This is a genomic window from Aurantimonas manganoxydans SI85-9A1, assembly GCF_000153465.1.
GTDB lineage: Bacteria > Pseudomonadota > Alphaproteobacteria > Rhizobiales > Rhizobiaceae > Aurantimonas > Aurantimonas manganoxydans.
Genome location: NZ_CH672387.1, coordinates 2,136,259 through 2,189,457 on the forward strand (window position 1 = coordinate 2,136,259; position 53,199 = coordinate 2,189,457).

The following is a 53,199-nucleotide window of genomic DNA, read 5'->3' on the forward strand; positions in this document are numbered from 1 at the left end:
AGTCAGGTTGAAGCCCGCCGACGAGCCGGTGGTGATCATGATCTGCGCGGCATCCACCGTCTGGCCGTAGGCGTCCGCGTAGTGGCGGGCGATGCGCTCGCGCAGATCCTGGCGCCCGAGGGCGTCGGTGTAGGCGATACGGCCATGGTCGAGCATGGAGCGGGCGGCATCGCGGGCGACCTGCGGCACCGGCGCGGCAGGCTGGCCGACTGCCAGGGACAGCACGCGGTCGCCACGGGCGATCATCCGGTTGGCTTCGGCCAGAACGTCCATGGCGCGAAACGGGTCGATGTCGGACCGCTTTGATGCCATCATCGTGAGGGTTTCGGACAGGTCGGACCGCATGTTTCGCCTCGATTTCGCCGGATTGGGGTGAGGATTGCCAGACAGTGCCGGGATATCGCGATCGGTCACCGGCGCAGCATCGGAGGGGACTAGCATGAACATGTCGCTCGGGGCGATCTCCGCCCGCATCACATCGATGATCCTGGCGGCATCCGTGGCACTGGCACCGGTCGGCGTTCAGGCCGCCGCGAAGGACAAGGCCAGCCTGCCGATCGTGCGCGATGCCGAGATCGAGGCGCTGGTGGCCGACTATGCGCGTCCGCTGCTCAAGGCGGCGGGCCTGTCGCGCTCCGGCATCGAGATCGTGCTGGTCAATTCCGACGCCTTCAACGCCTTCGTCTCGGGCCGCCGCATCTACATCAACACCGGCGCGATCACCGCGACGCAGACGCCCAACCAGCTGATCGGCATCCTCGCCCATGAGATCGGCCATCTGGCCGGTGGCCACCAGCAGCGGCTGCGCGAACAGCTGGAGCGCTCCCAGACCATTGCCGTGGTGGCCGGCCTTCTCGGCGCCGGGATCGCGGCTGCGGGCGCCGCCGCCGGCGGTGGCAGCGCGGTCGGTGCCGGCGCAGGACTGATGATGGGCGGTGGCGGCATCGCCCAGCGCAACCTTCTCGGCTACCAGCGCGGCGAAGAGGCGACTGCCGACCGGTCCGCCCTCACCTATCTGGAAGCCACGGGTCAGTCGGGCCGGGGGCTGGTCGAGACCTTCGAGATCCTCGATCGCGGCAATCTCTTCGCCCGCAGCAGCGGCGGGAACTACACCTCCTCGCACCCAATGCCGCGCGACCGCATTGCCGCTCTGCAGCGGCTGGCGCAGGAAAGCCGGTTCTACGGCCGCACCGACAGTCCGGAACTGGCCATGCGGCACGACCTCGCCCGGGCCAAGATCGTCGCCTACAACGACGGCGCCGGGGCGGTCCGCCGGATGTTCGCCCGCGATCCGCGCAGTCTCGCGGCCTATTACGGCGACGCGATCGGCACCTACCTTGCAGGCTCTCCTGCCTCGGCGCTGGCCAAGGTCGACGCGCTGATCAAGGCGCAGCCGAGCAACGCCTTCTTCTATGAGTTGCGCGGCGATATTCTCGTCGAGGCGGGACGCTCCCAGGAGGCGGCGGCGGCCTATACGAAGGCCGCCAGGCTGGACAAGACCGGCTCCGGCATCCTGAAGGCGGAGATCGGCCAGGCGCTGGTAACCAGCGGCGACCCGGCCAAGATGGAAGAGGCGATTCGCCTGATCCGCGAGGGCCTGAGCTCGGATCCGGACAATTCCGTCGCCTACCGGTTCCTCGCGATGGCCTACGGGCGGATCGGCGAAGTCGGCCGCGCCGAACTTGCCACCGCCGAAGGCTACTGGCATGGCGGTGCCTTCCGTCAGGCGAAGATCTTCGCCATCCGCGCCCAGCAGAAGCTGCAGCCGGGCACGCCACCCTGGCGGGCGGCGCAGGACATCATCCAGACCGAGATTCGCTGACCGGCGATCCGCACCGAACCGAACAGAAGGACGCCGCACCCGTGCTTTCCATCAGACGCCTGACCGCAGCAACGGCCCTCGCCTGCACGCTTCCGCTGATCGCAGCTGGCACCGCGCTTGCACAGAGTGGCGCCCCCGTGGCGGCACAGACGTCGTTCGACGCCAAGCAGACCGACGCGATCGAGACCATCGTGCGCGCCTATCTGATCGAGCATCCCGAAGTGCTGCTGGAGGCGCTCGACGCGCTGGAGGCCAAGCGGACGGCCGACCAGTCGGCGGCCCAGAAGGCGGCGGTCGCCGAAGTCGGGCCGGCGCTATTCGAGACACCTGAAGGCACGGTACTCGGCAATCCCGACGGCGACGTCACCGTGGTCGAGTTTTTCGACTACAATTGCGGCTTCTGCAAAAAGGCGATGCAGGACATGGACTCCCTCATCGCGGCCGACCCGAACATCCGCTTCGTCCTGAAGGAAATTCCGGTGCTGGGCCCGCAGTCGCTGGAAGCGGCGCGGGTCTCCCTCGCCTTCCGCGAGATCGCCCCGAACGAATACGCCGCCTATCACCGCGCACTGCTCGGCTCGCGCGGCACCGCCGACGAGGCAAGCGCCATCGCGGTCGCGCAGGATTTCGGCGTCGAGGAAGCGGCCCTGCGCACGGCCATGCAGTCATCCGCCGTGACGGAAGCGCTGCGGCAGTCGAACGAGATGGCAACCCGACTCGGCATCAACGGCACGCCGTCCTATGTGGTCGGCGAAGAGGTGGTTTCCGGCGCGGTTGGTCTCGACAATCTGCAGGCGAGCATCGCCAATGTGCGCGAATGTGGAACCATTGCCTGTTGAGGACCGGCTGAGGGAACGAAACGTCCGTCGGGGCGCTTTCCCCACGCTGCCGATGCCTCTATACGGGGCTGTGAGCCGCGCGGCGCGCGTGCGATTGCCAGAAAAGACCGAGGGTCGATGACCTCGACGATCTACTTTCTCAACGGCCCCAATCTCAATACGCTCGGAACCCGCGAGCCGGAGATCTATGGCACGACGACGCTGTCCGACATCGAGGCCCGGTGTCGCGACGTGGCGGCGGACGCCGGCTTCGAGATCGTGTTCCGGCAGTCCAACCACGAGGGCGAACTGGTCGACTGGATCCACGAAGCGCGCGAACGCGCCGTGGCGATCGTCATCAACGCCGCCGCCTACACCCATACTTCCCTCGCCCTTCACGACGCGCTCCGGGTTTTCGCAAAGCCGGTCGTGGAGGTGCATCTGTCCAACATTCACGCGCGCGAGGAGATCAGGCACAAGAGCCTGATCGCGCCGGTCGCCGTCGGCATGATCGCCGGCTTCGGCCCGGTGGGTTACGAACTCGCCATTGCGGCCCTCAAGGCTCGCCTGTGAACAATCGAGTCGAATAGACCGAAGGAATCGCATGTCGAAAGAAGATCACTCTGTCGACCCGTCGTTCGTCCGCGAGATGGCGAGCATCCTGAAGGACACCGATCTGACCGAGATCGAGGTCGAGCACGGCGAGATGCGCGTCCGCGTCTCGCGCCAGAAGGACTATGGCGGCTACGCCCAGCCGATGCACTACGCCGCGCCGTCGGGCCCGGCACCCGCCGCTCCGGCGCAGCACGCCGAGCAGCCTGCCGCACTGGCGGCCGCCACCGGCCCGGAGAAGGGCACGGTCCCCTCGCCGATGGTCGGCACGATCTACCTGTCGTCGGCTCCGGGCGCGCGCGCCTTCGTCGAGGTCGGCCAGAAAGTCGCCGAGGGCGAGACGCTGCTGATCATCGAGGCGATGAAGACGATGAACCAGATTCCCGCGCCGCGCGCCGGCACGGTGACCAAGATCCTGGTCGAGAATGCGCAGCCAGTGGAATACGGCGAACCGCTCGTCGTGATCGCGTAAGGGGCGCGGCATGGTCAAGAAGGTCCTGATCGCCAACCGCGGCGAGATCGCCCTGCGGGTGCTGCGCGCCTGCAAGGAACTCGGCATCCCGACGGTGGCCGTCCACTCCACCGCCGACAACACGGCCATGCATGTGCGCCTTGCCGACGAGAGCGTCTGCATCGGCCCGCCGCCGGCCCGCGACAGCTATCTGAACATTCCGCAGATCGTGGCGGCCTGCGAGGTGTCCGGCGCCGACGCCGTGCATCCGGGCTACGGCTTCCTGTCCGAGAATGCGCGCTTCGCCGACATTCTCGACGCCCACAAGATCACATTCATCGGCCCCACCGCCGAGCATATCCGGATCATGGGCGACAAGATCGAGGCCAAGCGCACCGCCAAGCGTCTCGGCATTCCGGTCGTCCCCGGCTCGGCGGGCGCGGTGACCGACGACGGCGAGGCCGCACGGATCGCCGAGGAGATCGGCTATCCGGTCATCGTCAAGGCTTCGGCGGGCGGCGGTGGCCGCGGCATGAAGGTCGCCAAGACGGCGCAGGACCTGTCGATGGCACTGTCCACGGCCCGTTCGGAAGCCGGAGCGGCCTTCGGCGACGATGCCGTTTATCTGGAGAAATATCTCGAGAAGCCGCGCCATATCGAGGTGCAGGTCTTCGGCGACGGCGCCGGCAACGCCATCCATCTGGGCGAACGCGACTGCTCGCTGCAGCGCCGCCACCAGAAGGTCTGGGAAGAAGCCAGCTCGCCGGCGCTCGACCAGGAGCAGCGCGACCGGATCGGCATGATCTGCGCCAACGCCATCGCCAAGCTCGGCTATCGCGGCGCCGGAACCATCGAGTTCCTGTATGAGAACGGCGAGTTCTATTTCATAGAGATGAACACCCGCCTGCAGGTGGAGCATCCGGTGACGGAGGCCATCACCGGGCTGGACCTCGTTCACGAGCAGATCCGCGTCGCCAGCGGCCAGGGCCTGTCGGTGACGCAGGCCGACATCCAGTTCGCCGGCCATGCGATCGAGTGCCGGATCAACGCCGAGGACCCGGAGACCTTCGCACCGTCACCGGGGCGGATCACCCACTATCACATGCCGGGCGGGCTGGGCGTGCGGGTCGATTCGGGCGTCTATCAGGGCTATTCGATCCCGCCCTTCTACGACAGCCTGATCGGCAAGCTGATCGTGCACGGCCGCACCCGGACCGAATGCATGATGCGGCTGCGGCGCGCCCTCGACGAGATCGTCGTGGACGGCGTGAAGACCACGCTGCCGCTGTTCCGGGACCTCGTGGACAATCCGGACGTCGCCAGGGGCGACTACAACATCCACTGGCTGGAAAAGTATCTCGCCCGCAGATCAGCAGGGTAGAATCATGACACGGCGTGGTGGCCAGCGTTTCGAGATCACCCCGTCCATCCTGCTGAAGGCTTATGCCTGCGGCATTTTTCCGATGGCGGAAAAGGCGGACGATCCGGGCATCTTCTGGATCGATCCGACGGAGCGGGGGATCCTGCCGCTCGACGGCTTCCACCTGCCGCGCAGCCTGCGCAAGACCATCCGCCGCGCGCCTTTCGACATTCGCGTCGACACCGCCTTCGCGGCGGTGGTCGATGGCTGCGCGGAAGCCGCGCCGGGGCGCATGGAAACCTGGATCAACGGCCAGATTCGCTCCCTGACGCTCGCGCTGGCGCAGGAGGGCTTTGCCCATTCGGTGGAAGGGTGGGACGGCGACCAACTCGTCGGGGGCTTGTATGGCGTGTCGCTGGGCGGCGCGTTCTTCGGCGAGAGCATGTTCTCGCGCCGCACCGATGCGTCGAAGGTGGCGTTGGCCTATCTGTGGGAGCGGCTGTGCCGCGGCGGCTACCAGCTCCTCGACACCCAGTTCTTGACCGGCCATCTGGAGCGCTTCGGCGCGATCGAGATCGACCGCGACACCTATCAGGCGCTGCTGGCCGAGGCGATCGCGGTGGATGCGACGTTCTACCCGGCGGGCGCCGGCACATCCGATTCGCTTTTGCAGCTCTTCAGCCAGACGTCATAGACCGGATGCTCGACGGCGTTGAGGCCGGGCGACGCGGCGAACATCCAGCCGGAGAAGATCTGGCGGATGTCGCGCTGCAGGGTGATCTCGTCGACCTTCACGAAGGCGTCGGTCTTGGCGGCTTCGCCCTCGGCGCTGGTGTAGCAGACCTTCGGCGTTACCTGCAGAGCGCCGAACTGCACCGTCTCGTCGATATAGACGTCGAAGCTGGTGATCCGGCCGGTGATCTTGTCGAGCCCGGAGAACACCGCGACCTTGTTGGCGATGCGCTGCTGCGCCGACGCCGGAACCAGCGCCAGACCGGTCGTCACGGCAAACAGGATCGACGCACATAGCCGACGGTTCATGGGGACGTCCTCAACATTTCCGGCCCGCCGGGCCGGGCAATACGCGCTGTGTCTGCCGGCAGAATGCGGCGATGACAGGGAGATTGTCCGGGCCGCGATCGAAAAGGCTCAAAGCCGATGCGGTCAGGCGACCGATAGCGCTCCGGACCGGCCCATGATCAGGGCGTCCAGGCGTCGTAATCGTCGGTGACGCGCGGGCGCTCGGACGGAGTGAGCAGCGAGCCCTGCGGCCGGTAGGCCTTTGCCGTGCCGGTGTAGTTCGGCTGATGCGGCTTCTGCCAGGCGCGCGGCTTGTAGTCTTCCTTCGAAGGCGGCGTATCGACCCGGTAATGGATCCAGCCGTGCCAGCCGCCGGCGATCATCGACGCCTCTGCCGGGCCGTTGTAGATGACCCAGCGCTTGGTGCCGTCGGCGTTCTGATAATACTGGTTGCCGGCATCGTCCTCGCCGACCTTCTGGCCCTTGCGCCAGGTGTAGAATCTCGTGCCGATCGTCTGGCCTTGCCACCAGGTGAAGATCTGCAGCAGCCATTCCTTCATGGGAATTCCAGTCCGTGTCGATGCGGGGACGTTATGCTGCCGCGGCCGCAAAATGTCCACCATGGATCGCGTTCGCTCCGCCCTTCGGCGGCGCCCTGCCCGGTTCAGCCGGCGGCCAGCTTCTTCTCGTAGACCACGGCCGGAATGCCAGAATCGGCACAGCCGCAATTGGCGGTCGAGCCGGTCTGCGTGAAACCGTGTGCGCGGTAGAAGTCGATCGCCGGCGTGTTGGCTTCCTCCACCTCGAGGCGCAGCGTGCGCGCCGTCGGGAAGCAGTCGGAAATCTCGGCCAGGAGGTCGCGGCCGATGCCCTGGCGCTGGCAGCCGGGCCGGACATAGAGCTGGTGCAGGACGACCATCTTGCCGTCGCCGGCGGTTGCGGCGGCATAGGCCATGCCGCCGATCCGCGTGCCGTCGTCGGCGATTAGGAACTCCGAGTTCAGCCGGTTGATCCGCGGCCTGAGCGCCTCGACCGAATGCCACGAGCGGGTGATCTCGCTCACCCGTTCAGGCCCGTAGATGTGGTCGTAGGTTGCGTGCCAGGTCTCGCCGAGCAACACGCTGACTGCCTCCAGATCGGCGGTACCGGCGGTGCGGACGAAGAAGGTCATTCCAGGCCGAGCTTCTGCTTGACCAAGGCGTTGACCGCCTGGGGATTGGCCTTGCCGCCGGTCGCCTTCATCACCTGACCGACGAACCAGCCGGCCATGGTCGGCTTGGCGCGGGCCTGCTCAACCTTGTCGGGATTGGCCGCGATCACCTCGTCCACCGCGGTCTCGATGGCGCCGGTGTCGGTGACCTGCTTCATGCCGCGCTCGTCGACGATCTTCTCCGGGTCGCCGCCCTCGTTCCAGACGATCTCGAACAGGTCTTTGGCGATCTTCCCGGAGATCGTCTCGGCACGGATCATGTCGAGGATCGCCCCGAGCTGCTCCGCGGCCACCGGCGTCTCGCCGATGTCCTTGCCGGCCTTGTTCAGCGCGCCCAGAAGGTCGTTGATGACCCAGTTGGCGGCCTGCTTGGCGTCGCGCCCCTTCGCCACGGCCTCGTAATAGTCGGCGATCGCCTTTTCGGAGACGAGGATCGACGCGTCGTAGGCCGACAGGCCGGCATCGCGGATCAACCGGTTCTTCTTGGCGTCCGGCAGTTCCGGCAGGCCTTCGAGCAGCGCGTCGACATAGGCCTGGTCGAATTCCAGCGGCAGAAGGTCCGGGTCCGGGAAGTAGCGATAGTCGTGCGCCTCTTCCTTCGACCGCATGGCGCGGGTCTCGCCCTTGGCCGGATCGTAGAGGCGGGTCTCCTGGTCGATGGCGCCGCCATCCTCGAGGATCGCGACCTGACGGCGGGCCTCGGCCTCGATGCACTGGCCGACGAAGCGGATGGAGTTGACGTTCTTGATCTCGCAGCGCGTGCCGAAATCACCGCCGGGACGCCGCACGGAGACGTTGACGTCGGCGCGCATGGAGCCCTCGTCCATGTTGCCGTCGCAGGTGCCCAGATAGCGCAGGATGGTCCGCAGCTTGGTCAGATACGCCTTGGCCTCGTCGGCCGAGCGCATGTCGGGCTTGGAAACGATCTCCATCAGCGCGACGCCGGAGCGGTTCAGATCGACATAGGACATGGTCGGGTGCTGGTCGTGCATCGACTTGCCGGCATCCTGCTCGAGATGCAGCCGCTCGACGCCGACCGCGATCTCCTCGAACTCGCCCTTGGAATCCGGGCCGACGGAGACCGAGACGATGCCCTCGCCGACGATCGGGTCCTTGAACTGCGAGATCTGGTAGCCCTGCGGCAGGTCCGGGTAGAAATAGTTCTTCCGGTCGAACACCGACCGGTGCTTGATCTCGGCCTTGAGGCCGAGGCCGGTGCGCACCGCCTGGCGCACGCATTCCTCGTTGATCACCGGCAGCATGCCGGGCATGGCCGCGTCGACGAGGCTGACATGATCGTTGGGCGCGCCGCCGAAATCGGTCGAGGCGCCGGAGAACAGCTTGGCCTCGGACGTCACCTGGGCGTGGACCTCCATGCCGACAACGATCTCCCAGTCGCCGGTGGCGCCGGAGATGAAGTTCTTCGGATCGGGCGTTCGGGTGTCGACGAGGGTCATGGGCGTGTCCAGAAACTGAAGATGGGCTGCCAGAACGGCTGGTTCAATGCGTGAAAACGGTCCGGTGGCGCAGCACGCCGGAGCGGCTGCAGCCGGTCAGCGACCGAGTGCGGCGACGATCGTGTCGCGCTCGGCCTCGAGGCTCTGCGTGCTCGGCTCGCGCCCCGCACGGCGATACCAGTATTCGGCATTGCCCTGGTCGCCTTCGACGCGGTGGAGATGTGCGTGGATCCAGGCTGCGTCGGCGGAGTGATCGTCCTGCACGATCGCGTGGGCGCCGTGCCAGTCGCCCGCCGCCAACAGATCGAGTGCCTTGCGAAGCTCCGCCATCAGCCTACCACCATTTTGCCGGTTCGAAGCGGCCGGCCGCCTGCTCGATGGCGCTGCCGATCGCAAACAGGGTCTCTTCCTCGAAGGGCCGGCCGATCAGCTGGAGACCGAGCGGCAGCCCGTCGCCGGACAGACCGGCGGGAACGGCGAGGCCCGGCAGACCGGCCATGTTCACCGTCACCGTGAAGATGTCGTTCAGATACATCTTCACCGGATCGGAGGCCATGTCCTGATCGGCGATGCCGAAGGCGGCCGAGGGCGTTGCGGGCGTCAGCAGCGCGTCGATGCCGTCGGCATAGACGGTCTCGAAGTCGCGCTTGATCAGCGTGCGGACCTTCTGGGCGCGCAGGTAATAGGCGTCGTAATAGCCGGCCGACAGCACATAGGTGCCGATCATGATGCGGCGCTTCACCTCGCGGCCGAAACCGGCGGCGCGGGTGTTCTCATACATCTCGGCGACGTCCTTGCCCGGCACGCGCAAACCGTAGCGCACGCCGTCATAGCGGGCGAGGTTCGACGAGGCTTCCGCCGGCGCGACGATGTAATAGGCCGGCAGGGCGTATTTGGTGTGGGGCAGCGAGACATCGACGATCTCGGCGCCGGCGTCGCGCAGCCAGGCGATGCCCTGCTGCCAGAGCGCCTCGATCTCCTCCGGCATGTTGTCGACGCGGTATTCCTTCGGAATGCCGATGCGCAGGCCCTTCACCGAACGGCCGACCGCGGCCTCGTAGTCCGGCACCGGCAGGTCGACCGAGGTGGTGTCCTTCGGATCGACGGAGGCCATGGATTTCAGAAGGATCGCCGCATCGCGGACGTCGCGAGCGATCGGCCCGGCCTGATCGAGGGACGACGCGAAGGCCACCGTGCCCCAGCGCGAGCAGCGGCCATAGGTCGGCTTGATGCCGACCGTGCCGGTCAGCGCCGCGGGCTGGCGGATCGAGCCGCCGGTGTCGGTGGCCGTCGCGCCGGCGCACAGATGCGCCGAGACCGCCGCCGCCGAACCGCCGGACGAGCCGCCGGGCACCAGATCGGCATTCGAGCCCTTGCGGCGCCAGGGGTTCTTCACCGGGCCGTAATAGGAGGTCTCGTTGGACGAGCCCATGGCGAACTCGTCCATGTTGAGCTTGCCCAGCATGACGGCGCCATCTGCCCACAGATTGGCGGTGACAGTCGACTCGTAGCGCGGCTCGAACCCGTCGAGAATATGCGACGCGGCCTGGGTGTGGACGCCCTCGGTGGCGAAGAGGTCCTTGATGCCCATCGGGATGCCTTCGAGCGCGCCCGCCTCGCCCTTGGCCAGGCGTTCGTCGGAGGCCTTCGCCATGGCCAGCGCCTTGTCCGGCGTCACCGCCACATAGGCGTTGATCTGCGGGTTGGCGGCCTCGATCGCGGCGTTATAGGCCTGCGTCAGCTCGGTCGCCGAAAACTCCTTCGCCACGAGCTTGTCCCGCGCTTCGGCGATGGTGAGAGACGTCAACTCGGTCATGGGGACAGCTTCTTTTCGTAAAATCGACAGTAATCGGAATCCGGGTAGTCGAGCACGGCGCCGCAGCGCGTGAAACCGGATCGTTCGTAAAGTCTCCAGGCCGCCTCGAAGCCGGCCGTGGAGCCTGTTTCCAGTACCAGCCGGCCGAGTTCCTGGCGGCGCGCCTCGGCCTCGATGGACTGCAGGACCAGCCAACCGAGCCCGGACCCGCGCACCTCCGGCGTCGTGTACATGCGCTTGACCTCGCCGATCGCGGGGCTGTGAACCTTCAGCGCGCCCATTCCCACCGCGACGGACTGGCCATTGCGCACCACGAAGACGGTGGTGTCCTCGCTCGCCATCTGCTCGGCGGTGAGCTGAAACTGGAACTGCGGCGGCGACAACGGCTGGAGATGGTCGTTCAGCCGGGCGACCAGTTCACGCAACTCATCCTGAAGCGGTGATTCCACCGCAACGGTCACCGTCATGGCGACTATTCCACCACCTTCGGCACGACGAAGAAATGATCTTCGCTGGCCGGCGCGTTGGCGACGATGTCGTCGGCCTTGGCGCCGTCGGTCACTTCGTCGGCGCGTTTCTTCATCACCATCGGAATCACCGACGTCATCGGCTCGACGCCCTCGACATCGACCTCGCCAAGATGTTCGACGAAGCCGAGGATCGCGTTGAGTTCGCTTTCCATCGCCACGACCTCGTCGTCGGTAACGGCGATCCGGGACAGCCGGGCGACCCGGCGGACTGTTGAAGCATCGACGGACATTGCGGTCCTACTGGTTGCAAGAGGAATTGCGCGAGCTATAGCGGCGCGCCCCTTGCGAGGCAACGCCGCAATGGCCGAACGGCCGAGGCGGTTCATTGCGCCCCGGCCGTCCGGCCCCGATCCGAAAACTGAAACGGGTGCGGTCAGACCTCGAAGGCTTCGCCGATCGCCGGATTGAGGATCTTGCCTGCGTCGCCTTCCATCGCCTCGGTGAACTTGTCCGGGGTCTGGTCGAGGATCGGCAGCGTGCCCCAGTGGATCGGGATGATCTTGTCGAAGTTGAAGTAGCGCCGGCAGGCGAGCGCCGCCACCGCCGCGCCCATGGTCAGCCGGTCGCCCACCGGCACCATCGCGACCTTCGGGGCGTGCAGTTCCTCGATCAGCGCCATGTCGGCGAAGATGTCGGTGTCGCCCATGTGATAGACCGTCGGGCCGTTGGCGAAGTGGAAGACCAGTCCGTTCGGCATGCCGAGATAGGTCACCGTGCCGTCTTCCTCGACATGGCCGGAGGAATGAAACGCCTGGGTCAGGGTGACGGTGAAGTCGCCGAAGCTCGCAGTGCCGCCGGTGTTCAGCGGCTCGATCGCCTCGATCCCCTTCTTGCTGAGCCAGCTGACCAGCTCGAAGGTGCCGACGACCTTGCAGCCATGCTTTCTTGCGATGTCGACGGTGTCGCCGACATGGTCGAAGTGACCGTGGCTGAGGACGATATGGGTGACGCCTGCAACGGCGCTGTCGATATCACCCTCGAAATGCGGGTTACCGGACAGGAACGGGTCGATCAGGATGACCGACGAGCCGGTGTCGATCCGGAATGCGGAATGGCCGAAATAGGTGATCTTCATGGGGGCTCCTTGCGGTCCGATCGCCGGCCGGACCTCTGTTCTGTGGGTGGTGTCCGGCACTTGGCGTGCTAACTGCACCGGCCCGCCCCCCGGTCAAGGAGAACGCGATGGCCATCGTGTCGCTGGAAGAATTCGCCGACGCCGTCCCGAGCGGCAAGACCATCGCCGGTCTCGACCTTGGCACCAAGACCATCGGCCTCGCCGTGTCGGACCGCGGCCAGCGTTTCGCCACGCCGCGCAAGGTGTTGCGCCGGACCAAGTTCACCGCCGACGCGAACGCGCTGGTGGCGGCGCTGAACGAGGACAACATCGTCGGGATCGTCATCGGCCTGCCGCTGAACATGGACGGGTCGGAGGGGCCGAGGGCGCAGGCGACTAGGGCTTTCCTGCGCAATTACAGTCGCTTCGACGAACGGCCGGTGCTCCTGTGGGACGAGCGCCTGTCCACGGTCGCCGCCGAACGCGGCCTGCTCGAAGCCGACGTGTCGCGCAAGAAGCGGGCCGAACGGATCGATTCGGCCGCCGCCTCCTTCATCCTTCAGGGGGCGCTGGACCGGCTTTCGTCGCTGCGATCATAGGCAAAACCGTTCGCCAAGGCGAGCCGCGCAGCGCGCCGGGCCTGCCACCATGCCCGAATCTTCTTGCGGCGGCGGAAAGCGAGAATCGCGCCGAGGATCAGGCTGTCGATCGCAAGCGCACGCGCCACCAGCGGCGGGATCGTCGCCGGCTCGATACCGAGGATCGCCCCGTAGACCATGAAGACCCGGTCGTGGGTTTCGCGGGAGAAGAGCGGTCCGCCGAGATCGTTCAGCGAGAGAAAGTACCAGCCCCAGAAAAAGACCAGCGGTCCGATCCAGAGCACCAGGAAGGTGCGCATCAGCGGCTCTCGCCCTTGTCGCGGAACGGCGAGCGATGGCGCCGCATCAGCGCCTCGCGCTCGGCGGCGTGGATCGACCGGAGCACCGATTCGAAGGCCGCGTCGTCGGCCGCGTCGTCGACCTCGACCAGCCGGTCGAACAGCAGCGCCCCGAAGGTCAGCGCCAGCGCGACAAGGAAGCCCGGGCCCTCCCCGAACAGGGTGGCGAGCGGCGATCCGGCGATGCTTGCGGCGGCATAGAAGGCGAAGAGCGCGACCAGCACGGCCGCGGCCAGCGGCTCGGCCCGGCGAATGGCCAGAACCGATGCGGAGGAGAGCCCGGTGATTGCCATGCCGAGGCCCGTGGCCAGCGCCATGAATAGGCCGGCGAAGACGAGGGTCGCCTGGGCCGGCAGATAGAGGTCTGCGGCGATTGCGAGATCCTGCAGGAGCGGCGCGGCCGCGGTTCCGGCGGTCAGCGGATCGAGCCAGCCCGAATGCGCCATGAGCCGCAGACTGCTGACAGCCGCGAACCCAATCCAGGCACTGAGCGCCAGGGTCGTCGTCATTCTGCGCATGGAACCTCCTCGTCACGGTTACCGATCCGTTAACGGCGACCCTGTCGGTGAGAGGCCCTCGCCGCAATCGAAACCGGTTGTTAACCTTAACGCGTCCCCTTCCTTTGCCTCCTTCAGTGCAAACGCCGCAGCTCAGGTTTCGGTTGCCGGTTCCGGCATGCCCGGCTCAGCGGATCGGCGGGTAGAGATCTTCGACGATCGCCTGCGAATCATGGCGCAGGTCGAGCATGCCGTAGGTATGGCGGAAGACACCGCCGAGCCGTGTCTCGGTGAAGGCGTCGGCGGTCTGACCCAGTCCCAGCCGGCGCATGGAGGCGCTGGCGCCCGCCAGGGCCAGCTGCTCGGCCAGCAACCGGCAGGCCCCCTCGTCCGCCAGTGCCATCGACATTGCGGCGCGCAGGACGCCCGGCGTGCCGCCGGCGGTCTCGGCCATGTCCGCTTCGATCGTCGCGATCACCGTGTCGAAGGCCTGCGGGTCGCGCTGCAGGATGCGGGCAAGATCGAGCGCCATCACGTTGCCGGAACCCTCCCAGATCGCGTTGACCGGAGCTTCGCGATAGGCGCGAGCGAGCCTGCCGTCCTCGACATAGCCATTGCCGCCAAGACACTCCATCGCCTCGTATGTCAGCCCCGGGGCCATCTTGCAGACCCAGTATTTGGTGACCGGGGTCATCACCCGCGCCCAGGCTGCGTCGGCCTCTGAAGCCGCCTCCCCCGTTCGCCGGTCGAAGGCTTCGGCCAGTCGGAAGGACAGGACCGTGGCGGCCGCGACGTCCAGCGCCATGTCGGCCAGGACGCGCACCATCTGCGGCTGCTCGATCAGCGTCTTGCCGAACACCCGGCGCTCCCGCGCGTGATGCACCGCCTCGGCGAGCGCGCCGCGCATGAGGCCCGCCGACGCCAGCGCACAGTCGAGGCGGGTCAGCGTCACCATCTCGATGATGGTCTTCACGCCCTTGCCGGGATCGCCGACACGCCGGGCGTCGGCGTCGACGAACTCGACCTCGGAGGAGGCGTTGGAGCGGTTGCCGAGCTTGTCCTTGAGGCGCTGGAAATGCAGCCCGTTCAGCGAGCCATCGTCGCGGCGCCGGGGCATCAGGAAGCAGGTCGGCCCCTCCTGCGTCTGCGCCAGAACGAGGAACCCGTCGGACATCGGTGCCGACATGAACCATTTGTGCCCGGTCAGCCGATAATGCCCACCGCCGGCATCGACGGCGCGGGTTGTGTTGGCCCGCACGTCGGTGCCGCCCTGCTTCTCGGTCATGCCCATGCCGAGGGTGATTCCGGCTTTGGTCAGCGGCGCCTTGACGCTGGGGTCGTACTGCCGCGTGGCGATCACCGGCAGCCAGGTGTCGCGCAGCTTCGGTGCCGCCGCGAGCGCCGCGACCGAGGCGCTGGTCATGGTGAGCGGGCACAGATGGCCGCATTCGACGCCGGCCGTCATGTAGAAGCGCGTAGCCCGCACGGCGTGGCGGCGCCCGGCCTCTTCCTCCGGCCCCTGCCAGATCGAGGCATGCAGCCCGTCGGCGACCGAGCGCCGCATCAGCGCGTGATAGGCGGGATGATAGTCGATCAGTTCCAGCCTGCGGCCCTTCTCGTCGAAGCGCCGCAGGCGCGGCGTCTCGATATTGGCGAGCCGCGCCAGGTCATGGGCCTCGAAGGAGCCGCAGAATCGTCCGTGCCGCTCCAGCGTCGTGAGGACCGGGTCGGGGAAATCAGCGGCCAGGAGACGCAGCAGGGGATCGCCGCGAAAGGCGTTGAAACCGGCATAGTCGGAAGACTGGTTGGTCACCTCGTGGGTGTGGAAATTCGTCTCGGCCACACGCGTCTCCTGTGCTTCACTCACTCTCGATCCTTGCCGCTAAACCGCGGATTGCCTATAGGCGTCGTTTTAATGAGCGCGACCCTGCCTTTTCCCCCGTTCGGCCAGCGACACCTTCTGGGTATCGCCCGCCTGCAACCCCACGAGATCGAACAGCTGATCGATCTGGCCGAGGCGGAGGTGGCTGTCAGCCGCCGGCGCGACAAGAAGAAGTCGACGCTGAAGGGCCGCACCCAGATCAACCTGTTCTTCGAGGCCTCGACCCGCACCCAGGCGTCGTTCGAACTGGCCGGCAAGCGGCTGGGCGCCGACGTCATGAACATGGCGGTCGCCAATTCGTCGGTGAAGAAGGGCGAGACCCTGATCGACACGGCGATGACGCTGAACGCCATGCAGCCCGACATCCTGATCGTGCGGCACCATTCGGCCGGCGCCGTGGCGCTGCTGGCCCAGAAGGTCGCCTGCTCGGTGGTCAATGCCGGCGACGGCGCGCACGAACATCCGACCCAGGCGCTGCTCGACGCGCTCACCATCCGCCGCCACAAGGGCCGCATCGCCCGGCTCACGGTGACGATCTGCGGCGACGTGCTGCACAGCCGCGTCGCCCGCTCCAACATCCTGCTCCTCAATGCACTGGGCGCCCGGGTCCGCGTCGTCGCGCCGGCAACCCTGCTGCCGAGCGGCATCGAATCGATGGGGGTCGAGGTCTACCGGCGCATGGAGGACGGGCTGAAGGACGCGGACGTCGTGATGATGCTGCGCCTGCAGCGCGAGCGCATGGAGGGCTCCTTCGTTCCGTCGGTGCGCGAGTATTTCCGCTATTTCGGTCTCGACGCTGCCAAGTTGCGCCATGCCCGGCCCGACGCGCTGGTCATGCATCCCGGGCCGATGAACCGCGGCGTGGAGATCGCCTCGGAGATCGCGGACGGGCCGCAGAGCGTTATCGAGGAACAGGTGGAGATGGGCGTCGCGGTGCGCATGGCGGTGATGTCTGCCCTTATCGGCGGACCGGAGGCCTCGGCATGAGCGTCGCAGCGCCTACCGTCATCGAGCATGTGCGGATCATCGACCCGGCCCGGTCGCTGGACGCGGTCGGCACGGTCGTCGTCGTCGACGGCCATATCGTCGCCGCGGGCGCCGACGCGCTCAACCAGGGTGCGCCCGAGGGCGCGGAGATCATCGATGGCCGCGGCCTGCTGCTCGTGCCCGGCCTCGTCGACGCGCGGGTGTTCATCGGCGAACCGGGCGGCGAGCACCGCGAGACCATTGCCTCGGCCTCGGCCGCGGCGGCGGCCGGCGGCGTCACCTCGATCCTCACCATGCCCGACACCAATCCGGTGGTCGACGAGGTGGCGATCGCCGAATTCGTGATGCGGACGGCGCGCGATACCGCGGTCGTCAACGTCTTCCCCGCGGCGGCGCTCACTCGCGGCCTCAAGGGCAAGGAGATGAGCGAGATCGGCCTTCTCGCCGGGGCCGGCGTGCGCGCCTTCACCGACGGTCGCCACACCATTGCCGACCCGGTGCTGCTGCGCCGGATCATGACCTATGCGCGCGATTTCGATGCCCTGGTCATGCATGAGACGCAGGATGCGGCGCTGACCGGCAACGGCGTCATGAACGAGGGGCTGCTGGCCTCCTGGCTCGGCCTGCCCGGCGCGCCGGCCGAGGCCGAGATCATCCCGCTGGAGCGCGACCTGCGGCTCGCCGCCCTCACCGGCTGCCGCTACCATGCCGCCAAGCTCTCGCTGGGCGAATCGGCCGATGTCATGCGGCGGGCCAAACGGCGCGGCACCGCGGCGACGGCCGGCGTGTCGATCAACCATCTGTCGCTGAACGAGAACGACATCGGCGAATACCGCACCTTCTTCCGCCTGTCGCCGCCACTGCGCCGCGAGGAGGATCGCGCCGCCATGGTCGAGGCGCTGGCCGACGGTACCATCGACATCATCGTCTCGTCCCACGATCCGCAGGACGCCGACGGCAAGCGCCGCCCCTTCGCCGAGGCCGAGAGCGGCGCGATCGGCCTGGAGACGCTGCTGCCGGCGGCACTGCGCCTGCATCATTCCGGCGCCGTGCCGTTGGCGCGCATCATCGAGGCGGTGACCGCCGCACCGGCGAAGCTCCTCGGCCTCGATCGCGGCACGCTGGCGTCGGGATCCGTCGCCGACATGGCGCTGGTCGATCTCGAGGCGCCGTTCCTGTTCAGCGAGGACCGCATCCGCTCGCGCTCCAAGAACACCGCCTTCGAGAACGCCCGCTTCCAGGGCCAGGTCTTGCGGACCTTCGTCGCCGGCCGCACAGTCTTCTCGGAATCGGACCGGAGCGGGGGCTGAATGGTGGATTGGGACTCAAGCCTCTGGCCGATCTGGCTGGCCTGCGTCGCCGGCGGTTATCTCGTCGGCTCGATTCCCTTCGGGCTGATCTTCGCGCGGCTCTTCGGCCTTGGCGATATCCGCAAGATCGGTTCGGGCAATATCGGCGCGACCAACGCCCTGCGGACCGGCAACAAGCCGATGGCGGCGCTGACGCTGGCCGGTGACGTCCTCAAGGGCACCGTGCCGGTCCTGATCGCCTCGCGCTGGGGCGGCGAAGCGGCGATCCTTGCGGGTCTCGCGGCGTTTCTCGGCCACCTCTTCCCGGTCTGGGTCGGATTCAAGGGCGGCAAGGGCGTTGCCACCTATCTCGGCATCCTGCTCGGCATCGCGCCGATCGGCGTCCTCGTCTTCGCGGTGGTGTGGCTCTCGGTGGCCTTCCTCTTCCGCTACTCCTCGCTGGCAGCGCTTGCCGCCACGCTGGTCGTGCCGGTGGTCTATGCCGCGCTCGGCTACATGGACGCGGCCGCCCTCACCGCCATCCTGACCGCCATCGTCTATATCCGTCATCACGCCAATATCCGCCGGCTTCTGGCCGGCACGGAGGGCAAGATCGGAGCCAAGGGGTGAGCCCCTCCGACGCCCCTCCCCATGGCGTCAGACTTCCCGACGAGACGCGGCTCGCCTGGCTCCGGCTGATCCGCAGCGAGAATGTTGGCCCCGCCACCTTCCGGTCGTTGATCAACCGCTATGGCGGCGCCGAGGCGGCGCTCGCGGCCCTGCCGGAACTCGCCGCGCGGGGTGGCCGCAGTGTTCGCGTCGAGAGCCTCGCCGCGGCCGAGGACGAAATGAACCGGGCCAGCCGCATGGGCGCCCGCTTCATCTGTCTCGGCGAGCCCGACTACCCGCCGCTCCTCAAGGTCACCGAGAGCGCGCCGCCGGTGCTGGCGGTGATGGGCACCGAGACGGTTCTCCATCAGCCTGCCGTCGCCATGGTGGGCGCCCGCAACGCCTCGCTCTCCGGGATCAAGCTCACTCGTCAGTTTGCCGACGAGATCGGCCGGGCCGGCTACGTCGTCGTCTCGGGCCTTGCACGGGGCATCGATGCCGCCGCGCATGAGGCGGCGCTGAACACCGGCACGATCGGCGTCTTTGCCGGCGGCCTCGACCGGCCCTACCCCGACGAGAACCGGCCGCTGATGCGCCGGATCGTCGACGAAGGCGGATGCCTCCTGTCCGAGCGGGCGTTCGGATGGGAGCCGCGCTCGCGCGATTTTCCCCGCCGCAACCGGCTCGTCGCCGGGCTGGCCCTGGGTCTCGTCGTGACCGAGGCGGCGCTGCGTTCGGGTTCGCTGATCAGCGCGCGGATCGCCGCCGAGATCGGGCGGATCGTCTTTGCCGTGCCCGGATCGCCGCTCGATCCGCGAGCCGCCGGCGCCAATCAGCTTCTGAAGAATGGCGCCATCCTGGCGACCGAGGCGAACGACGTGATCGCGGCGCTGCGACCGATGGACGACCGCATGGGCTGGATGCCGCCCGCGATCGAGGAACCGCCCTCCGGTCAGGAAACCGACGAGCCGGCCGAGGGCGAACGCGAGCGCATAGTGGAGACGCTCGGGCCCACGCCGATCGATGTCGACGACATCATCCTCCACACCGGTGCGCGGCCGGGTGCCGTGCAGCTCGTGCTGCTCGAACTCGATCTAGCAGGACGCCTCGAGCGCCATCCGGGCGGGCTGGTTTCGCTACTTCTCTGAGCGTCTGGCAACGGATGTGAGCTGATGCTCGGCCTCCAGACGCGCCATCTCCAGGAAATAACCCAGCAACGAGTTATGCGGCGCGCCAGACACAACCTTAAGTTGCGCCAGCATATCGCGGACGTAGCGCAGGCTTGCTTCCCGGTCATCTGGATGTGCTGTCATGGTCGGCACGCTCCCGGACGCGGTTTGAACCGGCCACTGATCCTGCAGTCCCACCGCCTCGTCTGCAGGTTGGGATTATAGAGATTTTCCCTTATTGGTTGCAACCTTCACAGGGTCCCGATCCGGCCGGGGTTGACCGGTCGCGCCGGACTGTCCATGTGACGGTGCGGTCGACGCGCTGTTCGTCGCTGAATTCTCCGCCGCACAGGCGACCTCACCGGGTCGCATCTCTCTTCTCTCAGGACTGCCTTGTCATGGATGTCGTCATCGTTGAATCGCCCGCCAAAGCGAAGACGATCAACAAGTATCTCGGCGGCAACTACCAGGTGATCGCCTCCTATGGTCACGTCCGCGACCTGCCGGCCAAGGACGGCTCGGTGCGCCCGGACGAGGACTTCGCGATGAGCTGGGAGGTCGGCAAGCCGTCCGTGAAGCGAATCAGCGAGATCGCCCAGGCGGTCAAGAAGGCCGACGGCCTCGTGCTAGCCACCGATCCGGATCGCGAAGGCGAAGCGATTTCCTGGCACGTCCTGGAAGTGCTGCGGCAGAAGAAGGTGATCGGCACCAAGCCGGTCAGCCGCGTTGTGTTCAACGCCATCACCAAGAAGGCCGTGCTCGACGCGATGGCCAATCCGCGCGCCATCGACGAGCCGCTGGTGGACGCCTATCTCGCCCGCCGCGCTCTCGACTATCTCGTCGGCTTCACCCTGTCGCCGGTGCTGTGGCGCAAGCTGCCCGGCGCCCGCTCGGCGGGCCGCGTCCAGTCGGTGGCGCTGCGCCTCGTCTGCGACCGCGAAGCCGAGATCGAGCGCTTCAAGAAGGAAGAGTACTGGCAGATCGCCGCGATGCTGGCGACGCCGCGCGGCGACGATTTCCGCGCCCGCCTCACCGGCTTCGGCGGCGACAAGCTGCAGAAGATGTCGATCGGCAACGGCGACAAGGCCGAGACGATCCGCGCCATGCTGGACGGGGCGACCTACCGCGTCGACAGCGTCCAGGCGAAGCCGACCAAGCGCAATCCCGGCCCGCCCTTCACCACCTCGACGCTGCAGCAGGCCGCCTCCGCCAAGCTCGGCTTCTCGGCCTCGCGCACCATGCAGGTCGCGCAGCGGCTTTATGAAGGCGTCGATGTCGGCGGCGAGACCGTCGGTCTGATCACCTATATGCGGACCGACGGCGTGCAGATGGCGCCCGAGGCGATCGCCGACGCGCGCAAGTCGATCGGCGCCAGCTTCGGCGAGCGCTATGTTCCGGAAAAGCCGCGCTATTATTCGAGCAAGGCCAAGAACGCGCAGGAGGCCCACGAGGCCATCCGTCCGACCGAGTTCGGCCGCGCGCCCAAGGATGTCGAGCGCTATCTCGACCGGGACCAGGCGCGGCTCTACGACCTGATCTGGAAGCGCTGCATCGCCAGTCAGATGGCCTCCGCCGAGATCGAGCGCACCACGGCCGAGATCGTCGCCACCAATGGCGGTGAGACCGCGACCCTGCGCGCCACCGGGCAGGTCATCAAGTTCGACGGCTTCATCGGTGCCTATGTCGAGCATCGCGACGACAGCAAGGCGAGCGATCCCGGCGACGAGGATGACGACCGCGCACGGCTGCCGGAAATCCTTGCCGACGAGGACCTGGCCAAGCGCGCCATCGAGGCCTCGCAACACTTCACCGAGCCGCCGCCGCGCTATTCCGAGGCGTCGCTGATCAAGAAGATGGAAGAGCTCGGCATCGGCCGGCCCTCGACCTATGCCTCGACGCTGCAGACGCTGGAGGATCGCGGCTATGTGGTGCAGGAAGCGCGCAAGCTCCTGCCTGACGCCAAGGGCCGTCTCGTCACCGCGTTCCTGCACAATTTCTTCGAGCGCTACGTCGAGTACGACTTCACCGCGGCGCTGGAGGAGAAGCTTGACTTGATCTCGGCCGGCCAGCTTGCCTGGAAGGACGTGCTGCGCGAGTTCTGGCAGAACTTCTCCGCGCAGGTCGACGGCACCAAGGAACTGCGGGTCACCAACGTTCTCGACGCGCTGAACGTCGAACTGGGACCGCTGGTCTTCCCGCCCAAGGAAGACGGCACCGAGCCGCGCGCCTGTCCGCGCTGCGGCAACGGCCAGCTGTCGCTGAAGCTCGGCAAGTTCGGCGCCTTCGTCGGCTGCTCGAACTATCCTGATTGCGGCTATACCCGCCAGCTCGGCACCAACATGTCGGGCGATGGCGCGGCCATGGACGAGGGGCCGTCGGATCTCGGCGTCGATCCGGAGACCGGCGAGCCGGTCACCCTGCGTACGGGCCGTTTCGGCCCCTATGTCCAGCGCGGCGAAGGCAAGGAAGCCAAGCGCTCGTCCCTGCCCAAGGGCTGGCAGGCCAGCGAGATGGATCTCGACAAGGCGCTGCGGCTCCTGTCGCTGCCCCGCGAGGTCGGTCTGCATCCCGAAAGCGGCAAGCCGATCCTGGCCGGTCTCGGGCGCTACGGGCCGTTCCTCAACCATGACGGCATGTACGCCAATCTCGAGACCATCGAGGACGTGTTCGAGGTCGGCCTCAACCGGGCCGTCACCGTCATCGCGGAGAAGAAGGAAAAGGGCGGCCGCGGACGTGGCACTCCCGCGGCGCTGGCGACCCTCGGCGAGCATCCCGAATATGGTGGCCAGATCACCGTTCGGGACGGCCGCTTCGGGCCCTATGTGAATGTCGGCAAGGTCAATGCGACGCTGCCCAAGGCCAAGGATCCCGCCAGCGTCACGCTGGAAGAGGCGATCCAGCTGATCAACGAGCGCGTCGAGAAGACCGGCAAGACGCCGAATGCCAAGAAGGCGCCTGCCAAGAAGGCTGCCACGAAGAAGGCGCCCGCCAAGAAGGCCGCGACCAGGAAGACGGCGGCGAAGGCCGATGCCGATGGCGAGGCAGCGGTGAAGAAGCCAGCGGCCAAAAAAGCGCCCGCGAAGAAGGCTGTCGCGGCCAGGAAGCCGGCGGCGAAGACAACCACGGAACCGCAGGCCGCCGACGATTCGGTGCCCTGGGATCAGGAGTAGACCTTGGCGAAAGGCCGGTCCCGGAACGACGCACCGCCCGAGCTCACGCGCGAGGCGGTGCTCCGCTTCATCGCGGACAATCCCGGCCGCGCCTCCAAGCGCGACATCGCCAAGGCCTTTGCGGTCAAGGGCGACGGCCGCGTCGCGCTGAAGGACCTCCTCGCCGATCTGCAGGCCGAGGGGCTTCTGGCGGGAAGTCGCAAGCGCTTCTCGACGCCGGGGGTTCTGCCGCCGGTGGCGGTCCTGGAGATTCGCAGCCGCGACGACGATGGCGGCCTGCTTGCCGAACCGGTGAGCTGGGACGAGGCGGTCGATGGCGAGCGGCCACGTCTGGCCGTGCGGCAGGATCGCGCCAAGGGCCCGGCGGCGGGCCTGGGCGAACGCATCCTCGCCAGCATCGAGGAGGACGAGGGCGGCACCCGGTTCGCCCGGATCATCCGCATTCTGGAGCAGCGCAAGACGACGGCCCTGGGCGTGTTCCGCGCCAGGCCCGGCGGCGGCGGCCGGGTCGAACCGGTGGAGCGCAAGCAGCCGGAATACGCCATCAAGCCCGGCGACGAGAACGGCGCGCGCGACGGCGACCTCGTGGCTGTCGAGCCGGGACCGCGGGCGCGTCTCGGCCTGCCCTTCGCCACGGTGACCGATGTCGTCGGCTCGATGGAATCGGAGCGCGCGATCTCGACCATCGCGCTGCACGCCCATTCCATTCCGCATGTCTTCCCGAAGGCGGTGCTGAGCGAGGCCGAGGCCGCCGGCCCGGCCAGCATGGATCATCGCGAGGACTGGCGGTCCCTGCCGCTGGTCACTATTGACCCCGCCGACGCCAAGGATCACGACGACGCGGTGCATGCCGTGCCTGACGACGACCCGGCCAATCCCGGCGGCATGGTGGTAACCGTCGCCATCGCCGACGTCTCCTACTACGTCCGCCCCGGCACCAAGCTCGATTCCGAGGCCCGGCTGCGCGGCAATTCGGTCTACTTCCCCGACCGGGTCGTGCCGATGCTGCCCGAGCGCATTTCCAACGACCTCTGCTCGCTGCGTGACAATGTCGACCGGCCGGCGCTCGCCGTGCGGATGGTCCTCGGCGCCGATGGCGAGAAGCGGCGTCACAGCTTCCATCGCGTGATGATGCGCAGCCACGCCAAGATCGCCTACGAGGCTGCGCAGGCGGCCATCGACGGGGCGACCGGCGACGTCGACGCGCATGTCACCGAAACGATGCTGAAGCCGCTCTGGGCGGCCTACGCGCTGGCCCGCTCGGCGCGCGAACGCCGCCAGCCGCTTGACCTCGATTTGCCCGAGCGCAAGCTCAAGCTCGGCCCCGACGGCCGGGTGGAGAAAGTCGTCGTTCCGGCCCGCCTCGACGCCCACCGGCTGATCGAGGAGTTCATGATCCTCGCCAATGTCGCGGCGGCCGAAAGCCTCGAATCCAAGCGGCAGGCGCTGATCTACCGCGCCCATGACGCCCCGTCCCTGGCCAAGCTGGAATCCCTGCGCGAGTTCCTGCGCACCCTGGAGATTTCGCTGGCCAAGAGCGGAACGCTGCGCCCCTCGCACTTCAACGGCATCCTCAGCCAGGTGAAGGCCAGCGAGCACGAGAGCCTCGTCAACGAGGTCGTGCTCCGTTCCCAGTCGCAGGCAGTCTACTCGCCGGACAATATCGGTCATTTCGGCCTGAACCTCGACCGCTACGCGCATTTCACCTCGCCGATCCGCCGCTATGCCGACCTCATCGTCCATCGGGCGCTGGTCACCGCCTTCGATCTCGGCGAAGGCGGGCTCAGCCGCGAGGACGAGGAAAACCTGCAGGCGACCGCGGAGGAGATCTCGCGCGCCGAACGCCGGGCCATGGCGGCCGAACGCGATACCGTCGACCGGCTGATCGCCCACCATCTGGCCGACCGGATCGGCGACGATTTCGAGGGACGCATAGCCGGCGTGACAAAAGCGGGGCTTTTCGTCGCGCTTCCGGCCTTTGGCGCCGACGGCTTCGTTCCCATATCGACACTGGGGAACGAGTTCTTCCATTATGACGAGGTCGGACGCTCGCTGGTTGGCGACCGCAGCGGCAACGGCTACCGCCTCGGCGACACAGTCGAGATTCGTCTAAAGGAAGCCATTCCGCTGGCCGGCTCGATGCAGTTCGAGATGCTCAGCGAGCCGCGCAAGCTGCCGCGCGAGGCGGGCTCGTTCCACAAGACCGGACGCAAGCAGCGCTTCGGCCGCCGCGAGAAGAACGTCGCCGGGAAGGTCAGGAAGAAACGATGAACAGTGTGACCATGCACGCAGATGCCGAGGCCCGTGCCAACAGCGCCGAAGGCGATCGCCCGCTCTGGCCGGCGCTCGTCAACGGCTTCCGTTGCCGCTGCCCCAATTGCGGTGAAGGCAAGCTGTTCCGCAGCTATCTGCGCAGCGTCGACGACTGCAGCGTATGCGGCCAGGAGATCCACCATCACCGCGCCGACGACCTGCCGCCCTATCTGACGATCTTCATAGTCGGGCATATCGTGGTCGCGCTCTTCATGGGTGTGGAAGCCTCCTACGAACTCTCGATGTGGACGCATCTGGCGATGTGGGTTCCGGTCACGCTGGTGCTCTCCCTGGCGCTCCTGCAGCCTCTGAAGGGCGCCACCATCGGCCTGCAATGGTCGTTGCGCCTCGGCGGCTTCGGCACCGAGGATGAGGCGGATCGCGTCGGGTGAGCGAGGCCGGTGATCCGCTCGCCACACTGAACGCCGAACGGGCGCGGCTCGCCCGGCCGAGCGGACTGCCGGCGGCGAAGGCGATCCGCGACGCCGGGACGCTGCTCATCGTCGACGACAGCGACGGCACGGCCCGTGTCCTGATGGGACGGCGCTCCACGAAGCATGTCTTCATGCCGGGACGCTACGTCTTTCCGGGCGGTCGGGTCGATCCGTCAGATCTGGCGATGGCCCGAGACTTCGCCCTGTCCGACCCCGCTTTCGAGCGGCTCTGTGCCGGTCCCCCGGCCCGCTACGACCGCCGGCGGGCCACCGCGACCGCACTCGCCGCGATCCGGGAAACCTTCGAGGAGGCCGGCGCCATGATCGGCGCGCCCGGCAGCTTCGCCGGCAAGGGCGAGCACTGGAGCGTCTTCGGCGCACGCGGCATCCGCCCCGCCCCGGAGATGCTGGTGCCCATTGCGCGGGCGATCACGCCCCCCGGTCCCCCGCGGCGCTACGATACCCGCTTCTTCTGCGTTGCCGCCGATGCGATCGGCCATCAGCTTGCCCTCGACGAATTGCCGACGGACGAGCTGGAGGAGCTTGCCTGGGTCGATCTGAACGCGCTTCAGGAGCTGTCGCTGGCGCCGATCACCCTGCGCATCGTCAGTGATCTGAAGGCCCGCATCGCCGACGGGACCTGGCGCGACCCGGCGCGGCCGATGCCGTTCTACCGGGCCATTCGCGGCCAGTTCGTACGCGAATCGCTCTGACGCAACGGGGCGGTGACCGATGGACAGGCAAACCGCCGACGACATCGTGGCCGAAGCGGAAGCCGGGATCGAACGCGTCGACTGGGTTGCTGCCGGTGCCGCCATCGCCTCGATCAGCGCCGTCGGCATCGCGCTCGGTCTTGGCCTGCCGCTGCTCAGCGTCATCCTCGAAAGCCGTGGCATCTCCACCACGATGATCGGCGCCAATACGGCCGTCGCGGGCGTCGCCTCGCTGCTGGCCGCGCCGCTCGTCACGCCCATTGCGCGCGTCCTCGGCGTGCGGCTGTCGATGCTGATCGCGATCGTCCTGTCCGGCGTCTCGGCCCTCGGCTTCTACTATTTCACCGCCTTCTGGACGTGGTTCCCGCTGCGACTGGTCTTCCACTTCGCCATCACCGCGCTGTTCGTCCTGTCGGAGTTCTGGATCAACGCGGCCGCGCCGCCGAGCCGCCGCGGCTTCATTCTCGGCATCTATGCGACCGTCCTGTCGCTCGGCTTTGCGCTCGGCCCCTACATCTTCTCGGTGGTGGGCTCCCAGGGCTTCCTGCCCTTCGCGATCGGCTCGGGCGTCATCTTCGCCTCGGCGATCCCGCTGCTGTTCGCCTGGGACCGCCAGCCGGCGCTGGGCGAGCGGCGTCACGGGGCGTTCTGGCGCCATATTGTGTCGGTTCCGACGGCCACCGGCGCGGTGCTGATCTTCGGCGCGGTCGAAGCCGGGGGATTCGCCCTCTTCCCGATCTATGGCGAGCGGCTCGGCTACACCGAGGCAGCGGCGGCGCAATTGCTTATCGCCATCGGCCTCGGCAATGTCCTGATGCAGATCCCGATCGGACTGATTTCCGACCGGGTCCGCGACCGGCGTTCGCTCCTGACCCTGTTCGCGGCGGTCGGACTGGTCGGCACACTCTGCCTGCCGCTCCTGGGCACCGACTGGTGGCTGATGGCGAGCCTCCTGTTCCTGTGGGGCGGCGTCGTGGCCGGGCTCTACACGGTCGGCCTCGCCCATCTCGGCTCGCGACTCGGGGGCGCCGATCTTGCCGCCGCCAACGCCGCCTTCGTGTTCTGCTATTCGGCCGGCATGCTGGTCGGTCCGCAGACCATCGGTTCTTCGATGGATCTCTTCGGCTACAACGGATTTGCCTGGGCTCTGGCGCTGTTCTTCGGGCTTTATCTGGCTCTGACCGTCGCCCGCATGGTCTGGGCCCGCGACCGGTCTTGACTTGGCTGCCGTCATGGCTATGGTCCGGCTCGAATTCGCCGACGCCCTGCGCCGGCGCATCGTCGCGTGCTACCGCTGCAGCGGCTTTTCGCGAATCGAACAATTTGGGTTTCCGCCGTCATCTGGACGAACGGCACAGGGCCGGTCGGATCGAGACGCGGCACGCATCAGCGAACGGATAGGGCCATGGCCAAGGCAACCACGATCAAGATCAAGCTCCTCTCGACCGCCGACACCGGCTTCTTCTACGTCGCGCGCAAGAACAGCCGCACGATGACGGAGAAGATGGTCAAGACCAAGTACGACCCGGTCGCGCGGAAGCACGTCGAGTTCCGCGAAGCCAAGATCAAGTAAGCTCCGGCAGGCATCTGCCTGCCACGGACGAATCGGGCGCCGCTCCGGCAACGGGGCGGCGCTTTTCGTCGTCAGGGCAGCAGTTGTGCGCGGGCACAACCCAGAGTACCGTGACCGTGCGGCAGATGCGTGCGGAGCCCGGACATGGCGAAGCATCTGATTCTGGTTCACGGGCGCTCGGTGAAACCAGCCGGCAGCCTGATGGCGGCGATGGTCGAGACGGCCCTTCGCGAGGGGTTGCGACGGGCCGATGCCGGGATCGCGTTGAGCGATCTCGAAGCCGGCGACCTCAAGCTGTCCTTTATCTATTACGGCGACATCAACAACGAGATCGCCGCGGCCGATCCTGCCAAGCGCGCCATCCTCGCCGCGACCAACGATCCGCGTTATGCGTTCCGGCCCGCCCTGCCCTTTGACCTGATCGAGGCAGGCTACGCCCTCACCTCAGCGCTGCGTCGCTTCAACCGGACGACCTATCGCGCCGTACTGGCCGAGGCTGAGGACTGGCGGCTGCTCGACGAGGCGGCGGACATCGCCAGCCTGTTCGGCCAGCTCTTCACCTTCGGCTTCCTGAACGACCGGCTGATCTCGAGCGCCCTGCCGGATCTGTCGGCCTATCTCACCTCGCAGATCGTCTCCTCGGCGATCCGCAGCCGGCTGCAGTCGGTGCTTCTCCCGGCGATGGAGGCGCGCGACGACATCTGCCTCCTGACCCACAGCATGGGCTGCATCGTCGCCTGGGACGTGTTGTGGAAGCTGTCCTACATGAGCGAATACGAGCCGCTGCGGGCGCGTGGCGGCCATGTCGCGCGCTGGATCACCTGTGGCTGCCCGCTGGGCGAACCGGGCGTACGGCGCAATCTGCTGGGCGGATGGGCACGGGCGAACGAGGAGTTTCCACGACAGATCCGGCAATGGCGCAACATCCACGCCGAGGACGACTACATCGCCCATGTCGAGCGGATGCGGTCCACCTTCGGCGCCATGATGCGCGCCGGCTTCGTCGGGCAGATCAGCGACCGCAAGATCTACAATTGCTGGCACTACGCCGATGCGGCGACCGGCGCCCTCGTCTCCAACCCGCACGATCTCTACGGCTATCTGATGCACCCGGCGATGGGCGCCGCCATTGCCGAATGGGCCCAGCATTGATCGGCATGGTCTCAGGCAATGCGATCGCTCCCGGCCGTCGCCCTGCCCTCAGTTCCCCTTACAGCGGGATGTTGTCGTGCTTCTTCCAAGGGTTTTCGAGATCCTTGTTGCGTAGCATCGCGAGCGCCCGCGAGACCCGGCGGCGGGTCGAATGCGGCATGATCACCTCGTCCACATAGCCTCGCTCGGCAGCGACGAAGGGCGACAGGAAGCGCTCTTCGTAGGCTTTGGTGTGGGCCGCCAGCTTCTCGGGATCCTTGGCGTCCTTGCGGTGGATGATCTCGGACGCGCCCTTGGCGCCCATCACGGCGATCTGCGCCGTCGGCCAGGCATAGTTGATGTCGCCGCGCAGATGCTTCGACGCCATGACGTCGTAGGCGCCGCCGAAGGCCTTGCGGGTGATCACCGTCACCTTGGGCACGGTCGCCTCGGCATAGGCAAAGAGCAGCTTGGCGCCGTGCTTGATCAGGCCGCCATATTCCTGCGCGGTCCCCGGCAGGAAGCCCGGCACGTCGACGAAGGTGACCACGGGGATCGAGAAGCAGTCGCAGAAGCGCACGAAGCGCGCGGCCTTGCGCGAGGCGTCGGAATCGAGAACGCCGGCCAGCACCATGGGCTGGTTGGCGACGATGCCGACGGTGCGGCCTTCGATGCGGCCGAAGCCGGTGACGATGTTGCCTGCGAAGGCGGCCTGGATCTCGAAGAAATCGCCCTCGTCGACGGTCTTCCGGATCAGTTCCTTGATGTCGTACGGCTTGTTGGCGTTGTCCGGGATCAGCGTGTCCAGCGACACGTCCTCGGCGGTCACCGACTGGCTGTAGTCGAGCTCGGGCACCGGCGAGGTGTTGGAGGCCGGCAGGAAGTCGATCAGCCGGCGCATCTGCAGCAGCGCATCGACGTCGTTGTCATAGGCACCGTCGGCGATCGACGACTTCACCGTATGGATGGAGGCACCGCCCAGTTCCTCGGCCGTCACCGTCTCGTTGGTCACGGTCTTCACCACGTCGGGACCGGTGACGAACATGTAGGAGGTGTCGCGGACCATGAAGATGAAGTCGGTCATCGCCGGCGAATAGACGTCGCCGCCCGCGCAGGGGCCCATGATCACCGAAATCTGCGGGATGACGCCGGAGGCCAGCACGTTGCGCTGGAAAATTTCGGCATAGCCGCCGAGCGCCGCGACGCCCTCCTGTATGCGTGCACCGCCGGCGTCGTAGAACCCAATGATCGGGGCGCGGTTGCGAAGGGCGAGATCCTGGACCTTCTGCACCTTCTCGGCATGGGCTTCCGACAGGGAGCCGCCCAGCACGGTGAAGTCCTTGGCGAAGACGAAGACGGTGCGGCCGTTGACGGTGCCCCAGCCGGTGACGACGCCGTCGCCGGGATAATGCTGCTGGTCCATGCCGAAATCGGTCGCCCGGTGCTGGACGAACATGTCGAACTCCTCGAAGGAGCCCTCGTCGAGAAACACCGTCAGCCGCTCGCGGGCGGTCAGCTTGCCCTTGGCGTGCTGGGCCTCGATCCGCTTCGTGCCGCCGCCTTCGCGGGCCTTCTCGCGCCGCGCCTCGAGTTCCGACAGCATGTCGCGCATTGCCTGTTTCCTCACCTGTTGCGTCTCTACGCGGTCCTTGAGACCGTTCTGCCTTGCGGGCAGACCATAGCAGTGCCGCCGCCCGGGTCGAGCGGCGACCGGCTTATTCGTTGCCCAGAAGGACGGCCGCGACCTGCATTTCCTGCCAGCGCAGTTCGCGGCGGGCGCTCGCCTCATCGTCGGCGCCCCATTGTTCGATGTTCCAGTCCTCGTCGACATGGGCCCGCAGCCACACGTCCTCGGCCGACAGCTGCCCTTCGGCGAGGGCGAGCGCCAGCAGCGCAGACCCGGTCAGGGTCGTCGCCTGGTGCATGGCCGCGACCTTGAAGGGATCGTCGATGCCGGCGAGCCGCTCCTTAAAGGCGGCGATCGCGGCGGGCGGCTGGGCGACATGCATGACGCCCTCGGTCAGAAGATACCGGGCTCCGAAGCTGTCCCGTGCCCAGTCGAGCACCGGGTCCCAGAGTTCCTGCTGGCGCGCCACCAGCCGCTCCGGGGTGCCGGCGCGATAGAACAGGAGATCGGTTTCGATATAGCGGGCGAGATCGTCGCGCACCGGGATCGGATCGTCGGCGATCGCCTCGACCACGGTGTTGACCAGCCGGGTCATCGGCATGGTCGCCGGATCGATGCGCTCGCGCTGGGCGCCCCATTCGGCGGCGACCACCTCGGCGGCCCTCTGCATGGGGACCGCGAGCGGCCGTCGGCCGGGCGTCTTCACCGGCCGGCCATCGAGGAGGACCGCGAAACCGTCGTCGGTCGGCGCCAGCGTTACCTCGCTGTAGAAGCGTTTCGGCAGTTCAGCCTTCGCCTTGTCCTGCGTCATCCGTGTCTCTCATCTTGCGTGCCGTACACGGGGCGTTCTCGCCCGTGACGCATCCCCATGCCATTGTCGTCTGCCGGCTTCGCCGAGCCCTGCCTTACAGCGCCGGTGCGGCTTGCCGCAGGACGGGCTGGATGATCGGGTCCGCCAGCCAGCGATCGACGGTCTCGACCAACCCGGTCACGGTTTCGGCCACGGCATAGGCGCCGGAGGCAAGCAGCGGCGCCGGCTCGTGCGTGCCCCAGGCAACTCCCAGAGCCGCGGCGCCCGCGGCCCGGGCCATCTCCATGTCGAAGATCGAATCGCCGACAACCAGCGCATCGCGCGGCGCGACACCGAAGACCGTGCAGCATTCCTCGACCATCGCCGGATGCGGCTTGGACGGGCAGTCATCTGCCGTGCGGACCGCAAGGAAGGCGTCGGTCAGGCCATGGGCCTCGCAGATCGAGGCGACGCCACGGCGCGACTTGCCTGTCACCAGCCCGACGAACACGTCGTCGCGCGCCGCCAGATCCTGGACCAGCGCCTTCATGCCCGGAAACAGATGCTCGCGGAAATCGGGATCGGCGCGCTGGATGCGGAAGGCCTGCCGGTAACCGTCGACGAGGGTCGCGACGAGCGCCGGCTCAGCGACGGGATGCAGCCGCCGGATCGCCTCATCGAGGGACAGGCCGATAATGCCCCGCGTCGCGGCGTCCTCGGGCGCCGGCAGGCCGTGCGCCTCGAAGGCCAGGCGCATCGTGGCGCAGATAACCCCGCAGGAATCGGCGATCGTGCCGTCGCAGTCGAACAGTACGGCCTTCATCAGTCGTTCATCGCCGTTTCGTCGAAGCCGAACAGATTGAAGGTCTGGATCATGTGCGGCGGCAGCGGGGCGATCTGGTCGATGAAACCGCCGCTCGGATGCGGAATGACGATGCGCCGCGCGTGCAGGTGCAGCCGCTTCTGGACGCCGCCCGGAAACTCCCAGTTGGTGTCGTGCTCGAAATATTTCGGGTCGCCCAGGATCGGGTTGCCGATATGCAGCGCGTGGACGCGCAGCTGGTGGGTCCGGCCGGTATAGGGCTCCATCTCCACCCAGGAGAAGTTCTGCGCCAAATTCTCGATGACCCGGTAATGGGTGAGCGCATGGTCGGCGCCCTCCTCCCCATGCTTGGCGGTCCGCATGCGGTCGCCGTCCGGCGTCTGTTCCTTGACGAGGAAGGTCGAGATGCGGCCTTCATGGGGCACCGGAACCCCCTTGAGGATCGCCCAGTAGGTCTTCTTGGTGTCGCGCTCGCGGAACGCCTTGGTCAGCGCGGTCGCCGCGCCGCGGGTCCGGGCCACGACCAGCACGCCGGAGGTGTCGCGGTCGAGGCGGTGGACCAGCCGGGGCTTCTCGCCCTTGCGGCTGCGCCAGGCCTCCAGCATCTTGTCGACATGCCGGTTCAGGCCGGAGCCGCCCTGCACGGCCAGTCCTGCCGGCTTGTTGAAGACGAAGACCTTTTCGTCCTCGTAGATCAGCATCTGCGACAGCACTTCGTCATCGTGCTTGTCGCGCATCGTGTTGGCCGTCAGCGGCCCGATCTTCGGGCGCCCCGCATCGCCGCTCATCGGCGGAATGCGGACCATTTGCCCGGGCTGCACGCGGGTATCGGTCTTGGCGCGACCGCCGTCGACGCGCACCTGACCAGAGCGCAGCAGCTTCTGCAGGTGGCCGAAGCCCAGTCCCGGATAGTGCAGCTTGAACCAACGATCGAGGCGCAATCCTGCCTCGTCATCCTCGATCCGTCTTTGTTCGACCGACGCCATTATCTCATGCCTTCCGCTTGAACTGGTGCAGATAGCATCAGGCGAGCCCGCGCGCGAGGGCGAGACCGGCAAACAACGCCGCGATCCCCACAACCACCGACCCGATCACGTAGATCGCGGCCAGCGTGTGGGATCCGCGCTCGGCCAGCACGATCGCATCGAGCGAAAAGGTCGAGAAGGTGGTGAAGCCGCCCAGGCATCCGGTGGCGACAAACAGGCGGACTTCCTGCGACGCTCCGAAGCGGCGGGCCGCCAGCTCGATGAACAGCCCCATCAGGAACGAGCCCACGACGTTCACGAACACCGTGCCCCACGGAAAGCCGGCGCCGAACAGGCGCATGGCGGCGAGGCCGGACAGATGCCGAAGCGAGGCGCCGAGGGCGCCCCCGGCGGCGACGAGAAGAACATGCCACATGGCCGCCTTCTAACCGAAGCCGCGGCGCGGCGTAAGCAGGAAGGATGCGACGGTCCCCGCCCTCACCGCTCCCCAATGCAAAACGGCGGGGCCGTTGCCGACCCCGCCGTGTCATTTGGTTGCTGAGCGGGCGCCTATTCGGCGGCGCGCGCCTCGGCCTTCGCATGCTGCTGGAACGGCTGCTTGCGCTCGGCATGCAGGCCCTTGAAGGTCGACCAGCACAGGACGAGCAGCAGGATCGCGAACGGGAAGCCCGTCGTGATCGCCGCGCCCTGGAGGGCGGCCAGACCACCGCCGATCAGCAGGGTGATCGCCACCAGACCTTCGAAGGTCGCCCAGAAGATGCGCTGGGGCACCGGCGCATCGATCTTGCCGCCTGCGGTGATCGTGTCGATCACCAGCGAGCCTGAATCCGACGAAGTGACGAAGAACACGATCACCAGGATGATGCCGATGAACGAGCTGATCGAGGACAAAGGCAACTCGCCGAGCATCGCGAACAGCTTCACCGACAGGTCGGCTTCCACGATCCCGGTGTAGCCGGCGATCGTTTCGGTCAGCGCGGTGCCGCCGAAGATCGTCATCCAGATGACCGAGACGACGGTCGGGATGAGCAGCACGCAGGTGATGAACTCGCGCACCGTGCGACCGCGCGAGACGCGGGCGATGAACATGCCGACGAAGGGCGACCAGCTGATCCACCAGGCCCAGTAGAAGGTGGTCCAGCCGGTGCGATAGCCGTCATCGGTCCGACCGAACGGGTTCGACAGCGGGATCACTTCGCGCAGATAGGCGACCGAGTTGCCGTAGAAGCCGTAGATCAGGTCCATCGTCGGGCCGACCGCGAAGATGAACAGCATCAGCACGAGCGCCAGAACCATGTTCAGCTCGGACAACCGCTTCACGCCACCGTCGAGACCAGCCACGACCGACACCAGGGCGACGGCAGTGATCAGGCAGATCAGCACGATCTTGGACAGAAGCGAATCCGGCACGCCGAACAGGAAGTTGAGACCGGACACCGCCTGCTCCGCGCCGAAGCCGAGCGAGGTCGCCAGACCGAACAGCGTGGCGAAGACCGCCAGGATGTCGATCAGATGGCCGGGCCAGCCCCAGGTCTTCTCACCGAGCAGCGGATAGAAAGCGGAGCGGATGGTCAGCGGCAGGCCGAGATTATAGCTGAAGAAGGCCAGCGCCAGCGCCACCACGGCATAGATCGCCCACGGATGCAGCGCCCAGTGATAGATCGTCGCGGCCATGCCAAGACGGCGTGCCGCCTCGATGTCGCCGGGCGCGCCACCGAGCGGTGCGGCGGAGCCGCCTTCCATGGCGCTGGTGAAATGGGTGATCGGCTCGGACACGCCGTAGAACATCAGGCCGATGCCCATGCCGGCGGCGAACAGCATGGCGAACCAGCCGAAATAGCCGTAATCCGGCCGGGCTTCCTTGCCGCCCAGCCGGATGCTGCCGTAGGGCGAAACGATCAGGAACAGGCAGAACAACACGAAGACGTTGCCGGCGATGATGAACAGCCAGTCAAAGGTGTTGGTGATCGCTGGACGCAGCCAGCCGAAGAACCCGTCGGCGAGCGTCGGGAACAGCAGGGTAAAGGTGACGAAGGCGATGATGACGCCGGCGGAAATCGGAAAAACCGGATTATGAATATCCAGCCCGAACCGTTGCAAGTTGTCTTGGCCGACCTCGTAATCGGTTATTGAATGTTCGGCCAATTGGCCCGGTTCGAGAGACATCTGAACCTCGCTTTGCACGATTATGGAAATTCGGGGCATCAAACGAAGCCCGGACGATCAAGCCGCCATATTGCCACAGATCGGGCACGCGGACACGCCGGCGATATTCTCACCGGTGCTGGTTACTTGGCGTCGCCGGAAAAGTATCAACCCCTGCGGTCACGATTGCGGCGAAGTTTCGCCCAATTTTGAAGCCGGTCGCCGATCGGGATCTCTGCTCCACGATCGGTCGGCCGGTAGAATTGCTGCCGGTCCATCTCGTCTGGAAAATAGTCCTGACCGGAAAACGCGTCGGGCGCGTCGTGGTCATAGGCGTATCCGGAGCCGTAGCCCTCGTCGCGCATCAGCGCAGTTGGGGCGTTGAGAATGTGTTTCGGCGGCAGCAGCGAGCCGTGTTCCTTCGCCGCGCGCATGGCCGCCTTGTAGGCGGTATAGACGGCGTTGGATTTCGGTGCACTCGCCAGATAGACGGTCGCCTCGGCCAGCGCGAGTTCGCCTTCCGGCGATCCGAGATAGTCGAAGGCGTCCTTGGCGGCGAGCGCAATGCCCAGCGCGCGGGGATCGGCCAGTCCGATATCCTCGGAAGCCATGCGCACCAGACGGCGGCCGAGATACAGGGGGTTCTCCCCTGCGTCAAGCATGCGACACAGCCAGTAGAGGGCGGCGTCCGGGTCCGAGCCGCGCACCGACTTGTGCAGCGCGGAGATCAGATTGTAGTGGCCGTCCTGGCCCTTGTCGTAGACCGGCGCGCGCCGCTGGACGATCTCCTGCAGGCCCGCCGCGTCGAAGATTTCGCCTTTGCGGCTGGCGCGCCAGACCTCCTCGGCCAGCGTCAGCGCGGCACGGCCGTCGCCATCCGCCATGCGCAGCAGCACCGCCCGCGCCTGCTCGTTGAGCGGCAATGCCATACCCTCGGTCGCCTCGGCCCGCTCCAGCAGCTTCACGAGGCTGGCCGAGCCGTGCGGCTTGAAGGTCAAAACCCGTGCGCGCGACAGGAGAGCGGCGTTGAGCTCGAAGGACGGGTTCTCGGTCGTCGCGCCGACGAGGACGACGGTGCCGTCCTCCATGACCGGGAGGAAGGAATCCTGCTGAGCGCGGTTGAAGCGGTGGATCTCGTCGACGAAGAGCAGCGTGCGCCTGCCATTGGACCGGCGCAGCCGCGCCGTCTCGAACATCTTCTTCAGATCGGCGACGCCGGAGAAGATCGCCGAGATCTGCTCGAAGGCGTAATCCACCTCATGGGCGAGCAGCCGCGCCACGGTGGTCTTGCCGGTGCCCGGTGGGCCCCAGAAGATCATCGAACCGAGGCTCGTCGCCTCGAGCATGCGCGACAGGACCCCGCCCTCGCCCGTCAGATGTTCCTGGCCGACGACCTCGCCGAGCTGCCGCGGCCGCAGCCGGTCGGCCAGCGGCCGGGAGCGATCGTTCCGATCGTCCACCGCCGTTGCGGATGGCCGCGGCCGCTCGCTCGGAGCGCCGCCACCGTCGCCGAAGAGATCCGCCATGTCAGCGCACCCGCCGCGCCAGGCGGCGTCCGTTCCGGTCGATCTCGAAGCTCCAGCCGCGATTGCTGTCGATGGCTGCCGCCTCCAGTTCACTCGTGGTCGTCACCGGCTCGCCGTTGACGGCGAGGACGATATCCCCCGGCCGCAGCCCGAAACGCTGCGCGAGCGAGCCGCGCGCCACCTCCGCCACGAGTACCCCAGTCTTTTCGAGCGGCATGTCGAACTCCTCCGCCACGCGCGGCGACAGATTGAGGACGGTGGCACCGGCGAACGGATTCTGCCCGTCGATGGTGCGGGTGTCGCGTGGCGGTATCTCCGGCGCCGGCTGCAGAGGCAGCTCCAGCGTGCGGCGCTCGTCGCCGCGCAGCACCGTCAGACTTACGGTCTTGCCGATCCCGGCCGTCGCCAGCCGGTAGCCCAGGGCATCGGCGCCGCCGATCTCGAGGCCATCCACCGCCAGGATCACGTCGCCGACCGCAAGGCCCGCGGCTTCGGCGGGACCACCGGGCATGATGCCCCGGACGAGGGTCCCCGACGGACGGTCGAGCCCCACCGCCTCGGCGATATCGGCGGTCACCGGCACGAAGCTGGCCCCGACGAAGGGGCGCTCGAAGCGGCCCCCGGCCTTGGCCGAACGGACGAAGCTTGCGACCATGTTGGCGGGAATGGCGAAGCCGACGCCGTTTGAGCCGCCCGAGCGCGAGAAGATGGCGGTGTTCACCCCGACCAGTTCGCCCGACATGCCGATCAGCGCACCGCCGGAATTGCCGGGATTGATCGCCGCGTCGGTCTGGATGAAGAAGCCGAAATCGTCGACGCCGATATGGGTTCTGGCGAGCGCCGAGACGATCCCGCTGGTCACCGTCTGGCCAATGCCGAAGGGATTGCCGATCGCCAGCACCAGATCGCCGATCTGCAACCGGTCCGAATCGGCAATCGGCAGGGTCGGAAACGGCCCCTCACCCTCGATCTTCAGCACCGCCAGATCGACGCTGTCGTCCTTGAGCAGGACCTCGGTTTTGAACTCTCGCCCGTCGGCAAAGCCGATCTTCACCTCGTCCGCGTCGGCCACGACATGGTTGTTGGTCACCACGAGGCCCGACGCGTCGACGATGACGCCGGAGCCGAGGGACGATTCCATCCGCGGCTGGCGATTGCGCGGCTGGCCGAAGAACTGACCGAAGAAGGGATCGCCGGCGAAGGGCGAGCGCTGCGCCGGGACGGCTCGCGCGGCATAGACATTGACCACCGCAGGCGCGGTCCGCTTCACCAGCGGCGCGAAGGAGAGCTGGATCTGCGCCTGGCTCTCCGGCACGCGGGCACCGGCCTCGCCGACGGGAGACGACGGCACCGGCTGCCCGGCCGGGGCCGTCTCGGCCTCGGCGACGACCGTTTTGCCGTCATCGAGGGGAACGAAACCATCGCCCGGCGTCGCGCTGCTCGCCGTATCCTGCTCCAGGGACGGCTTCGGATCGGCACCGTCGAAGATGTCGAGATAGGGGGCTGCCAGCACCCCGGCGCCAATCAGAAGACCCGCGAGAATCAGTTTCATCTGCATATCCGGTCCGCCGTGGTGGCTCGGCAACATCGGACAGGCCCCTGAACGGACGCCAAAAACCGGATGCTGCCCTGCGAAAGGTCAAACGCCGCGCGACGGCGGCCTGCTTTCGCATAGACCAGACCGCGGACGCGAAAAAGGGGCCGCTGCGGCCCCTTCCTCGTCATCCCGATCTGTGTGGCCGGCGTCGCCTAGTCTGCGACCGCCGTCTGGGTGCTGGTCGCAACCGCCTCGTCAGGCAGGTCGGCCGTCGCGTAGCTGGCGGTCAGGACGCCAAATGCCGCCATGGCACACAGGAGGGTCAGAAAAGTGCGTCGCATGGAGAGCCGGCCCGTGGTGTTCATGATGTCCGCATTTTTCATAGAAGTTGTTTCATCCGCGTAAATGTCGCCACTTTTGCGTGGCTGCGTCCCGTTCTTGAGGGCAAAAGCGTTCGGCCGCCAAAAGGTTGCCTCGTTTTGAACGAAATTTCTGCCGGCTCCCCCGAGACCCCGCCTATGCCACGCCCCGACGGCCCTCGCCATGGCATTTGCATCACACTCACCGAATACGCGAAATGCGTAGCAGCTGAAGCTGGAGCGGCCCATGCGCAACCGTCTCAAGCGGTCCGCACGCGCTGCGCGATGCTCTGCGCCATCGCGGCGACAGCGTTTTCCGGCGACCGCGCCGACAGACCGAGGATGTCGCGCGCCGGCGTGGTGTCGAGCGATTTGCGACGACCGAGTTCGGGCACGGCGGCGCGTGCCTGCGGCGACAGGATCGCGGCAAGCCGCACGACGCGATCGGGCAATGTCCAACGCGGCAAGCGGCGTGCCTCGCCCGGGCAGGCTTCGCCCACCACCCGGCCGATCTCGATGAGGCTCAGCGTGCCGCTGGACAGGGCTATGCGACGTCCGGACGCTGACGGCGTCGTCATCGCCGCCAGATGCGCGTCGGCGACGTCGCGGACGTCCGCCAGCGCAAAGGCGAGATCGGGGACGACGGGCATGCGCCCCTCCATCACGGCACGGACCAGCGCGGCCGACGCGCCCTCGCCTCCCGCCGCGCCCACCCCCAGCAGCGGGCCGAGAACCAGCGCCGGATTGATCGCGACGAGCTCAAGCCCCGTGTGGCGCGCCGCATCCCAGGCCGCGCGTTCGGCCAGGGACTTCGACAGGGCGTAGCCGGAGATCTCGGGGCTTTTCGTGTCCGACCAGTCGGTCTCCCCGTAGCGCTCGCCAGCACGCGGAGGATGGGCCGAATAGATCGCCGCGGCCGACGACGTCAGGACGATCCGCTCGACACCGGCACGCTTAGCAGCGGCGATCACCCGCAGGGTGCCGTCCACGGCGGCCGGCACCAGCGCATGTCGGTCGCGTGGCGGGCTTGCGGGGAATGGCGATGCGGTGTGCAGCACATAGCGGCAGCCTGCGGCCGCCTCCGTCCAGCCGGCGTCACCGGTGAGGTCGGCAGCGAACAGGGACAGCCGATCGATATTGGCACCGGCGGCAGCAAGCAGGCCACGAACGGCATCTGCCTTGTCGAGCCCCCGCACCGTCCCGCGCACATCATAGCCGGCCTGGAGCAGACGCAGCGCCACATGGCCCGCAATGAAGCCCGATAAGCCGGTGAGCAGCACCCGATCCCGCGCCATCGCCTCGATCCTCGTTAGTGTCGTGCTGTCTGGCCCCGCACGACTCCGTGCTGGTCAGCCGATCACCGTCCGGCAGATAGCGTGCTATGGAGCGGACATGAAAAAGGGGCCACGCGGGCCCCTCGTTCGTTCGTTCCGATGATCGGCTCGATCAGGCTGCGTCGAGCTCGCCTTCGGCCTCGACGCGCTCGCGATCGATGGCGCCACGGGCTTCCGGGTCACGGTCGACGAATTCGATGACGGCCAGCGGGGCGTTGTCGCCGCGACGGAAGCCGGCCTTCAGGACGCGGGTGTAGCCGCCGTTGCGCTCGGCGTAACGCGGAGCCAGCGTGTCGAACAGCTTGCCGATGACCGAAGGGTCGCGGACCTGCGAGATCGCCTGGCGACGCGCATGCAGATCGCCGCGCTTGCCCAGCGTGATCATCTTCTCGACAATCGGGCGCAGTTCCTTGGCCTTCGGCAGGGTGGTCACGATCTGCTCGTGCAGGATGAGCGAAGCGACCATGTTGGCGAACATCGCCTTACGGTGGCTGGCGGTACGATTAAGCTTACGACCGCGTTTTGCGTGGCGCATGGGATTTCCTCAAGTCAAATAAGCCGGCGTCATTGCGCCGGAAGTCGGGATCTTTGCGTCCCTGCCCCGTTCTCGGGACAGGCCGCCGTTCCTTTGAATGATTGAAATCCTCCCGCCGGCGCGGGCGCCGGCGGGAGGCAGTCTCGTTCTAGTACTGGTCTTCGTAGCGCTTGGCCAGATCGTCGATGTTCTCCGGCGGCCAATCCGACACTTCCATGCCGAGATGCAGCCCCATGGACGCGAGAACTTCCTTGATCTCGTTGAGCGACTTGCGGCCGAAATTCGGCGTACGCAGCATCTCCGCCTCGGTCTTCTGAATCAGATCACCGATATAGACGATGTTGTCGTTCTTCAGGCAGTTCGCCGAACGCACGGAGAGCTCGAGCTCGTCGACCTTCTTGAGCAGCGCCGGGTTGAAGGCCAGTTCGGCCATCTGTTCCTCGGCACCGGCCGGCGCGCGCTGGTCGCGCTGCGGCTCCTCGAAGTTCACGAAGACCGAAAGCTGGTCCTGCAGGATGCGCGCGGCATAGGCCACGGCGTCCTCGCCGCTGATCGAGCCATCGGTCTCGATCTGCATGGTCAGCTTGTCCTTGTTCAGGTCCTGACCCTCGCGGGTCGCCTCGACCTTGTAGGACACCTTCTTGACCGGCGAGAACAGCGAATCGACCGGGATCAGCCCGATCGGCGCATCCTCGGCGCGGTTCTGGTCGGCCGGGACGTAGCCCTTGCCGGTGTTGACCGTGAACTCCATGCGGATCTCGGCGCCCTCGTCGAGGGTGCAGATCTCATGCTCGGGGTTCAGGACCTCGATGTCACCGACCGTCTGGATGTCGCCGGCGCGGACGATGCCCGGGCCCTGCTTGCGCACCACCATCCGCTTCGGGCCTTCGCCCTGCATGCCGATGTTGATTTCCTTGACGTTCAGGACGATGTCCGTGACGTCTTCACGGACGCCCGGGATCGAGGAGAACTCGTGCAGAACGCCGTCGATCTGGATGGCCGTAATGGCGGCACCCTGGAGCGACGACAGAAGAACGCGACGCAGCGCGTTGCCGAGCGTCAGACCGAAGCCGCGCTCCAGCGGCTCGGCCGTCAGGGACGCCTTCGAACGGCTTCCGCCATTCTTGAACACCACCTGGTTCGGCTTGGTAAGATCTTGCCAATTGCTAGCAATCATGCGGATGCCTTTCAGTTTCCTCGCCACCATCCAATCGTGGCGATAGGTCTGAGTGCGGAAGGCGGAACCCTTCCTGTCGGCTGCACACCGCGCTCAGACGAACGCGGCGAAAAGCATCAGACGCGGCGCTTCTTGCGGGGGCGCACGCCGTTGTGCGGGATCGGCGTGACATCACGGATCGAGGTGATCGTGAAACCGGCAGCCTGCAGCGCGCGCAGCGCCGACTCACGACCCGAACCCGGACCGCGGACTTCGACCTCGAGGGTCTTCATGCCGTGTTCCTGCGCCTTCTTGGCGGCGTCCTCGGCAGCGACCTGCGCGGCGAACGGCGTCGACTTGCGCGACCCCTTGAAACCCTGCGCGCCAGCCGATGACCAGGCAATCGAGTTGCCCTGCGCATCGGTGATGGTGATCAGCGTGTTGTTGAAGGTCGAGCTCACATGGGCGACGCCCGACGTGATGTTCTTGCGCTCGCGACGGCGAACGCGCTGTGCTTCTTTAGCCATTAAACTGTCCTGTTGATATCGACACCGCCGTAATTCCGGCAGCTACACCACGGCGCGCCCGAGGACGCGCCGCATCGTATGAAACGGTTCCGAAAGGACCCGTGTTACTTCTTCTTGCCGGCGATCGCCTTGGCCGGACCCTTGCGGGTGCGGGCATTGGTGTGCGTGCGCTGACCGCGAACCGGAAGGCTGCGACGATGACGCAGGCCGCGGTAGCAGCCGAGGTCCATCAGACGCTTCACGTTCATTGCGGTCTCGCGACGCAGGTCGCCCTCGACGCGGTAGTCGCGGTCGATGATCTCGCGGATCTGCAGGACTTCAGCGTCGGTCAGGTCGTTGACGCGGCGCTCGTCGCCGAGATTGACCTTCTTGACGATGTCCTTGGCATGGGCAGCGCCGATACCATGGATGTACTGCAGCGCGATGACGACGCGCTTGTTGGTCGGGATGTTGACGCCAGCGATACGGGCCACAACCATACTCCTAGAATTAGATGGGCTCTGGGCCCGCCATACACAAGATGCGGGGCCCTGCAGCCGAAAGCGACCGATGCAGGACTCCGAATGAAGACATGCGCCGATCGCTAAGGATTCGCGAATAGCGCAGGCTATAGATCAGCGGGGCTTGACAAGTCAACCGCCCACCCCTTGCGGCGGCCGTGGCCGCCGCCGGTTTCGACGCGTCAGGCCTTGCCCGAAACGATGCGCTCAATGCTCTCGGTCACCACGTCGATGGGCTGCATGCCGTCGACGGCACGCAGCGTGCCCTTGCAGTGGTAGTAACCGACCAGCGGCGAGGTGTCCTTGTAATAGGACCGCAGCCGGGTGCGCATGGTCTCGGCATTGTCGTCGGGACGGCGCTTGAAATCCGTCGAGCCGCAGACGTCGCAGACGCCTTCGACCTTCGGACGCTTGTCCTCGTCGTGGTAGACCGCGCCGCAGCTGGCGCAGGAGAAACGCCCGGAGACGCGATTGACGAGGATATCGTCATCGACCTTGATCTCGATCACATGATCGAGCTTCAGGCCCTTGCGCTCCAGCATCGCCTCGACCGCGTCGGCCTGGTTCAGGGTCCGCGGATACCCGTCGAGGATGAAGCCCTCGGCGCAGTCCGCCTGGTCGATCCGCTCGGAGACGATCGCGTTGACGATGTCGTCCGAGACGAGATTGCCTGAATCCATCACCGCCTTGGCTTTCAGTCCGACTTCGGACTGGGCGGTCACAGCGGCCCGCAGCATGTCGCCGGTCGAGAGCTGCGGGATCTTGTGCGTTTCGATCAGGCGCTGCGCCTGGGTGCCCTTCCCGGCTCCCGGCGGCCCCAACAATATCAGCCTCATCTGGCCCCCCGTCTTCCACCCCTGAGTTTCGCCTTCTTCACGAGGCCCTCATACTGGTGCGCTAGGAGGTGCCCCTGCACCTGCGCGACAGTATCCATCGTGACGCTGACGACGATCAGCAGCGACGTGCCGCCAAGATAGAACGGGACACCCACGGCCGAGATCAGGAATTCCGGCAGAAGACAGATGATCACAAGATAGATCGCACCGACGACCGTGATGCGGGTCAGCACGTAGTCGATGTATTCGGCCGTCCGCTCGCCCGGACGGATCCCCGGAATGAAGCCGCCATGCTTCTTCAGATTGTCGGCCGTGTCCTTCGGATTGAACACGACGGCTGTGTAGAAGAAGGCGAAAAACGCGATCAGGCCTGCATACATCGCCATGTAGAGGGGCTGGCCGTGGCCGAGCGAGGCGATCGTCGCCGAGGCCCAGCCCGGAAGATCGGCCGTGCTGGTGAAATTCGCGATCGTCACCGGCAGTAGCAGGAGCGAGGACGCGAAGATCGGCGGGATGACGCCGGCGGTGTTCAGCTTCAGCGGCAGGTGCGACGTGTCGCCCTGGAACATCCGGTTGCCGACCTGGCGCTTGGGATACTGGATCAGCAAGCGGCGCTGGGCGCGCTCGAAGAACACGATCACCGCGATGCAGGCGACCGCCACGACGATCACCAAGAGGATCACCGCTGTAGACAGCGCGCCGGTACGGCCGAGTTCGAGGAGATTCGCGATCGCCGAGGGCAGATGCGCCACGATGCCGGCGAAGATGATCAGCGAGATGCCGTTGCCGATGCCGCGGGCGGTGATCTGCTCGCCCAGCCACATCAGGAACATGGTGCCGCCGACCAGCGTGATCACTGCGGAGACCTGGAAGAAAATGCCCGGATCGACGACGATGCCGGGCTGGGTCTGCAGGCCGGCGGCGATGCCGTAGGCTTGGACCGTGGCCAGCAGCACGGTGCCGTAGCGCGTGTACTGATTGATGACCTTGCGGCCCTGCTCGCCTTCCTTCTTCAGCTGCTCGAGCGACGGAATGACCGACGTCATCAGCTGAATGATGATGGAGGCGGAGATGTAGGGCATGATTCCCAGCGCGAAGATCGCCATGCGTCCGACGGCACCGCCGGAGAACATGTTGAACAGACCGAGAATGCCGGTCGACTGCTGCTGGAAGGCCTGCGCGAGTGCGTCAGGGTTGATGCCCGGCATCGGAATGTAGGTGCCGAGCCGATACACCAGAAGCGCACCCAGGGTGAACCAGATGCGCTTCTTGAGATCCTCAGCCTTCGCAAAGGCCGAAAAGTTCAAATTCGCGGCGAGTTGTTCCGCAGCCGATGCCATACTTTACCTGTCTCCGGGGTTGTCCGGCGGGTCGGCATCGAATGCGCGCCCGTACCGTCAGCCGCGCCGTCTACCGGCGGGCTCCTCCATGAGGAAGACCGAGAGATAGACGCCGCGTCCGCCGGGTGCAAGAAGCCTTAGGCTTCCGCTCCCACGGTCTTGATGGAACCACCAGCCTTCTCGACCTTCTCGACGGCCGACTTGGAGGCGCCATCGACGAGGAAGGAGACCTTGGCGGTCAGTTCGCCGTCGCCCAGGACGCGCACGCCGTCCTTGGCACGACGCACCAGACCGGCAGCCTTGAGGGCTGCGAGATCGACCGTCGCTGAAGCGTCGAGCTTGCCGGCGTCGATCGCCTGCTGCACGCGTCCGAGCGACACGACGTTGAAGTTCTTGGCGAAGATGTTGACGAAGCCACGCTTCGGCAGGCGGCGGAACAGCGGCATCTGGCCGCCCTCGAAGCCGTTGATCGAGACGCCCGAACGGGACTTCTGTCCCTTGACGCCACGACCACCGGTCTTGCCCTTGCCCGAACCGATTCCGCGACCGACACGCTTGCGCGAGTGGGTCGCGCCCTCGACGTCGGAAATCTCATTGAGTTTCATGTTGCTTCTCCTGGTCTACCGGAGGGTGGGCAACGCCCTGCCCTGCGCGGTAGCCCGATGCTCTGGCAAAATTACGGTCTGGTGCGGCCGCGCCTGACGCGATGCCGCTCCACGCACTCGTCAGGCCGGCTCGACCACGCGCACGAGATGGGCGACCTTGGCGATCATCCCACGCACGGCGGGGGTGTCCTCGAGCGTCCGGCGACGGTGCATCTTGTTCAGCCCCAGGCCGATCAGCGTCTGGCGCTGGTCGGCGGAGCGACGGATGGGGCTGCCGGTCTGCACGACGGTGACGGTGCTGCCTGCGGTTTTGGTTTCGGCCATCGATTGGCTCCTTCAGTCAAAGCGCGAGGAGTTCGCCGAACTCCCCGCATCCAATCAATCCTCGGAAGCGGCCTGCGCACCGATGACTTCCCGGCGACGTGCCTGGAGCTCGGAGTACTTGATGCCGCGACGCGAAGCGACGTCCTTCGGATGCATGGCCTGCTTCAGGCCGTCGAAGGTCGCGCGAACCATGTTGTACGGGTTCGACGAGCCGAGCGACTTGGCAACGACGTCATGCATGCCGACGGCTTCGAAGACGGCGCGCATCGGGCCGCCGGCGATGATGCCGGTACCGGCCTCGGCGGCGCGCAGGATGACCTTGCCGGCGCCGTGGCGACCGCTGACGTCATGATGCAGCGTACGACCGTCGCGCAGCGGCACGAAGATCAGATCGCGCTTGGCGGCTTCCGTCGCCTTGCGGATCGCCTCCGGCACTTCGCGTGCCTTGCCGTGGCCGAAGCCGACGCGGCCCTTCAAGTCGCCGACGACGACGAGGGCGGCGAAGCCGAAGCGACGGCCACCCTTGACCACCTTGGCAACGCGGTTGATGTGAACGAGCTTGTCGACGAAACCGTCATCGCGGTCTTCACGTCGATCGTTACGAGGCGCCATATCCTGTTCCTTGTTCTTTTCCGGAGGCGTCTGTCGGTGGCGACCGCTTCAAGCGGCCGCAATGGTACGGGCGATGCGCCCGAGCGGCCTCAGAAGTTGAGACCGCCTTCACGTGCCGATTCGGCGAGTGCCTTGATGCGGCCGTGATAGATGAACGCGCCACGATCGAAAACCACGTCGGTGACGCCGGCTTCCTTCGCACGCTCGGCGACCAGCTTGCCAACCGCCGCTGCGGCCTCGGTGTCGGCACCCGTCTTCAGCTGCGAACGCAGCGAGGTGTCGAGGGTCGAGGCAGCGGCGAGCGTACGGCCCGCGGTGTCGTCGATGATCTGCGCATAGATGTTCTTCGAAGAACGATGGACGGACAGCCGAGGACGACCGTTCGCCACCTTCTTGATCGAGCGGCGGATGCGCGAGGCCCGCCGTCGCAGATTTTCCTTCAAGGTAGCCATTACGAGCCCTACTTCTTCTTGCCCTCTTTGCGGACGATCGTCTCGTCAGCATATTTGACGCCCTTGCCCTTGTAGGGCTCGGGGCCGCGGTACTCGCGAATCTCTGCCGCAACCTGCCCGACCCGTTGACGGTCGATGCCCGAGATGACGATCTCGGTCGGCTTGGGCACGGTGATCTGGATACCTTCCGGCACCGGGTAGATCACATCGTGCGAGAAGCCAAGGGCCAACTGCAGGTTCTTGCCCTGCAGCGAGGCACGATAGCCGACGCCGTTGATCTCGAGCTTCTTTTCGAAGCCCGTCTTCACGCCGTTGACGATGTTGGAGATCATCGTGCGGGACATGCCCCACTTGGAGCGTGCATCCTTGGAATTGTCACGCGGATCCACCTGGACCGCACCGTCTTCCATCTTCACGAGGACTTCCTCGTTCACCACGAAGGTGAGCTCGCCCTTAGGGCCCTTTGCCGTCACGGTCTGACCGTCGACGGTGGCAGAGACACCCTCCGGCAGTGCGATCGGCTTCTTACCAATACGAGACATTTCGAAACCCTGTGCGTTCGCTGGGCGTCAGTGCCGCCGCGTCAGAAGACGCGGCAGAGCACCTCGCCGCCGACATTCTGTTCACGGGCGCTATGGTCGGCCATGACGCCCTTCGGCGTCGACAGGACCGAGATGCCCAGACCGTTCGCGACCTGCGGAATCGTCTTGGCCGACACGTAGACGCGACGACCAGGCTTCGAGACGCGGGCGATCTCCCGGATGACGGGTCCGCCTTCGTAGTACTTCAGCTCGATTTCGTACTCGGACTTGCCGGCAACGAACTCGGTCTGGGTGTAGCCACGGATGTAGCCCTCGTCCTTGAGGACGTCGAGCACACGGCCGCGCAGCTTCGACGCGGGCGTCGTCACCGAGGACTTGTTGCGCATGATGGCGTTGCGGATACGGGTCAGCATATCGCCGAGCGGATCAGACAAAGACATGTCTATACCTCCTTACCAGCTCGACTTCACGATACCGGGGATCTGGCCGTTGTTGCCCAGGTCCCGGAGCGCAATGCGGCTCATCTTCAGCTTGCGATAGTAGGCGCGCGGACGGCCCGTCACCTCGCAGCGGTTACGAATGCGAACCTTCGACCCGTTCCGCGGCAGTTCCGCGAGCTGAAGCTGCGCCTGAAAGCGCTCTTCCATGGGGGCGTCGGCATTCTTGGTGATCGCCTTCAGAGCAGCCCGCTTGGCGGCGTACTTCGCCACCATCTTCTGACGGTGCTTGTTCTGCTCGATCATGCCCTTTTTGGCCATTATCTCGTCCTTTGCTCGTCAGCCGTTACTGGCGGAACGGGAAGTTGAACGCTGTCAGCAGCGCCCGGGCTTCGTCGTCGGTGTTCGCCGTCGTACAGACGATGATGTCCATGCCCCACATCTGATCAACCTTGTCGTAGTTGATCTCCGGGAACACGATGTGCTCCTTGACGCCCATGGCGAAATTGCCACGACCATCGAAGCTCTTCGGGTTCAGGCCGCGGAAATCGCGGACACGCGGCAGTGCGATCTGCACCAGCCGGTCCATGAACTCGTACATGCGGTCCTTGCGCAGCGTGACCTTGGCGCCGATCGGCATGCCTTCGCGGACCTTGAAGCCTGCGATGGAATTGCGCGCATAGGTGATGATCGGCTTCTGGCCCGCGATGCGGCCCAGGTCCTCGGCAGCGACCGTCGGCTTCTTGGAGTCGGCAGTTGCCTCGCCGACGCCCATGTTGATGACGATCTTGTCGACGCGCGGGACCTGCATCTCGTTCTGATACGAGAACTGGTCCTGAAGCGTCTTGCGGACCTCTTCGCGATAGACGCGCTTGAGGCGCGGCTCGTAAGCGGTTTCCGTATCAGCCATTGATCTGCTCTCCCGAGCGCTTGGCGACGCGCACCTTGGTGCCATCGTCGAGTACCTTGAAGCCGACGCGGGTCGCCTTGCCGTCCTTCGGGTCTGCGACCGCCAGGTTGGAAAGCTGAATGCCGGCTTCCTTGTTGATGATGCCGGCTTCCTGGGAAGCGGTCTGACGCTGGTGGCGCTTGATCATGTTGATCCCACGCACCAGTGCACGACCGTCCTTCGGCATCACCTTAATGACTTCACCCGACCGGCCCTTGTCCTTGCCGGCGAGCACGACGACCGTGTCGCCCTTGCGGATCTTCTGCATCGTCCGCTCTCCTTCTTACAGAACTTCGGGGGCCAGCGAGACGATCTTCATGTGGTTCTTGCCGCGAAGCTCGCGGGGAACCGGGCCGAAGATACGGGTGCCGACCGGCTCTTTCTTGTTGTCGATCAGGACCGCTGCGTTCGAATCGAACCGGATCACCGAACCGTCGGCGCGGCGGATGTCCTTGGCGGTACGTACCACCACGGCCTTCATCACGTCGCCCTTCTTCACACGGCCCCGCGGAATAGCCTCCTTGACGGAGACGACGATGATGTCGCCGACCGAGGCATATTTCCGCTTCGAGCCGCCCAATACCTTGATGCACATGACACGACGCGCACCGGAGTTATCCGCGACGTCGAGGTTTGTTTGCATCTGAATCATGTCAGACCGCCTTCAAAGCTTGCTGCCGGGGTGCGCATGACGCGCGCGTCCCGGCCAAATCATCAACTGGCTGCTGCCGCTTCGCTCGAAACGACGATCCAGCTCTTGTCGCGCGAGATCGGCCGCGTCTCCTCGATGGAGACCATATCGCCGACCTTGTACTGATTGCTCTCGTCGTGCGCCTTGTACTTCTTGGTACGGCGCACGGTCTTCTTGAACAGCGGGTGGGTGAAGCGACGCTCCACCAGGACCACTACCGTCTTGTCGTTCTTGTCGGAGACGACCGTCCCCTGCAGGATACGTTTGGGCATATTCTCGTCCTCAGGCCTTGGCCTCGCCCGCCTTCAGGCGAGAAATCGTCTTGATCCGCGCGATGTCGCGGCGCACCTTGCGCACGCGGGCGGTGTTCTCGAGCTGACCCGTGGCACGCTGGAAGCGCAGGTTGAACTGCTCCTTCTTCAGCTTGGCGAGCTCGTCGGTGAGTTCGTCCTGGGTCATTGTCTTGACGTCGGAAGCTTTCACTTCAAACTCTCCTATTCGGCAATGCGCTGAATGAAGCGCGTACGGATCGGCAGCTTGGCCGCGCCGAGACGAAGCGCCTCGCGGGCCGTCGTCTCGTCGACACCGTCGATCTCGAAGACCACGCGGCCGGGATGCACCCGCGCCGCCCAATAGTCAACGGACCCCTTGCCCTTACCCATGCGGACTTCGGTCGGCTTGGAGGTCACGGGCAGGTCCGGGAAGATCCGGATCCACACGCGGCCCTGGCGTTTCATCTGGCGAGTGATCGCGCGGCGGGCCGCCTCGATCTGACGCGCGGTGACCCGCTCTGGTTCCATCGCCTTCAGTCCGAAGGCGCCGAAATTAAGGCCGGTTCCGCCTTTTGCGGTACCGTGAATGCGTCCCTTGAACGCCTTCCGGTACTTTGTGCGCTTTGGCTGCAGCATCTTATGTCACTCCGAATTCGATAAGGCTCAGGCGTGCTCGCGACGACGACCGCCGCCGCCCTGACCCTCGCCTTCAACCTGACGGCGCTCGGAGGCCATCGGATCGTGCTCGAGAATCTCGCCCTTGAAGATCCAGACCTTGACGCCGCAGATGCCGTAGGCCGTCTTGGCTTCGGCAGTCCCGTAGTCAATGTCGGCGCGCAGCGTGTGCAGCGGCACCCGGCCTTCGCGGTACCATTCGGTGCGCGCGATCTCCGCGCCGCCGAGACGGCCGCCGCAGTTGATGCGGATGCCTTCCGCGCCGAGGCGCATGGCGGACTGGACGGCACGCTTCATCGCACGGCGGAACGCCACGCGGCGCTCGAGCTGCTGAGCGATGGACTGGGCCACCAAGGTCGCATCGGTCTCGGGCTTGCGCACCTCGACGATGTTGATGTGCGTCTCGGCGTTGGTCATCGCAGCGAGCTTCTTGCGAAGCTTCTCGATGTCGGCGCCCTTCTTGCCGATGACGATGCCCGGACGTGCCGAGTGGATCGTGATGCGGCACTTCTTGTGCGGGCGCTCGATGACGATCTTGGAGACCGCGGCCTGCTTCAGCTCGTTGAGCAGATAGGCGCGGATCTTCAGATCCTCGTGCAGCAGATGACCGTACTCGCCGGTGTTCGCATACCAGCGCGAATCCCAGGTGCGGTTGATGCCGAGCCGAAAACCGGTCGGATTGATCTTCTGACCCATTATGCGGCCTCCTCGATTGCGGCGATCTCGCGCACGACGATCGTCAGATGCGAGAACGGCTTCTCGACGCGGCTGGCACGACCGCGACCGCGGGCATGAAAGCGCTTCATCGTGATCGACTTGCCGACATAAGCCTCGGCGACGACCAGCGAATCGACGTCGAGATCATGGTTGTTCTCGGCGTTGGCGATGGCGCTTTCCAGCGTCTTCTTGACCGTCTCGGCGATCCGCTTGCGCGAGAAGGTCAGATCCGCGAGTGCGGCGTCGACCTTCTTGCCGCGGATCATCTGCGCGACGAGGTTCAGTTTCTGCGGGCTGACACGGATCGTCCGGGCGACCGCTCTCGCCTCGTTCTCCGACAGCCGACGTTCGGCTTTGGCCTTGCCCATTGCTACTTCCTCTTCGCCTTCTTGTCGGCGCCGTGGCCGTAATAGGTGCGGGTCGGAGCGAACTCGCCGAACTTGTGTCCGACCATATCCTCGTTGACCGACACCGGAATGTGCTTCGAGCCGTTGTAGACGCCGAAGGTCTGACCGACGAACTGGGGCAGGATCGTCGAACGACGGCTCCAGATCTTGATCACATCGTTGCGGCCGCTCTCGCGCCCCTTCTCGGCTTTCTTGAGAAGGTAGCCATCGACGAACGGACCCTTCCAGACGGAACGTGTCATGAAGAAATCCTTTTACTTCTTGCGCTGATGGCGCGAGCGCATGATGAACTTGTCGGTCGACTTGTTCTGGCGGGTACGCTTGCCCTTGGTCGGCTTGCCCCACGGCGAAACCGGGTGACGACCACCGGACGTACGACCTTCACCACCACCATGCGGGTGATCGACAGGGTTCATCACGACACCGCGAACGTGCGGGCGACGACCCAGCCAGCGCGAACGACCAGCCTTGCCGAGGTTGATGTTCGAGTGATCGGCGTTGGAAACCGCGCCGACCGTCGCGAGACAGGACGACGGGACCAGGCGCTGCTCGCCCGAGTTGAGGCGCAGGATCGCAAGACCCGAGTCACGACCGACGAGCTGCGCATAGGCGCCAGCCGAACGGGCGATCTGACCACCCTTCTCCGGCTTCATCTCAACGTTGTGGACGATCGTGCCGACCGGCATGGCCGACAGCGGCATCGCATTGCCCGGCTTCACGTCGACGCCGGACAGGCCCGAGATCACCGTGTCGCCGGCAGCCACGCGCTGCGGCGCCAGGATGTAGGCGAACTCGCCATCCTCGTACTTCAGCAGCGCGATGAACGCGGTGCGGTTCGGGTCGTACTCGATCCGCTCGACCGTCGCCGACACGTCGAACTTGCGACGCTTGAAGTCGATGATGCGGTAGGTCCGCTTGTGACCGCCGCCCTGGTAGCGAGCCGTGACGCGACCGGCATTGTTGCGGCCGCCCTTCTGGCTGAGGCCCTCGGTCAACTGCTTGACCGGCTTGCCCTTCCAGAGGCCCGAGCGATCGACGATGACCAGCTGACGCTGGCTCGGCGTGTTCGGTTTGAAATTCTTAAGTGCCATTGCCTAGCTCCCTCCGGTCCCGATCAAAGACCGGTCGAGACGTCGATGGACTGGCCTTCGGCCAATGTCACGACGGCTTTTTTCTGATCGCTCTGGCGGCCGATGCGGCCACGGAAGCGCTTGACCTTGCCCTTGCGGACCATGGTGTTGACGGCGGTCACCTTGACATTGAAGAGCGCCTCGACGGCGGCCTTGATGTCCGGCTTGGTCGCCGTCCCCGGGACGTTGAAGACCACCTGGTTGTTGTCGGACAGAAGCGTCGACTTTTCGGTGATCACCGGGCTCGTGATGACGTCGTAATGGCGCAGATCGGTCATTTGAACCGCTCCTCGAGAGCCTCGACCGCAGCCTTCGACAGAACCAGCGTCTGGCGGCGGAGAATGTCGTAGACGTTGATGCCCTGAACCGGCAGCACGTCCATTTGCGGGATGTTGCGAGCCGAGCGCGTGAAGTTCGCGTCGAGCTCCGCACCACCGATGAACAGCGCGTTGGTCAGGCCCAGATCGGCGAAGGTCTTGACCATCGCCTTGGTCTTGCCCTCGGCAGCCTT

At 66.2% G+C, this 53,199-nt stretch carries 67 protein-coding genes (2 of these 67 cut by a window edge); 18 read left to right on the forward strand and 49 right to left on the reverse strand.

Features of this window, described 5'->3' with window-relative positions; all coding sequences use genetic code 11:
• Positions 1-345 carry the beginning of a pyridoxal phosphate-dependent aminotransferase gene (locus SI859A1_RS10065; RefSeq protein WP_148233806.1) on the reverse strand. Its footprint begins 837 nt before the window's first position, so 345 of the gene's 1,182 nt are visible here — the first part of the coding sequence; it begins with the start codon at positions 343-345; its stop codon lies beyond the left edge, outside the window.
• 94 nt (positions 346-439) lie between these two features.
• Between SI859A1_RS10065 and SI859A1_RS10070 the strand changes: the two genes are divergently transcribed.
• The 6 genes from SI859A1_RS10070 to aat all read left to right on the forward strand — a co-directional run bounded on the left by SI859A1_RS10070 (position 440) and on the right by aat (position 5,757).
• The gene (locus tag SI859A1_RS10070) at positions 440-1,822 is read left to right on the forward strand and encodes a M48 family metalloprotease (protein ID WP_050767504.1); all 1,383 of its coding nucleotides are present in this window, start codon (positions 440-442) and stop codon (positions 1,820-1,822) included.
• Between the two features lie 41 nt (positions 1,823-1,863).
• Positions 1,864-2,661 carry a DsbA family protein gene (locus tag SI859A1_RS10075; RefSeq protein WP_009209678.1) on the forward strand — a complete coding sequence of 266 codons (798 nt, stop codon included), beginning with the start codon at positions 1,864-1,866 and terminating at the stop codon, positions 2,659-2,661.
• Between the two features lie 117 nt (positions 2,662-2,778).
• Entirely contained in the window at positions 2,779-3,213 is a 435-nt protein-coding gene (gene aroQ, locus SI859A1_RS10080; RefSeq protein ID WP_009209679.1) for a type II 3-dehydroquinate dehydratase, read from the forward strand.
• Between the two features lie 31 nt (positions 3,214-3,244).
• Positions 3,245-3,724: an acetyl-CoA carboxylase biotin carboxyl carrier protein gene (gene accB / locus SI859A1_RS10085; RefSeq protein ID WP_009209680.1), complete on the forward strand. Its 480-nt coding sequence runs from the start codon at positions 3,245-3,247 to the stop codon at positions 3,722-3,724.
• A 10-nt stretch (positions 3,725-3,734) separates the two neighbouring features.
• Positions 3,735-5,084: an acetyl-CoA carboxylase biotin carboxylase subunit gene (gene accC / locus SI859A1_RS10090; protein WP_009209681.1), complete on the forward strand. Its 1,350-nt coding sequence runs from the start codon at positions 3,735-3,737 to the stop codon at positions 5,082-5,084.
• Between the two features lie 4 nt (positions 5,085-5,088).
• Positions 5,089-5,757, forward strand: a complete 669-nt coding sequence (gene aat, locus SI859A1_RS10095) for a leucyl/phenylalanyl-tRNA--protein transferase (protein ID WP_009209682.1) — start codon at positions 5,089-5,091, stop codon at positions 5,755-5,757.
• On the opposite strand, the gene SI859A1_RS10100 is transcribed toward aat, so the two are convergent.
• From SI859A1_RS10100 to SI859A1_RS10140, 9 genes are all read right to left on the reverse strand, one after another.
• Positions 5,697-6,104, reverse strand: a complete 408-nt coding sequence (locus SI859A1_RS10100) for a DUF2155 domain-containing protein (protein ID WP_009209683.1) — start codon at positions 6,102-6,104, stop codon at positions 5,697-5,699. The two genes, aat and SI859A1_RS10100, sit on opposite strands and share 61 nt — an antisense overlap.
• A 158-nt stretch (positions 6,105-6,262) precedes the next feature.
• Positions 6,263-6,643 carry an NADH:ubiquinone oxidoreductase subunit NDUFA12 gene (locus SI859A1_RS10105; RefSeq protein WP_009209684.1) on the reverse strand — a complete coding sequence of 127 codons (381 nt, stop codon included), beginning with the start codon at positions 6,641-6,643 and terminating at the stop codon, positions 6,263-6,265.
• Between the two features lie 104 nt (positions 6,644-6,747).
• On the reverse strand, positions 6,748-7,254 hold the full coding sequence (locus tag SI859A1_RS10110; RefSeq protein WP_009209685.1) for a GNAT family N-acetyltransferase: 507 nt from the start codon (positions 7,252-7,254) through the stop codon (positions 6,748-6,750).
• A complete protein-coding gene (gatB, locus tag SI859A1_RS10115; RefSeq protein WP_009209686.1) occupies positions 7,251-8,750 on the reverse strand; it encodes an Asp-tRNA(Asn)/Glu-tRNA(Gln) amidotransferase subunit GatB in 1,500 nt (499 codons plus the stop codon). The genes SI859A1_RS10110 and gatB overlap by 4 nt, the downstream gene beginning before the upstream one ends.
• A gap of 96 nt (positions 8,751-8,846) precedes the next feature.
• Positions 8,847-9,080, reverse strand: coding sequence for a hypothetical protein (locus SI859A1_RS10120; RefSeq protein ID WP_040325666.1), 234 nt, complete (start codon positions 9,078-9,080; stop codon positions 8,847-8,849).
• A 4-nt stretch (positions 9,081-9,084) separates the two neighbouring features.
• Positions 9,085-10,566 (reverse strand): Asp-tRNA(Asn)/Glu-tRNA(Gln) amidotransferase subunit GatA, encoded by a 1,482-nt coding sequence (gene gatA, locus SI859A1_RS10125; RefSeq protein WP_009209687.1) that lies wholly within the window; start codon positions 10,564-10,566, stop codon positions 9,085-9,087.
• Positions 10,563-11,033, reverse strand: a complete 471-nt coding sequence (locus SI859A1_RS10130) for a GNAT family N-acetyltransferase (RefSeq protein ID WP_040325667.1) — start codon at positions 11,031-11,033, stop codon at positions 10,563-10,565. Before SI859A1_RS10130 ends, gatA begins: the two co-directional genes overlap by 4 nt.
• A 5-nt stretch (positions 11,034-11,038) precedes the next feature.
• Positions 11,039-11,326, reverse strand: a complete 288-nt coding sequence (gene gatC, locus SI859A1_RS10135) for an Asp-tRNA(Asn)/Glu-tRNA(Gln) amidotransferase subunit GatC (protein WP_009209688.1) — start codon at positions 11,324-11,326, stop codon at positions 11,039-11,041.
• Between the two features lie 143 nt (positions 11,327-11,469).
• Positions 11,470-12,171, reverse strand: a complete 702-nt coding sequence (locus SI859A1_RS10140) for a metal-dependent hydrolase (protein ID WP_009209689.1) — start codon at positions 12,169-12,171, stop codon at positions 11,470-11,472.
• 107 nt (positions 12,172-12,278) lie between these two features.
• Here SI859A1_RS10140 and ruvX point away from each other — a divergent pair, with 107 nt between their 5' ends.
• Positions 12,279-12,749, forward strand: coding sequence for a Holliday junction resolvase RuvX (gene ruvX, locus SI859A1_RS10145; RefSeq protein WP_009209690.1), 471 nt, complete (start codon positions 12,279-12,281; stop codon positions 12,747-12,749).
• Here ruvX and SI859A1_RS10150 read toward each other — a convergent pair.
• From SI859A1_RS10150 to SI859A1_RS10160, 3 genes are all read right to left on the reverse strand, one after another.
• Positions 12,710-13,048, reverse strand: a complete 339-nt coding sequence (locus tag SI859A1_RS10150; RefSeq protein WP_040325668.1) for a DUF6105 family protein — start codon at positions 13,046-13,048, stop codon at positions 12,710-12,712. The genes ruvX and SI859A1_RS10150 overlap by 40 nt on opposite strands.
• Positions 13,048-13,605 (reverse strand): hypothetical protein, encoded by a 558-nt coding sequence (locus SI859A1_RS10155; RefSeq protein WP_148233807.1) that lies wholly within the window; start codon positions 13,603-13,605, stop codon positions 13,048-13,050. Before SI859A1_RS10155 ends, SI859A1_RS10150 begins: the two co-directional genes overlap by 1 nt.
• Before the next feature lie 166 nt (positions 13,606-13,771).
• Positions 13,772-15,427 (reverse strand): acyl-CoA dehydrogenase family protein, encoded by a 1,656-nt coding sequence (locus SI859A1_RS10160; protein ID WP_040325670.1) that lies wholly within the window; start codon positions 15,425-15,427, stop codon positions 13,772-13,774.
• A gap of 72 nt (positions 15,428-15,499) precedes the next feature.
• Here SI859A1_RS10160 and SI859A1_RS10165 point away from each other — a divergent pair, with 72 nt between their 5' ends.
• From SI859A1_RS10165 to dprA, 4 genes are read left to right on the forward strand one after another with little or no spacing between them, the layout of a single operon-like run.
• Entirely contained in the window at positions 15,500-16,453 is a 954-nt protein-coding gene (locus SI859A1_RS10165) for an aspartate carbamoyltransferase catalytic subunit (RefSeq protein ID WP_009209692.1), read from the forward strand.
• Positions 16,450-17,763: a dihydroorotase gene (locus tag SI859A1_RS10170; protein WP_009209693.1), complete on the forward strand. Its 1,314-nt coding sequence runs from the start codon at positions 16,450-16,452 to the stop codon at positions 17,761-17,763. The genes SI859A1_RS10165 and SI859A1_RS10170 overlap by 4 nt, the downstream gene beginning before the upstream one ends.
• Positions 17,764-18,372, forward strand: a complete 609-nt coding sequence (gene plsY, locus SI859A1_RS10175) for a glycerol-3-phosphate 1-O-acyltransferase PlsY (RefSeq protein ID WP_009209694.1) — start codon at positions 17,764-17,766, stop codon at positions 18,370-18,372.
• Positions 18,369-19,499 carry a DNA-processing protein DprA gene (gene dprA, locus SI859A1_RS10180; RefSeq protein WP_009209695.1) on the forward strand — a complete coding sequence of 377 codons (1,131 nt, stop codon included), beginning with the start codon at positions 18,369-18,371 and terminating at the stop codon, positions 19,497-19,499. The genes plsY and dprA overlap by 4 nt, the downstream gene beginning before the upstream one ends.
• On the opposite strand, the gene SI859A1_RS21640 is transcribed toward dprA, so the two are convergent.
• Positions 19,488-19,664, reverse strand: a complete 177-nt coding sequence (locus tag SI859A1_RS21640; protein WP_154653366.1) for a hypothetical protein — start codon at positions 19,662-19,664, stop codon at positions 19,488-19,490. The genes dprA and SI859A1_RS21640 overlap by 12 nt on opposite strands.
• Positions 19,665-19,918: 254 nt before the next feature.
• Here SI859A1_RS21640 and topA point away from each other — a divergent pair, with 254 nt between their 5' ends.
• From topA to SI859A1_RS10215, 7 genes are all read left to right on the forward strand, one after another.
• Complete coding sequence (gene topA, locus SI859A1_RS10185; RefSeq protein WP_009209696.1) at positions 19,919-22,690, forward strand: type I DNA topoisomerase; 2,772 nt, start codon at positions 19,919-19,921, stop codon at positions 22,688-22,690.
• 3 nt (positions 22,691-22,693) lie between these two features.
• Positions 22,694-24,961: a ribonuclease R gene (rnr, locus tag SI859A1_RS10190; RefSeq protein ID WP_009209697.1), complete on the forward strand. Its 2,268-nt coding sequence runs from the start codon at positions 22,694-22,696 to the stop codon at positions 24,959-24,961.
• Positions 24,958-25,395 carry a DUF983 domain-containing protein gene (locus SI859A1_RS10195; protein ID WP_009209698.1) on the forward strand — a complete coding sequence of 146 codons (438 nt, stop codon included), beginning with the start codon at positions 24,958-24,960 and terminating at the stop codon, positions 25,393-25,395. Before rnr ends, SI859A1_RS10195 begins: the two co-directional genes overlap by 4 nt.
• Positions 25,392-26,150, forward strand: coding sequence for an NUDIX hydrolase (locus tag SI859A1_RS10200; protein ID WP_009209699.1), 759 nt, complete (start codon positions 25,392-25,394; stop codon positions 26,148-26,150). Before SI859A1_RS10195 ends, SI859A1_RS10200 begins: the two co-directional genes overlap by 4 nt.
• A 19-nt stretch (positions 26,151-26,169) precedes the next feature.
• Positions 26,170-27,369, forward strand: a complete 1,200-nt coding sequence (locus tag SI859A1_RS10205; RefSeq protein ID WP_009209700.1) for an MFS transporter — start codon at positions 26,170-26,172, stop codon at positions 27,367-27,369.
• Positions 27,370-27,555: 186 nt separating this feature from the next.
• A complete protein-coding gene (gene rpmG, locus SI859A1_RS10210) occupies positions 27,556-27,723 on the forward strand; it encodes a 50S ribosomal protein L33 (protein WP_024351709.1) in 168 nt (55 codons plus the stop codon).
• Between the two features lie 144 nt (positions 27,724-27,867).
• Positions 27,868-28,875, forward strand: a complete 1,008-nt coding sequence (locus tag SI859A1_RS10215; RefSeq protein ID WP_040325671.1) for a hypothetical protein — start codon at positions 27,868-27,870, stop codon at positions 28,873-28,875.
• A 58-nt stretch (positions 28,876-28,933) separates the two neighbouring features.
• Here the strand turns inward: SI859A1_RS10215 and SI859A1_RS10220 are convergent, their stop codons facing one another.
• The 35 genes from SI859A1_RS10220 to rplD form a co-directional block, all read right to left on the reverse strand.
• Complete coding sequence (locus SI859A1_RS10220) at positions 28,934-30,466, reverse strand: acyl-CoA carboxylase subunit beta (protein WP_009209702.1); 1,533 nt, start codon at positions 30,464-30,466, stop codon at positions 28,934-28,936.
• A gap of 103 nt (positions 30,467-30,569) precedes the next feature.
• Entirely contained in the window at positions 30,570-31,292 is a 723-nt protein-coding gene (locus SI859A1_RS10225) for an ATP12 family chaperone protein (RefSeq protein ID WP_009209703.1), read from the reverse strand.
• Positions 31,293-31,386: 94 nt separating this feature from the next.
• Positions 31,387-32,094, reverse strand: a complete 708-nt coding sequence (locus SI859A1_RS10230; protein ID WP_009209704.1) for an HAD-IA family hydrolase — start codon at positions 32,092-32,094, stop codon at positions 31,387-31,389.
• Positions 32,094-33,080, reverse strand: a complete 987-nt coding sequence (locus SI859A1_RS10235) for an RluA family pseudouridine synthase (RefSeq protein WP_009209705.1) — start codon at positions 33,078-33,080, stop codon at positions 32,094-32,096. Before SI859A1_RS10235 ends, SI859A1_RS10230 begins: the two co-directional genes overlap by 1 nt.
• Before the next feature lie 37 nt (positions 33,081-33,117).
• Complete coding sequence (gene crcB, locus SI859A1_RS10240) at positions 33,118-33,495, reverse strand: fluoride efflux transporter CrcB (protein WP_009209706.1); 378 nt, start codon at positions 33,493-33,495, stop codon at positions 33,118-33,120.
• A gap of 134 nt (positions 33,496-33,629) precedes the next feature.
• Positions 33,630-35,246 carry a BCCT family transporter gene (locus SI859A1_RS10245; protein WP_040325672.1) on the reverse strand — a complete coding sequence of 539 codons (1,617 nt, stop codon included), beginning with the start codon at positions 35,244-35,246 and terminating at the stop codon, positions 33,630-33,632.
• A 146-nt stretch (positions 35,247-35,392) separates the two neighbouring features.
• Positions 35,393-36,751, reverse strand: a complete 1,359-nt coding sequence (locus SI859A1_RS10250; protein WP_009209708.1) for a replication-associated recombination protein A — start codon at positions 36,749-36,751, stop codon at positions 35,393-35,395.
• A gap of 1 nt (position 36,752) precedes the next feature.
• Positions 36,753-38,309, reverse strand: coding sequence for a DegQ family serine endoprotease (locus tag SI859A1_RS10255; protein WP_420804752.1), 1,557 nt, complete (start codon positions 38,307-38,309; stop codon positions 36,753-36,755).
• A gap of 191 nt (positions 38,310-38,500) precedes the next feature.
• Positions 38,501-38,629 (reverse strand): hypothetical protein, encoded by a 129-nt coding sequence (locus SI859A1_RS22295; protein WP_276324895.1) that lies wholly within the window; start codon positions 38,627-38,629, stop codon positions 38,501-38,503.
• Positions 38,630-38,907: 278 nt separating this feature from the next.
• Positions 38,908-39,942, reverse strand: a complete 1,035-nt coding sequence (locus tag SI859A1_RS10260) for an NAD-dependent epimerase/dehydratase family protein (RefSeq protein WP_009209710.1) — start codon at positions 39,940-39,942, stop codon at positions 38,908-38,910.
• Between the two features lie 151 nt (positions 39,943-40,093).
• Entirely contained in the window at positions 40,094-40,516 is a 423-nt protein-coding gene (rplQ, locus tag SI859A1_RS10265) for a 50S ribosomal protein L17 (RefSeq protein ID WP_009209711.1), read from the reverse strand.
• A 148-nt stretch (positions 40,517-40,664) separates the two neighbouring features.
• Entirely contained in the window at positions 40,665-41,693 is a 1,029-nt protein-coding gene (locus tag SI859A1_RS10270) for a DNA-directed RNA polymerase subunit alpha (RefSeq protein ID WP_009209712.1), read from the reverse strand.
• A gap of 116 nt (positions 41,694-41,809) precedes the next feature.
• The gene (rpsK, locus tag SI859A1_RS10275) at positions 41,810-42,199 is read right to left on the reverse strand and encodes a 30S ribosomal protein S11 (protein ID WP_009209713.1); all 390 of its coding nucleotides are present in this window, start codon (positions 42,197-42,199) and stop codon (positions 41,810-41,812) included.
• 104 nt (positions 42,200-42,303) lie between these two features.
• The gene (gene rpsM, locus SI859A1_RS10280) at positions 42,304-42,672 is read right to left on the reverse strand and encodes a 30S ribosomal protein S13 (protein ID WP_009209714.1); all 369 of its coding nucleotides are present in this window, start codon (positions 42,670-42,672) and stop codon (positions 42,304-42,306) included.
• A 209-nt stretch (positions 42,673-42,881) separates the two neighbouring features.
• Positions 42,882-43,535 carry an adenylate kinase gene (locus SI859A1_RS10285; RefSeq protein ID WP_009209715.1) on the reverse strand — a complete coding sequence of 218 codons (654 nt, stop codon included), beginning with the start codon at positions 43,533-43,535 and terminating at the stop codon, positions 42,882-42,884.
• Positions 43,532-44,875, reverse strand: a complete 1,344-nt coding sequence (secY, locus tag SI859A1_RS10290) for a preprotein translocase subunit SecY (RefSeq protein ID WP_009209716.1) — start codon at positions 44,873-44,875, stop codon at positions 43,532-43,534. The genes SI859A1_RS10285 and secY overlap by 4 nt, the downstream gene beginning before the upstream one ends.
• Positions 44,876-45,012: 137 nt before the next feature.
• Positions 45,013-45,480, reverse strand: a complete 468-nt coding sequence (gene rplO, locus SI859A1_RS10295) for a 50S ribosomal protein L15 (protein ID WP_009209717.1) — start codon at positions 45,478-45,480, stop codon at positions 45,013-45,015.
• Between the two features lie 120 nt (positions 45,481-45,600).
• Positions 45,601-45,804 (reverse strand): 50S ribosomal protein L30, encoded by a 204-nt coding sequence (gene rpmD, locus SI859A1_RS10300; RefSeq protein ID WP_024351697.1) that lies wholly within the window; start codon positions 45,802-45,804, stop codon positions 45,601-45,603.
• Between the two features lie 54 nt (positions 45,805-45,858).
• Entirely contained in the window at positions 45,859-46,416 is a 558-nt protein-coding gene (rpsE, locus tag SI859A1_RS10305; RefSeq protein ID WP_009209718.1) for a 30S ribosomal protein S5, read from the reverse strand.
• 89 nt (positions 46,417-46,505) lie between these two features.
• The gene (gene rplR / locus SI859A1_RS10310) at positions 46,506-46,868 is read right to left on the reverse strand and encodes a 50S ribosomal protein L18 (protein ID WP_009209719.1); all 363 of its coding nucleotides are present in this window, start codon (positions 46,866-46,868) and stop codon (positions 46,506-46,508) included.
• An 8-nt stretch (positions 46,869-46,876) separates the two neighbouring features.
• Positions 46,877-47,410, reverse strand: a complete 534-nt coding sequence (rplF, locus tag SI859A1_RS10315) for a 50S ribosomal protein L6 (RefSeq protein ID WP_009209720.1) — start codon at positions 47,408-47,410, stop codon at positions 46,877-46,879.
• A 41-nt stretch (positions 47,411-47,451) separates the two neighbouring features.
• Positions 47,452-47,850, reverse strand: a complete 399-nt coding sequence (rpsH, locus tag SI859A1_RS10320; RefSeq protein WP_009209721.1) for a 30S ribosomal protein S8 — start codon at positions 47,848-47,850, stop codon at positions 47,452-47,454.
• A gap of 12 nt (positions 47,851-47,862) precedes the next feature.
• Entirely contained in the window at positions 47,863-48,168 is a 306-nt protein-coding gene (gene rpsN, locus SI859A1_RS10325) for a 30S ribosomal protein S14 (protein WP_009209722.1), read from the reverse strand.
• A gap of 25 nt (positions 48,169-48,193) precedes the next feature.
• The gene (rplE, locus tag SI859A1_RS10330; protein WP_009209723.1) at positions 48,194-48,757 is read right to left on the reverse strand and encodes a 50S ribosomal protein L5; all 564 of its coding nucleotides are present in this window, start codon (positions 48,755-48,757) and stop codon (positions 48,194-48,196) included.
• Positions 48,750-49,064 (reverse strand): 50S ribosomal protein L24, encoded by a 315-nt coding sequence (gene rplX / locus SI859A1_RS10335; protein ID WP_009209724.1) that lies wholly within the window; start codon positions 49,062-49,064, stop codon positions 48,750-48,752. Before rplX ends, rplE begins: the two co-directional genes overlap by 8 nt.
• Before the next feature lie 15 nt (positions 49,065-49,079).
• Positions 49,080-49,448, reverse strand: a complete 369-nt coding sequence (rplN, locus tag SI859A1_RS10340; protein ID WP_009209725.1) for a 50S ribosomal protein L14 — start codon at positions 49,446-49,448, stop codon at positions 49,080-49,082.
• Positions 49,449-49,510: 62 nt separating this feature from the next.
• Positions 49,511-49,759 (reverse strand): 30S ribosomal protein S17, encoded by a 249-nt coding sequence (gene rpsQ / locus SI859A1_RS10345; RefSeq protein WP_040325673.1) that lies wholly within the window; start codon positions 49,757-49,759, stop codon positions 49,511-49,513.
• 10 nt (positions 49,760-49,769) lie between these two features.
• Entirely contained in the window at positions 49,770-49,970 is a 201-nt protein-coding gene (gene rpmC / locus SI859A1_RS10350) for a 50S ribosomal protein L29 (RefSeq protein ID WP_009209726.1), read from the reverse strand.
• Between the two features lie 11 nt (positions 49,971-49,981).
• A complete protein-coding gene (gene rplP / locus SI859A1_RS10355; protein ID WP_009209727.1) occupies positions 49,982-50,395 on the reverse strand; it encodes a 50S ribosomal protein L16 in 414 nt (137 codons plus the stop codon).
• Positions 50,396-50,422: 27 nt separating this feature from the next.
• Positions 50,423-51,130, reverse strand: coding sequence for a 30S ribosomal protein S3 (gene rpsC / locus SI859A1_RS10360; RefSeq protein ID WP_009209728.1), 708 nt, complete (start codon positions 51,128-51,130; stop codon positions 50,423-50,425).
• On the reverse strand, positions 51,130-51,519 hold the full coding sequence (gene rplV / locus SI859A1_RS10365) for a 50S ribosomal protein L22 (protein WP_009209729.1): 390 nt from the start codon (positions 51,517-51,519) through the stop codon (positions 51,130-51,132). Before rplV ends, rpsC begins: the two co-directional genes overlap by 1 nt.
• A gap of 2 nt (positions 51,520-51,521) precedes the next feature.
• The gene (rpsS, locus tag SI859A1_RS10370; RefSeq protein ID WP_024351694.1) at positions 51,522-51,800 is read right to left on the reverse strand and encodes a 30S ribosomal protein S19; all 279 of its coding nucleotides are present in this window, start codon (positions 51,798-51,800) and stop codon (positions 51,522-51,524) included.
• A 12-nt stretch (positions 51,801-51,812) separates the two neighbouring features.
• Entirely contained in the window at positions 51,813-52,649 is an 837-nt protein-coding gene (gene rplB / locus SI859A1_RS10375; RefSeq protein WP_009209730.1) for a 50S ribosomal protein L2, read from the reverse strand.
• A 23-nt stretch (positions 52,650-52,672) separates the two neighbouring features.
• Positions 52,673-52,966, reverse strand: a complete 294-nt coding sequence (locus SI859A1_RS10380; protein WP_024351693.1) for a 50S ribosomal protein L23 — start codon at positions 52,964-52,966, stop codon at positions 52,673-52,675.
• On the reverse strand, positions 52,963-53,199 hold the end of the coding sequence (rplD, locus tag SI859A1_RS10385) for a 50S ribosomal protein L4 (protein ID WP_009209731.1). Its footprint extends 384 nt past the window's final position; only the last 237 of its 621 coding nucleotides appear in the window; its start codon lies beyond the right edge, outside the window; it ends in the stop codon at positions 52,963-52,965. The genes SI859A1_RS10380 and rplD overlap by 4 nt, the downstream gene beginning before the upstream one ends.

Excerpts from the sequence above, each read along its gene's own strand:
- plsY (WP_009209694.1), top strand. The coding sequence starts at position 17,764 with ATGGTGGATTGGGACTCAAGCCTCTGGCCGATCTGGCTGGCCTGCGTC.
- SI859A1_RS10140 (WP_009209689.1), bottom strand. The coding sequence starts at position 12,171 with ATGAAGATCACCTATTTCGGCCATTCCGCATTCCGGATCGACACCGGC.
- SI859A1_RS10380 (WP_024351693.1), bottom strand. The coding sequence starts at position 52,966 with ATGACCGATCTGCGCCATTACGACGTCATCACGAGCCCGGTGATCACC.
- topA (WP_009209696.1), top strand. The coding sequence starts at position 19,919 with ATGGATGTCGTCATCGTTGAATCGCCCGCCAAAGCGAAGACGATCAAC.
- SI859A1_RS10220 (WP_009209702.1), bottom strand. The coding sequence starts at position 30,466 with ATGCGCGACATGCTGTCGGAACTCGAGGCGCGGCGCGAGAAGGCCCGC.
- SI859A1_RS10130 (WP_040325667.1), bottom strand. The coding sequence starts at position 11,033 with ATGACGGTGACCGTTGCGGTGGAATCACCGCTTCAGGATGAGTTGCGT.
- SI859A1_RS21640 (WP_154653366.1), bottom strand. The coding sequence starts at position 19,664 with ATGACAGCACATCCAGATGACCGGGAAGCAAGCCTGCGCTACGTCCGC.
- SI859A1_RS10230 (WP_009209704.1), bottom strand. The coding sequence starts at position 32,094 with ATGAAGGCCGTACTGTTCGACTGCGACGGCACGATCGCCGATTCCTGC.
- gatA (WP_009209687.1), bottom strand. The coding sequence starts at position 10,566 with ATGACCGAGTTGACGTCTCTCACCATCGCCGAAGCGCGGGACAAGCTC.
- accB (WP_009209680.1), top strand. The coding sequence starts at position 3,245 with ATGTCGAAAGAAGATCACTCTGTCGACCCGTCGTTCGTCCGCGAGATG.
- SI859A1_RS10155 (WP_148233807.1), bottom strand. The coding sequence starts at position 13,605 with ATGCGCAGAATGACGACGACCCTGGCGCTCAGTGCCTGGATTGGGTTC.
- rpsH (WP_009209721.1), bottom strand. The coding sequence starts at position 47,850 with ATGTCTTTGTCTGATCCGCTCGGCGATATGCTGACCCGTATCCGCAAC.
- rplQ (WP_009209711.1), bottom strand. The coding sequence starts at position 40,516 with ATGCGCCACGCAAAACGCGGTCGTAAGCTTAATCGTACCGCCAGCCAC.
- secY (WP_009209716.1), bottom strand. The coding sequence starts at position 44,875 with ATGGCATCGGCTGCGGAACAACTCGCCGCGAATTTGAACTTTTCGGCC.
- SI859A1_RS10105 (WP_009209684.1), bottom strand. The coding sequence starts at position 6,643 with ATGAAGGAATGGCTGCTGCAGATCTTCACCTGGTGGCAAGGCCAGACG.
- SI859A1_RS10285 (WP_009209715.1), bottom strand. The coding sequence starts at position 43,535 with ATGAGGCTGATATTGTTGGGGCCGCCGGGAGCCGGGAAGGGCACCCAG.
- rplV (WP_009209729.1), bottom strand. The coding sequence starts at position 51,519 with ATGGGCAAGGCCAAAGCCGAACGTCGGCTGTCGGAGAACGAGGCGAGA.
- rpsN (WP_009209722.1), bottom strand. The coding sequence starts at position 48,168 with ATGGCCAAAAAGGGCATGATCGAGCAGAACAAGCACCGTCAGAAGATG.
- SI859A1_RS10205 (WP_009209700.1), top strand. The coding sequence starts at position 26,170 with ATGGACAGGCAAACCGCCGACGACATCGTGGCCGAAGCGGAAGCCGGG.
- aat (WP_009209682.1), top strand. The coding sequence starts at position 5,089 with ATGACACGGCGTGGTGGCCAGCGTTTCGAGATCACCCCGTCCATCCTG.
- gatC (WP_009209688.1), bottom strand. The coding sequence starts at position 11,326 with ATGTCCGTCGATGCTTCAACAGTCCGCCGGGTCGCCCGGCTGTCCCGG.
- SI859A1_RS10250 (WP_009209708.1), bottom strand. The coding sequence starts at position 36,751 with ATGGCGGATCTCTTCGGCGACGGTGGCGGCGCTCCGAGCGAGCGGCCG.
- SI859A1_RS10120 (WP_040325666.1), bottom strand. The coding sequence starts at position 9,080 with ATGGCGGAGCTTCGCAAGGCACTCGATCTGTTGGCGGCGGGCGACTGG.
- SI859A1_RS10270 (WP_009209712.1), bottom strand. The coding sequence starts at position 41,693 with ATGATTGCTAGCAATTGGCAAGATCTTACCAAGCCGAACCAGGTGGTG.
- SI859A1_RS10245 (WP_040325672.1), bottom strand. The coding sequence starts at position 35,246 with ATGTCTCTCGAACCGGGCCAATTGGCCGAACATTCAATAACCGATTAC.
- SI859A1_RS10255 (WP_420804752.1), bottom strand. The coding sequence starts at position 38,309 with ATGCAGATGAAACTGATTCTCGCGGGTCTTCTGATTGGCGCCGGGGTG.
- rplB (WP_009209730.1), bottom strand. The coding sequence starts at position 52,649 with ATGGCACTTAAGAATTTCAAACCGAACACGCCGAGCCAGCGTCAGCTG.
- rplX (WP_009209724.1), bottom strand. The coding sequence starts at position 49,064 with ATGCAGAAGATCCGCAAGGGCGACACGGTCGTCGTGCTCGCCGGCAAG.
- accC (WP_009209681.1), top strand. The coding sequence starts at position 3,735 with ATGGTCAAGAAGGTCCTGATCGCCAACCGCGGCGAGATCGCCCTGCGG.
- rpsS (WP_024351694.1), bottom strand. The coding sequence starts at position 51,800 with ATGACACGTTCCGTCTGGAAGGGTCCGTTCGTCGATGGCTACCTTCTC.
- SI859A1_RS10235 (WP_009209705.1), bottom strand. The coding sequence starts at position 33,080 with ATGGCGTCGGTCGAACAAAGACGGATCGAGGATGACGAGGCAGGATTG.
- rplR (WP_009209719.1), bottom strand. The coding sequence starts at position 46,868 with ATGGCTACCTTGAAGGAAAATCTGCGACGGCGGGCCTCGCGCATCCGC.
- ruvX (WP_009209690.1), top strand. The coding sequence starts at position 12,279 with ATGGCCATCGTGTCGCTGGAAGAATTCGCCGACGCCGTCCCGAGCGGC.
- SI859A1_RS10070 (WP_050767504.1), top strand. The coding sequence starts at position 440 with ATGAACATGTCGCTCGGGGCGATCTCCGCCCGCATCACATCGATGATC.
- SI859A1_RS10165 (WP_009209692.1), top strand. The coding sequence starts at position 15,500 with ATGAGCGCGACCCTGCCTTTTCCCCCGTTCGGCCAGCGACACCTTCTG.
- rpmD (WP_024351697.1), bottom strand. The coding sequence starts at position 45,804 with ATGGCCGAAACCAAAACCGCAGGCAGCACCGTCACCGTCGTGCAGACC.
- SI859A1_RS10150 (WP_040325668.1), bottom strand. The coding sequence starts at position 13,048 with ATGCGCACCTTCCTGGTGCTCTGGATCGGACCGCTGGTCTTTTTCTGG.
- rplE (WP_009209723.1), bottom strand. The coding sequence starts at position 48,757 with ATGGCTGATACGGAAACCGCTTACGAGCCGCGCCTCAAGCGCGTCTAT.
- rplP (WP_009209727.1), bottom strand. The coding sequence starts at position 50,395 with ATGCTGCAGCCAAAGCGCACAAAGTACCGGAAGGCGTTCAAGGGACGC.
- SI859A1_RS22295 (WP_276324895.1), bottom strand. The coding sequence starts at position 38,629 with ATGCGACGCACTTTTCTGACCCTCCTGTGTGCCATGGCGGCATTTGGC.
- rpsQ (WP_040325673.1), bottom strand. The coding sequence starts at position 49,759 with ATGCCCAAACGTATCCTGCAGGGGACGGTCGTCTCCGACAAGAACGAC.
- rplO (WP_009209717.1), bottom strand. The coding sequence starts at position 45,480 with ATGAAACTCAATGAGATTTCCGACGTCGAGGGCGCGACCCACTCGCGC.
- rpmG (WP_024351709.1), top strand. The coding sequence starts at position 27,556 with ATGGCCAAGGCAACCACGATCAAGATCAAGCTCCTCTCGACCGCCGAC.
- crcB (WP_009209706.1), bottom strand. The coding sequence starts at position 33,495 with ATGTGGCATGTTCTTCTCGTCGCCGCCGGGGGCGCCCTCGGCGCCTCG.
- rpsK (WP_009209713.1), bottom strand. The coding sequence starts at position 42,199 with ATGGCTAAAGAAGCACAGCGCGTTCGCCGTCGCGAGCGCAAGAACATC.
- gatB (WP_009209686.1), bottom strand. The coding sequence starts at position 8,750 with ATGACCCTCGTCGACACCCGAACGCCCGATCCGAAGAACTTCATCTCC.
- SI859A1_RS10215 (WP_040325671.1), top strand. The coding sequence starts at position 27,868 with ATGGCGAAGCATCTGATTCTGGTTCACGGGCGCTCGGTGAAACCAGCC.
- SI859A1_RS10170 (WP_009209693.1), top strand. The coding sequence starts at position 16,450 with ATGAGCGTCGCAGCGCCTACCGTCATCGAGCATGTGCGGATCATCGAC.
- SI859A1_RS10225 (WP_009209703.1), bottom strand. The coding sequence starts at position 31,292 with ATGACGCAGGACAAGGCGAAGGCTGAACTGCCGAAACGCTTCTACAGC.
- SI859A1_RS10110 (WP_009209685.1), bottom strand. The coding sequence starts at position 7,254 with ATGACCTTCTTCGTCCGCACCGCCGGTACCGCCGATCTGGAGGCAGTC.
- SI859A1_RS10260 (WP_009209710.1), bottom strand. The coding sequence starts at position 39,942 with ATGGCGCGGGATCGGGTGCTGCTCACCGGCTTATCGGGCTTCATTGCG.
- rpsC (WP_009209728.1), bottom strand. The coding sequence starts at position 51,130 with ATGGGTCAGAAGATCAATCCGACCGGTTTTCGGCTCGGCATCAACCGC.
- rplN (WP_009209725.1), bottom strand. The coding sequence starts at position 49,448 with ATGATTCAGATGCAAACAAACCTCGACGTCGCGGATAACTCCGGTGCG.
- rpsE (WP_009209718.1), bottom strand. The coding sequence starts at position 46,416 with ATGGCGCCTCGTAACGATCGACGTGAAGACCGCGATGACGGTTTCGTC.
- aroQ (WP_009209679.1), top strand. The coding sequence starts at position 2,779 with ATGACCTCGACGATCTACTTTCTCAACGGCCCCAATCTCAATACGCTC.
- rplF (WP_009209720.1), bottom strand. The coding sequence starts at position 47,410 with ATGTCTCGTATTGGTAAGAAGCCGATCGCACTGCCGGAGGGTGTCTCT.
- SI859A1_RS10100 (WP_009209683.1), bottom strand. The coding sequence starts at position 6,104 with ATGAACCGTCGGCTATGTGCGTCGATCCTGTTTGCCGTGACGACCGGT.
- SI859A1_RS10195 (WP_009209698.1), top strand. The coding sequence starts at position 24,958 with ATGAACAGTGTGACCATGCACGCAGATGCCGAGGCCCGTGCCAACAGC.